This window comes from Noviherbaspirillum aridicola, from assembly GCF_019656455.1.
Taxonomy (GTDB): Bacteria; Pseudomonadota; Gammaproteobacteria; order Burkholderiales; family Burkholderiaceae_D; genus Noviherbaspirillum; species Noviherbaspirillum aridicola.
In genome coordinates, this window is the sequence record NZ_BPMK01000013.1 from 55809 (window position 1) to 111290 (window position 55482).

The 55482-nt window shown below is 65.9% G+C and carries 54 protein-coding genes (2 of these 54 running past the window's edge); 24 read left to right on the forward strand and 30 right to left on the reverse strand.

What is annotated here, in order from left to right; genetic code table 11:
* The 5 genes from NCCP691_RS14925 to NCCP691_RS14945 all read right to left on the reverse strand — a co-directional run.
* Positions 1-1205, reverse strand: partial view of an HD-GYP domain-containing protein gene (locus NCCP691_RS14925; protein WP_220809348.1) — the 5' portion only. 19 nt of this gene lie to the left of the window's left edge; only the first 1205 of its 1224 coding nucleotides appear in the window; it begins with the start codon at positions 1203-1205; its stop codon lies off the left edge, out of view.
* Positions 1206-1276: 71 nt separating this feature from the next.
* A complete protein-coding gene (locus tag NCCP691_RS14930) occupies positions 1277-2074 on the reverse strand; it encodes a BPSS1780 family membrane protein (RefSeq protein ID WP_220809349.1) in 798 nt (265 codons plus the stop codon).
* Between the two features lie 2 nt (positions 2075-2076).
* On the reverse strand, positions 2077-3033 hold the full coding sequence (locus tag NCCP691_RS14935; protein ID WP_220809350.1) for a homoserine kinase: 957 nt from the start codon (positions 3031-3033) through the stop codon (positions 2077-2079).
* A gap of 27 nt (positions 3034-3060) precedes the next feature.
* Positions 3061-3495 (reverse strand): DUF2782 domain-containing protein, encoded by a 435-nt coding sequence (locus tag NCCP691_RS14940; RefSeq protein WP_220809351.1) that lies wholly within the window; start codon positions 3493-3495, stop codon positions 3061-3063.
* Positions 3496-3606: 111 nt separating this feature from the next.
* Positions 3607-4347, reverse strand: a complete 741-nt coding sequence (locus NCCP691_RS14945; protein WP_220809352.1) for an LOG family protein — start codon at positions 4345-4347, stop codon at positions 3607-3609.
* Here NCCP691_RS14945 and polA point away from each other — a divergent pair, their 5' ends adjacent.
* The 3 genes from polA (at position 4348) to NCCP691_RS14960 (ending at position 9060) form a co-directional block, all read left to right on the forward strand.
* The gene (gene polA / locus NCCP691_RS14950; protein WP_220809353.1) at positions 4348-7101 is read left to right on the forward strand and encodes a DNA polymerase I; all 2754 of its coding nucleotides are present in this window, start codon (positions 4348-4350) and stop codon (positions 7099-7101) included.
* Between the two features lie 135 nt (positions 7102-7236).
* Positions 7237-8121, forward strand: coding sequence for a dienelactone hydrolase family protein (locus NCCP691_RS14955; RefSeq protein ID WP_220809354.1), 885 nt, complete (start codon positions 7237-7239; stop codon positions 8119-8121).
* Between the two features lie 255 nt (positions 8122-8376).
* Positions 8377-9060 (forward strand): ZIP family metal transporter, encoded by a 684-nt coding sequence (locus tag NCCP691_RS14960; RefSeq protein ID WP_238482456.1) that lies wholly within the window; start codon positions 8377-8379, stop codon positions 9058-9060.
* A gap of 6 nt (positions 9061-9066) precedes the next feature.
* On the opposite strand, the gene NCCP691_RS14965 is transcribed toward NCCP691_RS14960, so the two are convergent.
* The 3 genes from NCCP691_RS14965 to NCCP691_RS14975 all read right to left on the reverse strand — a co-directional run bounded on the left by NCCP691_RS14965 (position 9067) and on the right by NCCP691_RS14975 (position 12077).
* A complete protein-coding gene (locus tag NCCP691_RS14965; protein WP_220809355.1) occupies positions 9067-9921 on the reverse strand; it encodes a sulfurtransferase in 855 nt (284 codons plus the stop codon).
* Position 9922: 1 nt separating this feature from the next.
* Entirely contained in the window at positions 9923-10852 is a 930-nt protein-coding gene (locus tag NCCP691_RS14970; RefSeq protein ID WP_220809356.1) for a DMT family transporter, read from the reverse strand.
* A gap of 124 nt (positions 10853-10976) precedes the next feature.
* The gene (locus tag NCCP691_RS14975; protein ID WP_220809357.1) at positions 10977-12077 is read right to left on the reverse strand and encodes an aromatic ring-hydroxylating oxygenase subunit alpha; all 1101 of its coding nucleotides are present in this window, start codon (positions 12075-12077) and stop codon (positions 10977-10979) included.
* 406 nt (positions 12078-12483) lie between these two features.
* On the opposite strand from NCCP691_RS14975, the gene NCCP691_RS14980 reads away from it, so the two are divergent.
* From NCCP691_RS14980 to dxs, 3 genes are read left to right on the forward strand one after another with little or no spacing between them, the layout of a single operon-like run.
* Positions 12484-12738 (forward strand): exodeoxyribonuclease VII small subunit, encoded by a 255-nt coding sequence (locus NCCP691_RS14980; protein ID WP_220809358.1) that lies wholly within the window; start codon positions 12484-12486, stop codon positions 12736-12738.
* Positions 12735-13634: a polyprenyl synthetase family protein gene (locus NCCP691_RS14985; RefSeq protein WP_220809359.1), complete on the forward strand. Its 900-nt coding sequence runs from the start codon at positions 12735-12737 to the stop codon at positions 13632-13634. Before NCCP691_RS14980 ends, NCCP691_RS14985 begins: the two co-directional genes overlap by 4 nt.
* Position 13635: 1 nt before the next feature.
* Positions 13636-15501, forward strand: coding sequence for a 1-deoxy-D-xylulose-5-phosphate synthase (dxs, locus tag NCCP691_RS14990; RefSeq protein WP_220809360.1), 1866 nt, complete (start codon positions 13636-13638; stop codon positions 15499-15501).
* A 615-nt stretch (positions 15502-16116) separates the two neighbouring features.
* Here dxs and NCCP691_RS14995 read toward each other — a convergent pair.
* Positions 16117-16704, reverse strand: a complete 588-nt coding sequence (locus tag NCCP691_RS14995; RefSeq protein ID WP_220809361.1) for a cob(I)yrinic acid a,c-diamide adenosyltransferase — start codon at positions 16702-16704, stop codon at positions 16117-16119.
* A 129-nt stretch (positions 16705-16833) separates the two neighbouring features.
* Between NCCP691_RS14995 and NCCP691_RS15000 the strand changes: the two genes are divergently transcribed.
* The 5 genes from NCCP691_RS15000 (at position 16834) to glcF (ending at position 23117) form a co-directional block, all read left to right on the forward strand.
* Positions 16834-18243, forward strand: coding sequence for an FAD-binding oxidoreductase (locus NCCP691_RS15000; RefSeq protein WP_220809362.1), 1410 nt, complete (start codon positions 16834-16836; stop codon positions 18241-18243).
* 48 nt (positions 18244-18291) lie between these two features.
* A complete protein-coding gene (locus NCCP691_RS15005; RefSeq protein WP_220809363.1) occupies positions 18292-19182 on the forward strand; it encodes a LysR substrate-binding domain-containing protein in 891 nt (296 codons plus the stop codon).
* Positions 19183-19311: 129 nt separating this feature from the next.
* Positions 19312-20808 carry an FAD-linked oxidase C-terminal domain-containing protein gene (locus NCCP691_RS15010; RefSeq protein ID WP_220809364.1) on the forward strand — a complete coding sequence of 499 codons (1497 nt, stop codon included), beginning with the start codon at positions 19312-19314 and terminating at the stop codon, positions 20806-20808.
* Positions 20809-20817: 9 nt separating this feature from the next.
* Complete coding sequence (gene glcE, locus NCCP691_RS15015; protein WP_220809365.1) at positions 20818-21885, forward strand: glycolate oxidase subunit GlcE; 1068 nt, start codon at positions 20818-20820, stop codon at positions 21883-21885.
* 2 nt (positions 21886-21887) lie between these two features.
* A complete protein-coding gene (glcF, locus tag NCCP691_RS15020) occupies positions 21888-23117 on the forward strand; it encodes a glycolate oxidase subunit GlcF (protein ID WP_220809366.1) in 1230 nt (409 codons plus the stop codon).
* 44 nt (positions 23118-23161) lie between these two features.
* Here glcF and NCCP691_RS15025 read toward each other — a convergent pair whose 3' ends face one another.
* The 3 genes from NCCP691_RS15025 to NCCP691_RS15035 form a co-directional block, all read right to left on the reverse strand.
* A complete protein-coding gene (locus NCCP691_RS15025; RefSeq protein WP_220809367.1) occupies positions 23162-23647 on the reverse strand; it encodes a glutathione peroxidase in 486 nt (161 codons plus the stop codon).
* Positions 23647-24783: a PilT/PilU family type 4a pilus ATPase gene (locus tag NCCP691_RS15030; protein ID WP_220809368.1), complete on the reverse strand. Its 1137-nt coding sequence runs from the start codon at positions 24781-24783 to the stop codon at positions 23647-23649. Before NCCP691_RS15030 ends, NCCP691_RS15025 begins: the two co-directional genes overlap by 1 nt.
* Before the next feature lie 61 nt (positions 24784-24844).
* A complete protein-coding gene (locus NCCP691_RS15035; RefSeq protein WP_220809369.1) occupies positions 24845-25888 on the reverse strand; it encodes a type IV pilus twitching motility protein PilT in 1044 nt (347 codons plus the stop codon).
* A 45-nt stretch (positions 25889-25933) separates the two neighbouring features.
* On the opposite strand from NCCP691_RS15035, the gene NCCP691_RS15040 reads away from it, so the two are divergent.
* Positions 25934-26638: a YggS family pyridoxal phosphate-dependent enzyme gene (locus tag NCCP691_RS15040; RefSeq protein WP_220809370.1), complete on the forward strand. Its 705-nt coding sequence runs from the start codon at positions 25934-25936 to the stop codon at positions 26636-26638.
* Complete coding sequence (proC, locus tag NCCP691_RS15045) at positions 26628-27452, forward strand: pyrroline-5-carboxylate reductase (RefSeq protein ID WP_220809371.1); 825 nt, start codon at positions 26628-26630, stop codon at positions 27450-27452. The genes NCCP691_RS15040 and proC overlap by 11 nt, the downstream gene beginning before the upstream one ends.
* Before the next feature lie 349 nt (positions 27453-27801).
* Here the strand turns inward: proC and NCCP691_RS15050 are convergent, their stop codons facing one another.
* The 6 genes from NCCP691_RS15050 to recG all read right to left on the reverse strand — a co-directional run bounded on the left by NCCP691_RS15050 (position 27802) and on the right by recG (position 32811).
* Positions 27802-28044: a YqjK family protein gene (locus NCCP691_RS15050; protein ID WP_220809372.1), complete on the reverse strand. Its 243-nt coding sequence runs from the start codon at positions 28042-28044 to the stop codon at positions 27802-27804.
* Entirely contained in the window at positions 28041-28406 is a 366-nt protein-coding gene (locus tag NCCP691_RS15055; protein WP_220809373.1) for a phage holin family protein, read from the reverse strand. Before NCCP691_RS15055 ends, NCCP691_RS15050 begins: the two co-directional genes overlap by 4 nt.
* Positions 28407-28408: 2 nt before the next feature.
* The gene (locus NCCP691_RS15060) at positions 28409-28726 is read right to left on the reverse strand and encodes a glycine zipper domain-containing protein (RefSeq protein ID WP_220809374.1); all 318 of its coding nucleotides are present in this window, start codon (positions 28724-28726) and stop codon (positions 28409-28411) included.
* Between the two features lie 83 nt (positions 28727-28809).
* Positions 28810-29661 carry a 4-hydroxybenzoate octaprenyltransferase gene (gene ubiA, locus NCCP691_RS15065; RefSeq protein ID WP_220809375.1) on the reverse strand — a complete coding sequence of 284 codons (852 nt, stop codon included), beginning with the start codon at positions 29659-29661 and terminating at the stop codon, positions 28810-28812.
* A gap of 34 nt (positions 29662-29695) precedes the next feature.
* Positions 29696-30643 carry a hydrogen peroxide-inducible genes activator gene (locus NCCP691_RS15070; protein ID WP_220809376.1) on the reverse strand — a complete coding sequence of 316 codons (948 nt, stop codon included), beginning with the start codon at positions 30641-30643 and terminating at the stop codon, positions 29696-29698.
* Between the two features lie 92 nt (positions 30644-30735).
* Complete coding sequence (gene recG, locus NCCP691_RS15075; protein ID WP_220809377.1) at positions 30736-32811, reverse strand: ATP-dependent DNA helicase RecG; 2076 nt, start codon at positions 32809-32811, stop codon at positions 30736-30738.
* A 151-nt stretch (positions 32812-32962) separates the two neighbouring features.
* Between recG and queA the strand changes: the two genes are divergently transcribed.
* The 6 genes from queA (at position 32963) to NCCP691_RS15105 (ending at position 39212) form a co-directional block, all read left to right on the forward strand.
* Positions 32963-33994, forward strand: a complete 1032-nt coding sequence (gene queA, locus NCCP691_RS15080) for a tRNA preQ1(34) S-adenosylmethionine ribosyltransferase-isomerase QueA (RefSeq protein WP_220809378.1) — start codon at positions 32963-32965, stop codon at positions 33992-33994.
* Positions 33994-35121: a tRNA guanosine(34) transglycosylase Tgt gene (gene tgt, locus NCCP691_RS15085; RefSeq protein WP_220809379.1), complete on the forward strand. Its 1128-nt coding sequence runs from the start codon at positions 33994-33996 to the stop codon at positions 35119-35121. Before queA ends, tgt begins: the two co-directional genes overlap by 1 nt.
* Positions 35122-35242: 121 nt before the next feature.
* A complete protein-coding gene (yajC, locus tag NCCP691_RS15090; RefSeq protein ID WP_238482457.1) occupies positions 35243-35509 on the forward strand; it encodes a preprotein translocase subunit YajC in 267 nt (88 codons plus the stop codon).
* A 75-nt stretch (positions 35510-35584) separates the two neighbouring features.
* Positions 35585-37444, forward strand: a complete 1860-nt coding sequence (gene secD / locus NCCP691_RS15095; protein ID WP_220809381.1) for a protein translocase subunit SecD — start codon at positions 35585-35587, stop codon at positions 37442-37444.
* A gap of 71 nt (positions 37445-37515) precedes the next feature.
* Complete coding sequence (gene secF, locus NCCP691_RS15100) at positions 37516-38460, forward strand: protein translocase subunit SecF (RefSeq protein WP_220809382.1); 945 nt, start codon at positions 37516-37518, stop codon at positions 38458-38460.
* Between the two features lie 83 nt (positions 38461-38543).
* A complete protein-coding gene (locus NCCP691_RS15105) occupies positions 38544-39212 on the forward strand; it encodes a cytochrome b/b6 domain-containing protein (RefSeq protein ID WP_220809383.1) in 669 nt (222 codons plus the stop codon).
* Positions 39213-39267: 55 nt separating this feature from the next.
* Here the strand turns inward: NCCP691_RS15105 and NCCP691_RS15110 are convergent, their stop codons facing one another.
* Together NCCP691_RS15110 and purB are read right to left on the reverse strand one after the other, a co-directional pair.
* Positions 39268-39717, reverse strand: a complete 450-nt coding sequence (locus NCCP691_RS15110; protein ID WP_220809384.1) for a c-type cytochrome — start codon at positions 39715-39717, stop codon at positions 39268-39270.
* A 97-nt stretch (positions 39718-39814) separates the two neighbouring features.
* Complete coding sequence (gene purB / locus NCCP691_RS15115; RefSeq protein WP_220809385.1) at positions 39815-41182, reverse strand: adenylosuccinate lyase; 1368 nt, start codon at positions 41180-41182, stop codon at positions 39815-39817.
* 181 nt (positions 41183-41363) lie between these two features.
* On the opposite strand from purB, the gene NCCP691_RS15120 reads away from it, so the two are divergent.
* A complete protein-coding gene (locus NCCP691_RS15120) occupies positions 41364-41972 on the forward strand; it encodes a glutathione S-transferase C-terminal domain-containing protein (protein WP_220809386.1) in 609 nt (202 codons plus the stop codon).
* Positions 41973-42034: 62 nt separating this feature from the next.
* Here the strand turns inward: NCCP691_RS15120 and bfr are convergent, their stop codons facing one another.
* The 6 genes from bfr to NCCP691_RS15150 form a co-directional block, all read right to left on the reverse strand.
* The gene (bfr, locus tag NCCP691_RS15125) at positions 42035-42505 is read right to left on the reverse strand and encodes a bacterioferritin (protein WP_220809387.1); all 471 of its coding nucleotides are present in this window, start codon (positions 42503-42505) and stop codon (positions 42035-42037) included.
* A gap of 158 nt (positions 42506-42663) precedes the next feature.
* On the reverse strand, positions 42664-42882 hold the full coding sequence (locus tag NCCP691_RS15130; RefSeq protein WP_220809388.1) for a (2Fe-2S)-binding protein: 219 nt from the start codon (positions 42880-42882) through the stop codon (positions 42664-42666).
* A 35-nt stretch (positions 42883-42917) separates the two neighbouring features.
* The gene (locus NCCP691_RS15135) at positions 42918-43235 is read right to left on the reverse strand and encodes a hypothetical protein (RefSeq protein ID WP_220809389.1); all 318 of its coding nucleotides are present in this window, start codon (positions 43233-43235) and stop codon (positions 42918-42920) included.
* An 82-nt stretch (positions 43236-43317) separates the two neighbouring features.
* On the reverse strand, positions 43318-43494 hold the full coding sequence (gene hemP / locus NCCP691_RS15140; RefSeq protein ID WP_220809390.1) for a hemin uptake protein HemP: 177 nt from the start codon (positions 43492-43494) through the stop codon (positions 43318-43320).
* Between the two features lie 334 nt (positions 43495-43828).
* On the reverse strand, positions 43829-44932 hold the full coding sequence (mnmA, locus tag NCCP691_RS15145) for a tRNA 2-thiouridine(34) synthase MnmA (protein ID WP_220809391.1): 1104 nt from the start codon (positions 44930-44932) through the stop codon (positions 43829-43831).
* Positions 44925-45410, reverse strand: coding sequence for an NUDIX hydrolase (locus NCCP691_RS15150; RefSeq protein WP_220809392.1), 486 nt, complete (start codon positions 45408-45410; stop codon positions 44925-44927). Before NCCP691_RS15150 ends, mnmA begins: the two co-directional genes overlap by 8 nt.
* Positions 45411-45752: 342 nt before the next feature.
* Between NCCP691_RS15150 and NCCP691_RS15155 the strand changes: the two genes are divergently transcribed.
* Together NCCP691_RS15155 and pntB are read left to right on the forward strand one after the other, a co-directional pair.
* On the forward strand, positions 45753-47339 hold the full coding sequence (locus tag NCCP691_RS15155) for a Re/Si-specific NAD(P)(+) transhydrogenase subunit alpha (protein WP_220809393.1): 1587 nt from the start codon (positions 45753-45755) through the stop codon (positions 47337-47339).
* Positions 47340-47353: 14 nt separating this feature from the next.
* Complete coding sequence (gene pntB, locus NCCP691_RS15160; RefSeq protein ID WP_220809394.1) at positions 47354-48778, forward strand: Re/Si-specific NAD(P)(+) transhydrogenase subunit beta; 1425 nt, start codon at positions 47354-47356, stop codon at positions 48776-48778.
* Positions 48779-48820: 42 nt separating this feature from the next.
* Here the strand turns inward: pntB and NCCP691_RS15165 are convergent, their stop codons facing one another.
* The 4 genes from NCCP691_RS15165 to NCCP691_RS15180 are packed head-to-tail and all read right to left on the reverse strand — an operon-like array spanning position 48821 to position 53059.
* Entirely contained in the window at positions 48821-49963 is a 1143-nt protein-coding gene (locus NCCP691_RS15165; protein ID WP_220809395.1) for an FAD-dependent monooxygenase, read from the reverse strand.
* 5 nt (positions 49964-49968) lie between these two features.
* Positions 49969-51300 carry a Xaa-Pro aminopeptidase gene (pepP, locus tag NCCP691_RS15170; protein ID WP_220809396.1) on the reverse strand — a complete coding sequence of 444 codons (1332 nt, stop codon included), beginning with the start codon at positions 51298-51300 and terminating at the stop codon, positions 49969-49971.
* A gap of 14 nt (positions 51301-51314) precedes the next feature.
* Positions 51315-52010, reverse strand: a complete 696-nt coding sequence (murU, locus tag NCCP691_RS15175) for an N-acetylmuramate alpha-1-phosphate uridylyltransferase MurU (RefSeq protein ID WP_220809397.1) — start codon at positions 52008-52010, stop codon at positions 51315-51317.
* Between the two features lie 23 nt (positions 52011-52033).
* On the reverse strand, positions 52034-53059 hold the full coding sequence (locus tag NCCP691_RS15180; RefSeq protein ID WP_220809398.1) for an aminoglycoside phosphotransferase family protein: 1026 nt from the start codon (positions 53057-53059) through the stop codon (positions 52034-52036).
* 143 nt (positions 53060-53202) lie between these two features.
* Here NCCP691_RS15180 and NCCP691_RS15185 point away from each other — a divergent pair, with 143 nt between their 5' ends.
* Positions 53203-55338 carry an LPS-assembly protein LptD gene (locus NCCP691_RS15185; protein ID WP_220809399.1) on the forward strand — a complete coding sequence of 712 codons (2136 nt, stop codon included), beginning with the start codon at positions 53203-53205 and terminating at the stop codon, positions 55336-55338.
* Between the two features lie 18 nt (positions 55339-55356).
* Positions 55357-55482, forward strand: partial view of a peptidylprolyl isomerase gene (locus tag NCCP691_RS15190; protein WP_373870364.1) — the 5' end (the start) only. 1275 nt of this gene lie beyond the right edge of the window; only the first 126 of its 1401 coding nucleotides appear in the window; it begins with the start codon at positions 55357-55359; its stop codon lies off the right edge, out of view.

Genomic DNA, 55482 nt, shown 5'->3' on the forward strand with positions numbered 1-55482 from the left:
AATTTCATCGGCTCCACCCGCCACTTCTCGGGCGACTCGTGACTGAGGATGCGGTCGCCGCCTCCCATCCCGAGAGGCTTCGACAAATCCAGGTCGAGCGGCTTGATATAGGTATTGGATTTCGTGCTGAAGAAGGCTCTGACCTTCGGCGCCAGCAGATTCGTTTCATGCGGCTCGATGACGACCGCCAGCCGTCCCGATTCCAGCAGCACCAGCGTCCCCGCCGGATAGATGCCGACGCAGCGGATGAAGGCCTGCACCTGCTGCGGGTGGAAATGGAACTTGCTCCATTCATGCATCTTGCGCAGCGCTTCCGCCGCCGGCATGCCCTTGTGATAGCAGCGGTCGGCGGTGATCGCGTCGTAGACATCGACGATGGCGGCCATTTGCGCGAAGGTGCTGATGGCCTCGCCCGGCAGCTTGTCGGGATAGCCGCTGCCGTCCATGCGCTCATGATGGTGCAGCGTGATGTCCAGCGGCACCGGACCGACGCCGGGTGTCTTCAGCAGGATCTCGTAGCCGTCGCGCGGGTGGCGGCGGATGATGTCGAATTCTTCATCGGTGAGCCGGCCCGGCTTGTTCAGGATGTGGTCCGGCACCAGCGCCTTGCCGGTGTCGTGCAGCAGGCCGCCGAGTCCCGCCTGTCGCGTGTCCTCGGCGCTCATGCCGAGCGAGCGGCAGAACGCGACCAGCAGCGTGCAGACGCTGACCGAATGCAGGAAGGTGTAGTCGTCCTTGTTCTTGATCCGCAGCAGGCCGGTGAGCGCGCCCGGATTGCGCAGGATGGACGCAGTGATCGATTCCACCACCGGCTCCACCTGGTCCAGCTCGACCGCCTTGCCGAGCCGCGCGTCGGCCATCACGTTGCGCACCAGCTGGTGGGCCTGGTTCTTGACCTGCGCCGCGCGCTCGATCTCTTCCGCGACGGACACGCGCACCGGCGCCGCCGGCTGCTGGGTCGCGATGCGGTGCAGCTCGCGCTCGATATCGGTCCTGACTTCTTCCGCGGTGGGCGCGTTGGCGTCGAGGCCCCTGTCGGTGTCGATGTAAAGCTCGCGGATGCCGGCGTCGATCACCTTGCGAATTTCATCGTCCGAACTGATCAGCAGGCGGTTGCGCATGAATGGATGCTCCATCCAGTCGCAGTTGAAGTCGTGCACATACATGCCGACCCTGAGCTGCGCAATGCCGATTTTTTTGATCATGACTCCTCCGCCCCGTGCCGTCCCGCGTTCTGCCAGACCGTCTAAAGTTGATTTGCGTCAAGTATAGGACATCACCGCCCGGCACCGCCAATTTGTTCCGGCTGACCGTCGCCGTAGGGGCGGCCGAACATCTGGGTATAGGTGGGATAGAAGGAGCAGTACATCACCACGGTCAGGATCAGCGACAGCGGCAGCAGCACCAGCATCACCACCAGCGGCCGCGCCAGCAGCAGCGCGATGATGCTGGTGACTACCGCAGGCAGGATCACGCCCACCAGCACCCAGGCCAGGCCGTAGACGACAAAGGCGCGGCCGGCGCGCTTGACCGCGAAAAAGCTGTAGAAGACCGCCTTGCCGACGCCCATCCGGTGCCACACGATCAGCGGCGCGGCATGCCAGAAGGCCATCGCGAAAGGCGTCCAGGCGAGCGCGGCCAGCATCATCGCGCCGGACATGTTGGAGTTGCGCACGGTTTCCTCGTCCACCTGCCGGCTGCCGCTCATCACCTGCCAGAACACCCCGTCGTCGACCAGCGCGGAGGCGCCGACCGCCGCCACCGCGCCGGCGATATACAGTGCGCCGAGCAGCAGCAGCCGGCGGAAGGCCGGCGTGCGGAAGCCGGTCAGCAGCACCGTCGGATAGACTTTCTTTCCCTGTTCGATCAGCGCGCAGGCCTGCATGAAGCTCATCGAGAACACCGGGATCAGCAGGATGGGCAGGATCTGGCCGAGCAGCGGCAGGATGCCGATCGCAAGCATCAGGAACATGTAGGCCAGGAATACCGTGGACATCTCCGCCGGCTGCTTGCGGAACAGCGCAAAGCCCTGCTTGACCCAGAGCCATCCGGCCCTTGCCTCGATCTTTTCCATGGTCAGAACAGCGGCGGCGCCGGCCGGGCGATGCGCTCGCGCAGCACGCGTTCGAAATGCGCGGGATCGTGCGGCGTGAGCATTTCGGCTTCGCGCGGCAGGTGGTAGTCATACAGCCGCGACAGCCAGAAACGCAGCGCGCCGGCGCGCAGCATGGTCTGCCACGCAGTGCGCTCGGCCTCGCTGAAGGGGCGCACCGCGTGATAGGCGTCGAGCAGGGCGCGCACGCGGGCTTCGTCGAGCACGCCGCTGTCGAGGTCGATGCACCAGTCGTTGACCGTGACGGCCACGTCGAAGATCCAGGTGTCGCAGCCGGCGAAATAAAAGTCGAAGAAGCCGGTCAGCCGCTCGCCGTCGAACATCACGTTGTTGCGGAACAGGTCGGCGTGGATCGGGCCCTGCGGCAGCTCGCGGTAGACCGCGCTGGCGGCGAAGGCTTCCTGGTGATGGATCTCGGTCGACAGCAGGTGCGCGTTGGCCTCGGACAGGAAGGGCAGTACCCGCGGCGCGGTCGCGTGCCACCAGTCGAGTCCGCGCAGGTTGGGCTGGCGGATGCCGAAGTCCTGGCCGGCCATGTGCATCCTGGCCAGCATGGCGCCGACCGCCGCGCAGTGCGCCGGCCCGGGCGACAGCTGCGAGCTGCCGTCGAGCTTGCTGACGATGGCGGCCGGCTTGCCATGCAGCGCATGCAGGATCTCGCCGTCGCGGTTGGGCACCGGCGCCGGCACCAGCACGCCGCGGTCGGCGAGATGCCGCATCAGGTGCAGATAGAACGGCAGCTGCTCGAAACCGAGCACTTCGAAGATCGTCAGCACATATTCGCCCGCCTCGGTGGTGAGGAAGAAGTTGCTGTTTTCGATGCCGGACGAAATGCCCCTGAGCGCGAGGACGCGGCCAAGGTCGAACTGTTCGATCCAGTCTGTCAGGTCATCCAGGCTGACCGGGGTGAATACTGCCATGTGCGAGGAATCCGGATGGGTATGGGCTTATTTCTTTTGCGGCGCGGGCGGCGGAGGCACCTCGGCCGCTTCGCGCGCCGCGGCTTCTTCCTGCGGGTCGCGCTGCGGCGTCAGGTCGAAGGTCTTGACCTCCCACTGCGGCGCGCGCGCGCCGTTGCTCTGGGCGTCGCCCGGCAGGGCGCTGCCGGCCTGGTCGTTCGGCCGCAGGTAGTAGGTGCTGCCGCCGGTGCTGACCTTGACTTCGGTGACCTTGCCGCCGGGCGCGCGCTTCTCGGTGGTGGTGGTGCGCTCCTGTTCCGGCTTGCGGATCGTGACCGCCGGCTCTTCGCCTTCTTCCAGCTTCTCCAGTTGGGGCGGCGGCGGTGCGTCGTTACCTCCTCGCTGTTGGGCCGCAACCGGCAGGGAAATTGCATAAGCGGCAATGCATGCCGCCGCGAGCGTAGGGAGGGTGAGGGAGCGCATGATGATGTTCTTCTGTTGTGAGTCCGCCGGCGCGCCTTTCGCGATGTCGCGCGCCATGGCGCTCATTTTAGCAAACCGCACACGCCGCAAACCCTCCGGCCGCCGCCCGCACTACAAATACGCGCCGGTTTGCTTGTTGCTGTCGGCGCTGAGCAACTCCGCGTTGGCTTCATAGAACGCGAAGATCGCTTCCACCACATTGGCCGGCTCATCGATCAGCTGCACCAGGTTCATGTCCTCGGGCGCGATCATGCCTTCCGCGACGAGGCGCTCGCGCATCCAGTCCAGCAGGCCGCGCCAGAAGGACGTGCCCACCAGGATGATCGGAATGCGGCGCGTCTTGCGCGTCTGGATCAGCGTCAGCGCTTCGAAGAATTCATCCAGCGTGCCGAATCCGCCGGGCAGGACCACGTAGGCATCCGCGTATTTGACGAAGGCAACCTTGCGCGCGAAGAAGTGGCGGAAGCTCACCGAGATGTTCTGCCAGGCGTTGCTGACCTGTTCATGCGGCAGTTCGATGTTGAGGCCCACCGAGGCCGACTTGCCTTCGAACGCGCCCTTGTTGGCCGCTTCCATGATGCCCGGGCCGCCGCCGGAGATGACCGCCAGTCCTTCGTCGGACAGACGGCGGGCGATGTCGAGGCAGGTCTGATAGTAGGGATGGTCCGGCTTGATGCGGGCGGAGCCGAAGATGGATACCGCCGGGCGCAGCTCGGACAGGCGTTCGGTCGACTCGATAAACTCTGCCATAATCGTGAGCATATGCCACGACTCGCGCGCCTTTTTCGCGGTCGCGCGTTCCAGGTCTGCCACCTGCCGCAGCCGCGGTACGTTTTTTCCTTTTGACACCATATGAACAAAACCCTGTTGTTAGTGGACGGCTCCAGCTACCTCTATCGCGCCTTCCATGCGATGCCCGACCTGCGCAACGCGGAAGGTGCGCCGACCGGGGCCATCTACGGCATGATCAACATGCTGCGCAGGCTGCGCAATGACTATCCGGCAGCATACCTTGCGTGCGTATTCGATGCAAAAGGCAAGACCTTCCGCGACGACATCTACCCCGAATACAAGGCGCACCGGCCGCCCATGCCGGAAGACCTGGCGCGCCAGGTCGAGCCCATCCACGAGGCGGTGCGCGCGCTCGGCTGGCCGATCCTGATGGTCGACGGCGTCGAGGCCGACGACGTGATCGGCACGCTCGCGCGGCAGGCGGTCGAGCACGGCATGGAAGCCGTGGTCTCCACCGGCGACAAGGACATGGCGCAGCTGGTCAACGACCACGTCACGCTGATCAACACCATGTCCAACGAAAAGCTCGACCGCGCCGGCGTGATCGAGAAGTTCGGCGTGCCGCCGGAGCGCATCATCGACTACCTGACCCTGATCGGCGACACCGTCGACAACGTGCCCGGCGTGGCCAAGGTCGGACCCAAGACCGCGGTCAAGTGGCTGACCCAGTACGGTTCGCTCGACAACATCATCGAAAAGGCAGGCGAGATCGGCGGCGCGGTCGGCGAAAACCTGCGCAAGGCGCTCGACTGGCTGCCCACCGGCCGCAAGCTGATCACCATCCGCCAGGACTGCGACCTGGTGGCGCACATGGTGTCGATACCCGAGTCGCTGGTGGCCAGGCCGATGGACAAGGAGGCGATGGTCGACTTCTTCAAGCGCTACGGTTTCAAGACCTGGCTGCGCGAGCTTGCCGGCGATGCCGCCGTGGCCGCGCCGGCGCCGAAGACCGAATCGCAGGGCGGGCTGTTCGACGCGCCGGCGGCGCAGGCACCGGCCGCGCCCGTCGCCACCGAATACGAGACCGTGCTGACCGACGAACAGCTCGACCGCTGGCTGCGCGAGATCGACGCCGCGCCGCTGACCGCGCTCGACACCGAAACCACGTCGCTCGAGCCCATGCGCGCGCAGCTGGTCGGCATCTCGCTCAGCTGCACGCCCGGGCGCGCGGCCTATATCCCCGTCGCCCACCGCTATCCGGACGCCCCGCAGCAGCTGTCGCGCGAGCACGTGCTGGAAAAGCTGCGCGGCTGGCTGGAGAATCCGGACAAGCCCAAGCTCGGCCAAAACCTGAAGTACGACAGCCATGTGTTCGCCAACCACGGCGTCAACCTGCGCGGCATCGTGCACGACACGCTGCTGCAGTCCTATGTGTTCGAGTCCCATCGCAGCCACGACATGGACAGCCTGGCGCTGCGCCATCTGAACCGCAGGACGGTCAGCTACGAAGAAGTGTGCGGCAAGGGCGCCTCGCAGATCTGTTTCGACGAGGTGGCGCTGGATCGCGCGACGGAATACGCGGCGGAAGATGCGGACGTTACGCTGCAGCTGCACCAGGCGATGTGGCCGCAGGTGGCGGGCAACCCCGGCCTGACCTTCGTCTATGAAAAGATCGAAGTGCCGACGGCCGTGGTGCTGCAGAAGATCGAGCGCAACGGCGTGCTGGTCGATACCGCGCTGCTGGCGACGCAGTCGCATGAACTCGGCACCCGCATGCTGGAGATCGAGAAGCAGGCCTATGAGCTGGCCGGGCAGCCATTCAATCTGAACTCGCCCAAGCAGATCGGCGAGATCTTCTTCGACCGGCTGAAGCTGCCGGTCGTGAAGAAAACCCCGAGCGGCACCCCGTCCACCGACGAGGAAGTGCTGCAGAAGCTGGCGGAGGACTATCCGCTGCCGAAGCTGCTGCTCGACTACCGGGGCCTGTCCAAGCTCAAGTCCACCTATACCGACAAGCTGCCGAGGATGGTCAACCCGGACACCGGCCGGGTGCACACCAATTACGCGCAGGCGGTGGCGGTGACCGGCCGCCTCGCCTCCAACGATCCCAACCTGCAGAACATCCCGGTGCGCACCGCCGAGGGCCGGCGCATCCGCGAAGCCTTCATCGCGCCGCCGGGAAGCGTGATCGTGTCGGCCGACTATTCGCAGATCGAACTGCGCATCATGGCCCACATCTCGGGCGATGAAAACCTGCTGCGCGCCTTCGCCGAGGGCGAGGATGTGCACCGGGCGACCGCCGCCGAAATCTTCGGCGTGGCGCCGGCGGACGTCGACAACGAACAGCGGCGCTATGCGAAGGTGATCAACTTCGGTCTCATCTACGGCATGAGCGCTTTCGGCCTGGCGAGCAATCTCGGCATCGAGCGTTCCGCCGCGCAGATGTACATCGACAAATACTTCCAGCGCTATCCGGGCGTGGCGCAGTACATGGCCGACACCCGCACCCAGGCCAAGGCGCACGGCTACGTGGAAACGGTGTTCGGCCGCCGCCTGTGGCTGCCCGAGATCAATTCGCCCAACGGCCCGCGCCGGCAGGGCGCCGAGCGCGCCGCCATCAACGCGCCGATGCAGGGTACGGCGGCCGACCTGATCAAGCTGTCGATGATCGCCGTGCAGGACTGGCTGGAGCGCGAGCAGATGGCCACGCGCATGGTCATGCAGGTGCATGACGAACTGGTGTTCGAAGTGCCCGAGGCGGAGCTCGACAGGGTGCGCGAGACGCTGCCGGGATTGATGCGCGGCGTGGGCCAGCTCAGGGTGCCGCTGATCGCCGAAGTGGGCGTCGGCCGCAACTGGGAGGAAGCGCACTGAAGACGCCTCGATGGCGCTTTCACGGTGCTTTCGCGGTGCATTCAGGGCCCGCGCGCGGGCCCGCTCGCGCTTTTGCAAACTCTGCTATGTTACGAATCCGCTGTTGTGTATTGAACCACTCTTGGGGAGGAATGCATGCTGATAGCAAAGGAAGATTTCGATAGTCTCGTGGGCAGGTCGGCGCTGGCCGACGGCGTCGATCGACGCGGCTTCATCAAGACCGCGCTCGGCACCGGTTTCGCCGCCGCGGTGCTGCCGGTGGCCGCGCAGAACGTGATCAGGACCGATACGACCGGCCTGTCCGCGGGCGAGACCAGCATCAATGTCGGCGGCCAGCAGGTGCCGCTGTACTACGCCCGGCCGGAGGGCAAGAAGAACGTGCCGGTGGTGCTGGTGATCTCCGAAATCTTCGGCGTGCACGAGCATATCGCCGACGTCGCGCGCCGCTTCGCCAAACTCGGCTACCTCGCGCTGGCGCCGGACCTGTTCGAGCGCCAGGGCGACCCGACCAAGTACACCAGCATCCCCGAGCTGATGAAGGAGATCATCGCCAGGACGCCGGATGCGCAGGTGATGGGCGACCTCGATGCCTGCGTCGCCTGGGCCAAGGCCAACGGCGGCGACACCAGCAAGCTCGGCATCACCGGCTTCTGCTGGGGCGGCCGCATCACCTGGCTGTATTCGGCCCATAACCCGGCGGTCAGGGCCGGCGTCGCCTGGTACGGGCGCCTGGTCGGCGACAAGACCGAGCTCACGCCGCGCCACCCGGTCGATATCGCCGCCAGCCTGAAGACCCCGGTGCTCGGCCTGTATGCCGGCAAGGACGCCGGGATTCCGCTCGATTCGGTGGAAAAGATGAAGGCCGAACTCGCAAAGGGATCGAGCAAGTCCGAGTTCATCGTCTTCCCCAATGCCGGCCATGCCTTCCATGCCGACTACCGTCCGAGCTACGTCGCCGCCGACGCGGAAGAGGGCTGGAAGCGCTGCGTCGAATGGTTCAGGCGCCATCTCGAGGCCTGATCCTTCCGCGTTTGCCTGCATCGCATCCCGGCGTTCGCGCCGGGATTTTTCTTGGGCGCTCCGCCTGCCGGCCTCGCGCCTGGACGGTTTGGTTTGCCGAAAGCGCCGGTCTGTGCTTTAATTTGCAACTTTGTTGCATTTGACCCGGAGCCTGCCATCGACACCGCGCTGCTTTCCATCCTGTTCGCGACCACGGTTGCTGGTGCGCTGAGCATTTCAGCCGCGGCCATCCTGTCGTTCTCGCTGCTGTCGCGCATGGTGGAGCGCATGGTCAGCCTGTCGGTCGGCATCCTGCTGGCGACGTCGCTGCTGCATGCGCTGCCCGAGGCATTCGAGTCCGAGGCCGACGCCCATACGCTGTTCGCCATCCTGCTCGCCGGCCTGCTCGGCTTTTTCCTGCTGGAGAAGCTCGCGATCCTGCGCCACTCGCATCACTATGAAGGCGACGGCCACGGCCACGAGCACGGACACGACAAGCACGAGGCGGGCAGGGCAGGCTGGATGATCCTGGTCGGCGACGGCCTGCACAACTTCACCGACGGCATCCTGATCGCCGCCGCCTTTCTCGCCGACCCGCATCTCGGCCTGATCACCGCGCTGGCGATCATCGCGCATGAAATCCCGCAGGAGATCGGCGACTTCATCATCCTGCTCAACGCCGGCTTCAGCCGCGCGCGCGCCTATGCCTACAACCTGGCCTGCAGCATGATGGGCGTGGTCGGCGGCGTGGTGGGCTATCTGACGCTGGATGAGGCCACGCAGTGGATCCCGTACGTGCTGGTGTTTGCCTCATCCGGCTTCATCTACATCGCGGTCAGCGACCTGATGCCGCAGATGCAGCGTCGGGCGACGCTGCGGGATACGGTGCCGCAGGTGATCTTCATCGCGGTCGGCGTCGGCATCGTGCTGTTCCTGACAGGGATGACGCACGGCCACTGACCGGACTCACGCGCCGGTTGCCACCGGCCTTGCGGGATCGGCGCACCACTCGCTCCACGATCCCGGATACAGCGCCGCCCCGGGCATCCCCGCCACTTCCATCGCCAGCAGGTTGTGGCAGGCGGTGACGCCCGAGCCGCACTGCGCGATGACCGCGCCGCCCTCCGGCGCCAGCGCGGACAGCTCCGCCCTGAGCTGCTCCGCCGGCTTGAATCGTCCGTCCGCCTGCAGGTTGTCCTTGAAAAAGCGGTTCTTCGCGCCGGGGATGTGGCCGCCGACAGGATCGAGGGTTTCGTTCTCGCCGCGGAAGCGGTCGGGGGCGCGGGCGTCGAGGATGACGCGGGTCGGGCGGGCGATGTTGTCGAGGACCTGTCGCGCATCGACCGTCTCCACCAGGGAAGGGTGCAGGCCGATGGCGCCGCGCGGTGGCCGCGGCAGCTCCGTGCTCAGCGGCAGGCCGAGCGCCTGCCAGGCGGGCAGGCCGCCGTCCAGCACCGCCACCGCTTCGTGACCGACCCAGCGCAGCATCCACCACAGCCGGGCCGCGAACATGCCGCCCTGTGCGTCATACGCCACCACCTGCGTATCGTCGCCGACGCCCCAGTCGCGCAGCGTGTCAATGAAGGCCTCGCGCGCCGGCAGCGGATGGCGCCCGCGAAAGCCGCCGTCCGGTGCCGGGCGCTTGTCGGAAAGCGCGCGGTCCAGATGCGCGAAGCGGGCGCCGGGCAGGTGAGCCGCCTCGTAGGCCAGCAGGCCGGCGTCGGGGCTGGCGAGATCATGCCGGCAGTCGATGACGGCCCAGTCCGGGTCGGAAAGACGGGCGGCGAGTTCCTGTGCGGAGATCAGCGTGGTGTAGCGCATGTCATACCTCGGTGGCGATCGGATCGTTGGCTTTGGCGACGGTGGGCCGCGCCGGCGGCGCGCCCCGGGTATTGTAGTAGGTGGCGACGCTGCCGCTGACGAGAATGATCGCCATGCCGAGCCAGCTGGTCCAGCCGAGCACATCGTCCCAGAGCAGGATGCCCCAGATGCTGGCGAAGATGATGCCGCTGTACTGCAGGTTGGCCGTCACCAGCGCCTTGCCTAACCGGTAGGCGCGCGTCATCGCGACCTGGGCGATGGTTGCGGTCAGGCCGATCGCCAGCAGCAGCAATATCCCGCGCAGGCCGTGCGAGCCGACCAGCAGCACGGCGCGCCCGTTGCCTTCGAACAGCGTGCCTGCGGCACCCGCCAGCACCCCGGTGAGCGAGAAGTAGAACACCACCCGGTATTCGGGTTCGCCCAGCTGGCCGAGCCGGCGCACCGCGAGATAGGCGAAGGCCGAGAGAAAGCCCGAACCCAGTCCCACCAGGCCGGCGAACCATTGCGCCGCATCGAAGGACGGGCGCAGCAGCAGGGTGACGCCGGCGAAGCTGCAGGCGATGGCCAGCGCCAGGCCCCAGTCGAGCGCACGTTCGCGCCGGCGCAGTCCCGCCACCAGCAGGATGCCCGCCATCCAGACCGGCGCCATGTAATTGAGCGTCATGCCGGTCGCGATCGGCAGGCGGCTGATCGCATAGAACCACATCCACAGCGCCGTGACGCCGACCGCGCCGCGCCACAGGTGCGCTTTCCAGTGGATGGTGCGCAGGCTGCCGCGGCGCGCCACCACCACGCCGGTCAGAAACAGCACGCCGACGATATTGCGGTACATGACGATCTCGGAAGTCGAGTAGATGTCCGAGGCGAGCTTGACGCACACGCCCATGATCGAAAACAGGAAGGCGGCGAACAGCATCCAGAGAGATTGCATACGGCGGGGACGGCGGGATGTCGGAGGGGAAGCCGACGATGATAACCGGGATCGGCGATGTCGGCAGGGCAGGGACGGGCTGCTAAAAAAAACGGGCAGCCTGGGCTGCCCGTCTTCGCTCGCATCACAATGCGATGCGCTTGCGGTACCACTCGTGGAAATGCTGCATGCCGTCTTCCATCGGCGACTGGTACGGCCCGACCTCGCTGACGCCGCGGTCGAGCAGGATGCGGCGGCCGGCATCCATGCGCGCGCCGATCTCGTCGTCCTCGACGCAGGTCTCCATGTAGGCCTCGCGCTCGGCTTCCACGAACTCGCGCTCGAACAGCACGATTTCTTCCGGATAGTAGAACTCGACCACGTTGGTGGTCTTGTTGGTGCCGTTGGGCCAGACGGTGGACACCACCAGCACGTGCGGATACCACTCGACCATGATGTTCGGATACAGCGTCAGCCAGATCGCGCCGAACGGCGGCGGCTCGCCGTTGCGGAACTTGAGCACCTGTTCCTGCCACTTCTTGTACTTCGGCGAGCCGTAGCGCGACAGCGCGTGATTGACGCCGACCGTCTGCACGCTGTAGTTCTCGCCGAACTCCCAGCGCAGGTCGTCGCAGGTCACGAAATTGCCGAGGCCCGGGTGGAAGGGTTCGACGTGATAGTCCTCGAGATAGACTTCGATGAACGTCTTCCAGTTGTAGTCGCAGTCATGGACTTCCACGTGGTCCAGCATGTAGCCGCTGAAATCCAGGTCCTTCGTCACCGACAGGCCCGACATCAGGCGGGCGACATCGACGCCGTTCTGCTCGAACAGCAGGCCGTTCCACGACTGCAGCGGAGTGCGGGTCAGGTTCATGCAGGGCGTGTCGGCGAAATGCGGCGCGCCGATCAGTTCGCCCTTCAGGTCGTAGGTCCAGCGATGCAGCGGGCAGACGATGTTCTTCGCATTGCCGCGGCCGTCGAGCATCTTGGCCTGGCGATGGCGGCAGACGTTCGACATCAGTTCGATGCCCTGCTGGCCGCGCACCAGCATGCGGCCTTCGTTTTCCCATGGCAGCGTCGCGTAGTCGCCGGCATTGGGCACCATCAGTTCATGCCCGACGTAGCGGGGCCCTTGGTGGAAGAGTTGTTTGATTTCCTTTTGCAGCAGCGCGTCGTCGAAATAGACGCCCACGGGAAGTTGCGCGTCGGAACGCGCCAGCTTGGCAAGTTGTGCCAGATCGGACATCCCCACCCCCAAATTAATTTGCACCAACCTAAGAGAGAAAGAATCCGCAAAAACCAGTATTCAAAAAGATGAAACGGAAATTTTGGACAGAACCGGGGATTATACCCCGAGAGTTGCTTCAGAGCCTATCTCGGGGGCCGTCGCGCGGCAGCGGGATATAAGGCATGGAGGACATGTCAGATCGTTGGATGAGGGAGCGGCGCATGAAAAGCGGACCGGTCGGGGCAATATACCCGAAACGCGGCGAACGGGGGCCCGCAGCGGGTTGCCATTTTTCCAACCGGGCTTGAGCCGGCTCAGAGAGCGGGTGCTTTTTTCATGCCCCGGACGACCGCCGGGTTTCTGACGCTCAACCGGGAATACGGATTGTTCTAAAATAGCGCGCTAAACTTCACGATCCCCCACTATGTCAAAGAAACTTGTGACCGCGGAACAGCCGGCATCCTTCGAGGAAGCGATGGCTGAACTGGAAAAGCTGGTCGCGCAGATGGAAGCAGGCGAGCTGCCGCTGGAAGCTTCGGTTGCCGCCTACAAGCGGGGTTCCGAGCTGGTCAGGTTCTGCAGCGCGCAGCTCGACAAGGTAGAAAACCAGGTCAAGGTGCTGGAAGGCGACATGCTCAAGCCTTTCGCCGCCGATGGCGCGGCAGGGGCGGACGAATGAGCGGGCCGCTGGCGTTCGGCGACTGGATGAAGTCGGTCCAGTCGGCGATGGAGCACGCGCTCGACGTCTTCCTGCCGGCCGCGGAAGCGGCGCCGGTCCGGCTGCACAAGGCCATGCGCTACGCGGTGCTCGACGGCGGCAAGCGGGTCCGCCCGCTGCTGGTCTTCGCCGCCGGCGACCTGTTCGGCGCGGAGGCTTCGACGCTCTCGCGCGCGGCCGCCGCGGTGGAAATGATCCACGCCTATTCGCTGGTGCATGACGACATGCCCTGCATGGATGACGACGCGCTGCGGCGCGGCAAGCCGACGGTGCACGTGGAATTCGATGAGGCGACGGCGCTGCTGGTGGGCGATGCGCTGCAGTCGCAGGCCTTCCAGGTCCTGTCCGAGGGCGAGAGCCTGGACGACCCGCAGCGCAAGCTGGAGATGGTGCGCCTGCTGGCGCGCGCCGCCGGGGCCGGCGGCATGTGCGGCGGCCAGGCGATCGATCTCGCCAGCGTGGGCATGACGCTGGCGCTGGCCGAACTGGAGCGCATGCATCAGCTCAAGACCGGTGCGCTGCTGCGCGCCTCGGTGCTGCTCGGCGCGCTCGCCGGCAAGCGCCTGGAGGCGGCGGAAAGCGACGCGCTGGAAGCCTATGCGAAAGCCGTCGGCCTCGCCTTCCAGGTGGTCGACGACGTGCTGGATGCGACCGCCGATTCGGCGACGCTGGGCAAGACCGCCGGCAAGGACGCGGCGGACAATAAACCGACCTATGTCTCGATACTCGGCCTGGCCGAGTCGCAGGCGCTGGCGGAAAAACTGCGGCAGGACGCGCATCGTGCGCTCATGCCGTTCGGAGACAAGGCACGCAGGCTGCGCGAGATCGCGGACCTGGTGGTGCAACGGAAAGCCTGACATGGAATTGCTGAAGACGATCAATAGCCCCGCCGACCTGCGCAAGCTGGGCCGCACCCAGCTCAAGCCGCTGGCCGGCGAACTGCGAGCCTTCCTGCTCGACTCGGTATCCAAGACCGGCGGCCACCTGTCCTCCAATCTCGGCACCGTCGAACTGACGATCGCGCTGCACTACGTATTCAACACGCCCGAAGACCGCATCGTCTGGGACGTCGGACACCAGACCTATCCGCACAAGATCCTGACCGGCCGCCGCGACCGCATGCACACGCTGCGGCAGCTGGACGGCATCTCCGGCTTCCCGCGCCGGGACGAAAGCGAATACGACACGTTCGGCACCGCCCACTCCTCGACCTCGATCTCGGCCGCGCTCGGCATGGCGCTGGCGGCCAGGACCAAGGGCGAGCACCGTCACGCGATCGCCGTCATCGGCGACGGCGCGATGACCGCCGGCATGGCCTTCGAGGCGCTCAACAACGCCGGCGTCTGCAGCGACGTCAACCTGCTGGTGATCCTCAACGACAACGACATGTCGATCTCGCCGCCGGTCGGCGCGCTCAACCGCTACCTGGCGCGGCTGTTGTCGGGCAAGTTCTACGCGGCCGCCAAGAATGTCGGCAAGCAGGTGCTGCCCGGCCCGATGCTGGAGCTGGCCAAGCGGCTGGAAGAGCATGCCAAGGGCATGGTGATGCCGGCCACGATGTTCGAGGAATTCGGCTTCAACTACATCGGGCCGATCGACGGCCACGATCTCGACGCGCTGGTGCCCACGCTGCAGAACCTCAAGAACCTGCGGGGCCCGCAATTCCTGCACGTCGTCACGAAGAAGGGCCAGGGCTACAAGCTGGCCGAGGCGGATCCCGTGCTGTATCACGGCCCCGGCAAGTTCAACCCGGCCGAAGGCATCAAGCCGGCGGCGTCGGGCAAGCTCACCTACACCCAGGTCTTCGGCGACTGGCTGTGCGACATGGCCGCGCACGACCGCCGCCTGGTCGGCATCACGCCAGCCATGCGCGAGGGCTCGGGCATGGTGCAGTTCGAGCAGCGCTTCCCCGACCGCTATTACGACGTCGGCATCGCCGAGCAGCATGCGGTGACTTTCGCGGGCGGGCTCGCCTGCGAGGGGCTCAAGCCGGTGGTGGCGATCTACTCGACCTTCCTGCAGCGCGCCTATGACCAGCTGATCCACGACGTCGCGCTGCAGAATCTCGACGTCACCTTCGCCCTCGACCGCTCCGGCCTGGTGGGCGCGGACGGCGCCACCCACGCCGGCAATTACGACATCCCCTATCTGCGCTGCATCCCCAACATGGTGCTGATGGCCGCGTCCGACGAGAACGAATGCCGGCAGATGCTCTCCACCGCCTACGAGTACAAGGGCCCGGCCGCGGTGCGCTATCCGCGCGGCGCCGGCATCGGCGCGGCGGTCGACAAGGGGCTCGGCACCCTCCCGTTCGGCAAGGGCGAGGTCAGGCGCGAAGGCAAGGGCATTGCCATCCTCGCTTTCGGCACCATGCTCGCGCCGAGCCTGGAAGCGGCCGGCGCGCTGAACGCGACGGTAGCCAACATGCGCTTCATCAAGCCGCTCGACGTCGACCTGGTCAGGCAGCTGGCGCAGTCGCATGACGCGCTGGTCACGGTGGAAGAGGGCGCGCTGATGGGCGGCGCCGGTTCCGCGGTCGCCGAGGCGCTGGCCGAGGCCGGCATCGTCAAGCCGCTGCTGCATCTCGGCCTGCCGGACAAGTTCATCGATCACGGCGATCCGGCGGTGCTGCTGTCACAGTGCGGGCTGGATGCGAAGGGGATCGAGGCCTCGATCCGCAAGCGTTTCGACAAGGGCGAGCCGCGGCTGGTGGTGAATAACTGATTTACAGACGGCGCTTCGGCGCCGTTTTTCATGGCGCCCTGGTTTCGCCACGGGCAGCCGGCCCTACCCGGGCTATGTCACTCCGGGCACCACCGCGCTTCTCTCGCGGATCAGTAGGGCCGGCGTCCCTGCCGGCCCGGCGGAGGTCAGGCAGCTGGCTCCGCTTGCGACGCGAGCGGTGGTTTGAACAACTCAGGCAGGGAATGCGTTTCTCGGTCGAGGTGAGTCGAGTGTTTTCGACAACAACCATGAGAAATTGCATATTTTCAGGATGAGTCGCGAGTACTACGATTTGTTTAGTCTTGAAATGGCCTTAGTCGGTGGTGCTGCCAGGGCGGTGCCCTCTATGGAACAACGAATGTCAATGCCGAGACCAACAGAGTTTGCTGCCGGGAAGAGCCGCGTCTTCCTCTGGAGCGGCTTTCTGCTTTCGTCCGTCTTTGCTCTCGCAGCCCTGCTACTATTCATCAGCGGCACCTTACACTCCTCGATCCGCGTCCTCTCCGGTCTCGGGCTCATGTTTCTGTTCGGCCTGTTTGCAGTTTTCTACCTGCGTTGCCTGCTCGTTAAACGATCTTTGCCCCGGAATACGTAGTGCCGGCACGGAGGCCGGCCCTACCCGGGCGTTGTCTCGCCGGGCTGGCCCTGCGCGTCACGCTTCCTGTCTTTCTCCCACAGCACGTCACTTCCGCCCGCAAACCGGTTCAGCACGCGCGACAGCACGAACATCAGGTCCGACAAACGGTTCGTGTAGCGGCGCGGGTTGTCGTTGATGGTTTCGCTGTTGCCGAGACTGACGATGGAGCGCTCGGCGCGGCGGCAGATGGTGCGGCAGACATGGGCGAGCGCGGCGGAGCGGGCGCCGGCCGGCAGGATGAAGTCCTTCAGCGGCGGCAGGTCGGCGTTGTATTTCTCAAGGAGGCCGTCGAGGCGCGCGACATGGGTGTCTGTAATCAGCGTGTAGCCGGGGATGCAGAGTTCGCCGCCGAGATCGAAGAGGTCGTGCTGGATCGAGATCAGTTCCTCGCGCAGCGCGGGCGGCAGCTCCTCGCACAATAGCAGGCCGATGTGAGAATTGAGTTCGTCCACGTCGCCCATCGCGTGCACGCGCAGGCTGTCCTTGGCGACCCGGCTGCCGTCGCCGAGTCCGGTGCTGCCATTGTCGCCGGTACGGGTGGCGATTTTCGAGAGTCGGTTTCCCATGGCTTCCTGTAGTGTTTACGGAAAGCCCAAGCATACACGTGCCCGACCGATTTGCCCCAGCCCGCCACGCTGCTACCCTCGCCGTGGAATGAGTAGAATGGCTCAAACAAGCCAATAACGGAGACAGCAATGAACAGCCCGGCATCCCCCGATACGCTCAGGAAACCGCTTCCGGAAGAACTGAAGCAGGCGCTCGCCGCGCTGTTCGAGGACCGTTTCTCCACCGCGGCCGCGGTGCGCGGCCACCATGGACGCGACGAATCCTCGTATGACCCGATGCCGCCAGACGCGGTGGTGTTCGCGCAAAGCACCGAGGAAGTCGCGCAGGCGGTGAAGCTGTGCGCCGCGCACGGGGTGCCGGTCATTCCCTATGGCGCCGGCACTTCCCTTGAAGGGCATGTGCTGGCGCTGCGGGGCGGGGTGACGATCGACCTGTCTCAGATGAACCGGGTGCTGGCCGTGCACGCGGAAGACCTGACGGCGACGGTGGAGGCGGGCGTCACCCGCAAGCAGCTGAACCAGGAAATCCGCGATACCGGCCTGTTCTTTCCGATCGATCCCGGCGCCGACGCCTCGCTCGGAGGCATGGCCGCCACGCGCGCCTCGGGCACGAACGCGGTGCGCTACGGCACCATGCGCGAGAACACGCTGGCGCTGACGGTGGTGACCGCCGACGGCGGCATCGTCAAGACCGGCACCCGGGCGCGCAAGTCGTCGGCCGGCTACGACCTGACCCGCGTCTTCGTCGGCAGCGAGGGCACGCTCGGCATCATCACCGAGGTGACGGTGCGGCTTTATCCGCAGCCGGAGGCGGTGTCGGCGGCGGTCTGTTCCTTCCCGTCGACCGCGGCGGCGGTGCACTGCGTGATCCAGACCATACAGATGGGCGTGCCGGTGGCGCGCGTTGAATTTCTCGACGAGAACGGCGTGCGTTCGATCAATGCCCACGCCGGGCTGGCGCTGCCGGAAAAGCCGCTGCTGCTGTTTGAATTCCATGGCAGCGAGCAGGGCGTGCGCGAGCAGGCGCAGCTGGTGCAGGAAATCGCCGCCGCGCACGATGCCCACGGGTTCGAATGGGCCACCCGGCCGGAAGACCGGAGCCGTCTCTGGGCCGCGCGCCACAATGCCTATTTCGCGATGCTGCAGATGCGCCCCGGGGCGCGGGCGATTTCCACCGACTGCTGCGTGCCGATCTCGCGGCTGGCCGAATGCATGCTCGATACCCAGGCGGACTGCGAAAAGAACGGCATCGTGCATGCGATCATCGGGCATGTCGGCGACGGCAATTTCCATGTGCTGATGATGATCGACCCGGCCGACCCGCAGGACGTGGCGCGGGCGGAAGCGGTCAATGCGCGCATGGTCGCCCGCGCTCTGTCGATGGACGGCACCTGCACCGGCGAGCATGGCGTCGGCCTGCACAAGATGGACTTCCTGCTGCAGGAGCACGGCGAGCCGGCCATCGGGATGATGCGGCGGCTGAAACAGGCATACGATCCGCAGAATATATTGAACCCTGGCAAGGTCATCCGCTGGTAGGATGTCGTCCGCGGCCGCCCGGCAGGCGGCCTTCATTGTCGGAATCCCATGGCCATACGTCTTCCTCCGGTACACGCGCTGTCCGCCTTCGAGGCGGCGGCTCGCCACAACTCCTTCGCGGTCGCCGCCGAGGAACTCTGCATCACGCCCTCGGCGCTGTCTCACCGCATCCGCCTGCTCGAGGATTTCCTCGGCGAGCGGCTGTTCGTGCGCGACGGCCGCACGGTCACGCTGTCGGAATTCGGACGGCGCTACCTCGACGTGGTGCGCTCGGCGCTGCGCACGCTGTCGGACTTCCCGCTGCCGCACCGCAGTTCGCCGGCTCAGCCGCGCATCAAGGTCACCGTGCCGCCGACCTTCGCCCGCTGCCTGCTGGTGCCGAGGCTGGCGGAATTCGCCCGCCTGCATCCGGACATCGTGGTCGAGCTGTTCCTGTCGGTGCCGCTGTACGACCTCGGCCTCGGGGAGAGCGATGTGGAAGTGCGCTTCGGCGCCGGCCGCTATTCGGATATCGTCACCGAGAAGCTGTTCGAGGAACCCACCTTCGCCGTGGCGAGCCCGGCCTACCTCCAGAGCATCGGGGGGCTGAAGAACCCGGCGGACCTGTCGCGGGCGACACTGCTGCGCTCGGCGCTGGAGCCCTGGCAGCCGTGGTTCGAGGTGGCGGGCCTCGACTGGCCGGAGCCGTCCGCCAGCCTGCGCCTGGACGATCTTGGCCTGCTGCTGGAAGCGGTCCGGCACGGTCTCGGCGTCGGTCTCTCCCGCAAGCATTTCGTGCAGGACCTGATCGCGCGCGGCGAGATCGTCCACCTGTTCCCCCAGGTGCAGCTGAAATCGCCGCCGCACGCCTACTACGTGGTCTATGAGCAGGCCGAGCGGCGCCGGCCCGAGGTCGGGGCCTTCATCGACTGGATGCTCGACACCTTTCGCCGCTTGTAGTTTTGCCAGGGCCGGGTGCCGTGAAAATAATTCACGGCGCCGGCGCAAGCTTTTCAGCGCGCGCGGGGCCTGCGCACGCCGCAAGGCGGAGCCTTTTCGCTACACTCTCTGCCTCGACGAGGACCGCCCATGAACGCCCCATCCCATTCCGCCCAGCCCGCCTTCACGCTCGAACGCCAGCGCGAAGTCGTGGCCGCGCTCAACCGCGTGCTGCCCGACGGCTGCGTATTGTTCAACGAAGAGGACACCCGCCCCTACGAATGCGACGGCCTGTCCGCCTATCGCCAGCTGCCGATGGTGGTGGCGCTGCCGCAGAACGAGGCGCAGGTGGTGGCGGTCCTTAACATCTGCCGCACGCTGAAGGCGCCGATCGTGCCGCGCGGCGCGGGCACCGGCCTGTCCGGCGGCGCCATGCCGATCGCCGACGGCGTCGTGCTGTCGACCGCCAAGCTCGGCAAGATCCTGAGAGTGGATCCTTACTCGCGCACCGCGATCGTCCAGCCCGGCGTGCGCAATCTGGCCATCTCCGAGGCGGCCAGCGCGCACGGCCTCTACTACGCGCCCGATCCCTCGTCGCAGATCGCCTGCACGATCGGCGGCAACGTGGCGGAAAACTCGGGCGGCGTGCACTGCCTGAAATACGGCCTGACGGTGCACAACGTGCTGCGGGTGCGCATGGTCACGATCGACGGCGAGATCGTCGAACTCGGCGGCGAATCGCTGGACGCGCCCGGCCTCGACCTGCTGGCGGTGTTCATCGGTTCCGAGGGCATGCTCGGCGTGGTCACCGAGGTCACCGTGCGGCTGGTGCCCAAACCCCAGGTCGCGCGGGTGATCATGGCTTCTTTCGACGACGTGGTGAAGGGCGGCGACGCGGTCGCCAACGTGATCGCCGAAGGCATCATCCCCGCCGGACTGGAAATGATGGACAAGACTTCCTCGCGCATGGTCGAGCCCTTCGTCAGGGCCGGCTACGACACCGAGGCAGAAGCCATCCTGCTGTGCGAATCCGACGGCATCCCGGAAGAAGTGGAAGAGGAAATCGGGCGCATGAGCGAGGTGCTCAAGGCGTCCGGCGCCACCGCCATCGCGGTATCGCAGAACGAGGCCGAGCGGCTGAAGTTCTGGTCCGGCCGCAAGAACGCCTTCCCGGCCGCCGGCCGCATCTCGCCCGACTACTACTGCATGGACGGCACCATCCCGCGCAAGCGGCTGGCCGAGGTGCTGATGCGCATCACCGAGATGGAGAGCAAGCACGGCCTGCGCTGCGCCAACGTGTTCCATGCCGGCGACGGCAACCTGCATCCGCTGATCATGTTCGACGCCAACAAGCCGGGCGAATTCGAGCGCGCCGAAGCCTTTGGCGCCGACATCCTCGAACTCTGCGTCCAGGTCGGCGGCACCATCACCGGCGAGCACGGCGTGGGCATCGAAAAAATCAACTCCATGTGCGTGCAGTTCTCGCCCCAGGAGCTGGAAGCCTTTTTCGCGGTCAAGCGCGCATTCGACACCGCCTTCCTGCTCAACCCCGACAAGGCCATCCCGACGCTGCATCGCTGCGCCGAGGGCGGCAAGATGCGCGTGACGGCCGGACTGATGAAGTTCGCCGACCTGCCGCGCTTTTAGAAAGACTCCATGGAACAGGCACTGCAACAATTCCGCGACGCCGTGACCGCGGCCGCGAACGCCGGGAAAGCGCTGCGCATCCGCGGCGGCGGCAGCAAGGACTGGTACGGCCAGCGGTTCGACGGCGAGATCCTCGACACCCGCGCCTACAGCGGCATCGTCGACTATGAGCCGACCGAACTCGTGATCACCGCCCGCTGCGGCACCCCGCTGGCCGAGATCGAGGCCGCGCTCGCCGAGCGCCGCCAGATGCTGGCGTTCGAGCCGCCGCGCTTCGGCGCCGGCAGCACCATCGGCGGCGTCGTCGCCGCCGGCCTGTCGGGCCCGCGCCGCCAGGCGGCCGGCGCGGTGCGCGATTTCGTGCTCGGCGCGGCGCTGATGGACGGCAAGGGCGAGGTGCTGCGCTTCGGCGGCCAGGTGATGAAGAATGTCGCCGGCTACGACGTGTCGCGGCTGCTCGCCGGCTCGCTCGGCACGCTTGGCCTGATACTCGACGTTTCGCTCAAGGTGCTGCCCGTGCCTTACTGCGAAACCACGCTGCGTCTCGAGATGGACGAGGCGAAGGCGCTCGACCAGCTCAACCTCTGGGGCGGCCAGCCGCTCCCGATCACGGCCAGCGCCTGGCACGGCGGCGTGCTGATCGTGCGCCTGTCCGGCGCCGAGGCCGCGGTGGCGGCGGCGAAGCAAAAGATGGGCGGCGAGGAAGACCGCGACGCCGCGCCGTTCTGGCAGGGCCTGCGAGACCATGAGAATGCGTTCTTCTCCGCTTCCGGCAATGCCGCGCCGCTGTGGCGGCTGTCGCTGCCGACGGTGGCAAAGCCGCTGGCGCTGGAAGGCGAGCAGCTGATCGAATGGGGCGGCGCGCAGCGCTGGCTGCGCGGCGACGCGGACGCACGGACCGTGCGCGCCGCGGCGGCGGGCGCGGGCGGCCACGCCACCCTGTTCCGCGGCGGCGACAAGGCCGCCGGCGTGTTCCATCCGCTGGCGCCCGCCATCGCCACCATCCATCGCAACCTGAAGGCTGCCTTCGATCCGGCCGGGATTTTCAACCCCGGCCGGATGTATCCCGAATTCTGATCATGCAGACCAATCTCGCTGATTTCATCAAGAACACCCCGGACGGCCAGGAAGCCGATGCCATCCTGCGCAAGTGCGTGCACTGCGGCTTCTGCACCGCGACCTGCCCGACCTACCAGCTGCTCGGCGACGAGCTGGACGGCCCGCGTGGCCGCATCTACCTGATGAAGCAGGTGCTGGAAGGCAAGCCGGCCACGCGCAAGACGCAGATCCATCTCGACCGCTGCCTGACCTGCCGCAACTGCGAATCCACCTGCCCGTCGGGCGTGCAGTACGGCCGCCTGGTCGACATCGGCCGCCGCATCGTCGAACAGCAGGTCGCGCGCCCGCTGTCCGAGCGTGTCGCCCGCGCCGCGCTCAAGGAAGCGCTGCCGCGCAAGTGGCTGTTCCAGCCGGCGATGAAGGCCGGGCAGCTGGTGCGGCCGCTGCTGCCGTCGGTGCTCAGGAACAAGGTTCCGGCCGCGCAGGCCGCCGGCGCCTGGCCGCGCACCGAACATCCGCGCAAGATGCTGCTGCTCGACGGCTGCGTGCAGCCGGCGATGGCGCCCAACATCAATGCCGCCACCGCCCGCGTGCTCGACGCGCTCGGCGTGCAGCTGGTGGTGGCGCCGAAGGCGGGCTGCTGCGGCGCGATCCGCTACCACATGAATGACCAGGAAGGCGGCCTCGACGACATGCGCAACAACATCGACGCCTGGTGGCCGCTGGTGGAAGCCGGCGCCGAGGCGATCGTGATGACGGCGTCGGGCTGCGGCGTGACGGTGAAGGAGTACGGCCATCATCTCGCGCACGATCCGAAGTACGCCGACAAGGCCAGGCGCATTTCGGACCTGACGAAGGACCTGAGCGAAATCCTGCCGGCCTTCGAAGCCGAACTGCAGCAGAAGCTGTCGGGACGGCCCGGCAAGCGCGTCGCCTATCACCCGCCCTGCACGCTGCAGCACGGCCAGCAGATCCGCGGCAAGGTGGAGGGCCTGCTGCGGGCGGTGGGCGTCGACGTGCAGCTCTGCGCCGACAGCCATCTGTGCTGCGGCTCCGCCGGCACCTACTCGGTGCTGCAGCCGGATCTGTCCTATCAGCTGCGCGACAACAAGCTGCGCAATCTGGAAGCGACGAAGCCCGACATGATCGTCTCGGCCAACATCGGCTGCCAGACGCATCTGCAATCGGGAACGGATACGCCGGTGGCGCACTGGGTGGAGCTGATCGACCGGGCGCTGGTCGCGGCCTGAGGTGGCGCCGCAATGAGAAACGGGCTCCTGGCGAGCCCGTTTTTTCATTCGGCCAGCAGCTTCTCGATGTCGGCCGCCAGGTCCTTCGGCGCGGTCTGCGGCGCGTAGCGCTTGTACACCGTGCCATCCTTCTTCACCAGGAACTTGGTGAAATTCCACTTGATGGATTCGGTGCCGGCCAGCCCCGGCGCGGCCTTCTTCAGAAACTTGTACAGTGGGTCGGCGCCGTCGCCGTTGACCTCGATCTTGGCGAACAGCGGGAAAGTGACGCCGAAATTCTTTTCGCAAAAGGCGCCGATTTCGTCCGCCGTGCCCGGTTCCTGCCTGCCGAACTGATTGCAGGGAAAGCCGAGCACTTCCAGCCCCCGCTGGCGATACTGGCGATACATCTCTTCCAGCCCCTTGTACTGCGGCGTGAAGCCGCATTCGCTCGCGGTGTTCACGATGAGCAGGACCTTGCCGCGAAACGCGGACAGGTCGACCGGCGTGCCCGCGAGCGCGGCCGGGCTGAAGTCGTAGACAGTCGTCATCAGACGATTCCCAGGTGTTCGGTTCCCTTGCTCAGGTCGCGGCCCTGGGCTTCCTTGCTGTTGAGCTTGATCGCCAGGCGCAGGTCGTTGACCGAGTCCGCATTGCGCAGCGCGTCCTCGTAGGAAATCTTGCCGGCCTCATACAGGTCGAACAGCGCCTGGTCGAAGGTCTGCATCCCGAGTTCGCGCGACTTCTTCATGATTTCCTTGATCTCGTGCACATCGCCCTTGAAGATCAGGTCCGAGACCAGCGGCGAATTGAGCATCACCTCCACCGCCGCGCAGCGGCCCTTGGTGTCCTTGAGCGGCACCAGGCGCTGGGAAATCATGGCTTTGAGGTTGAGCGACAAATCCATCAAAAGTTGCGCGCGCCGCTCTTCCGGGAAGAAGTTGATGATGCGGTCCAGCGCCTGGTTGGCGCTGTTGGCGTGCATGGTGGCCAGGCACAGGTGGCCGGTTTCGGCGAAGGCCACCGCGTAGTCCATCGTCTCGCGGTCCCGGATCTCGCCGATCAGGATCACGTCCGGCGCCTGGCGCAGCGTGTTCTTCAGCGCGGCGAACCAGTCGGCGGTATCGACCCCGACCTCGCGCTGGGTGATCACGCAGTTCTTGTGCGGGTGCACGTATTCGACCGGGTCTTCGATGGTGATGATGTGGCCGTAGCTGTTTTCATTGCGGTAGCCGATCATGCCCGCCAGCGTGGTCGACTTGCCCGAGCCGGTCGCGCCGACCATGATCACCAGCCCGCGCTTGGTCATCACCACGTCCTTGAGCACCTCGGGCACGCCCAGGTCTTCCAGCCTGGGGATGGTGGTGGTGATGGTCCGCAGCACCATGCCGACCTTGCCCTGCTGGACGAAGGCCGAGACCCGGAAACGGCCGAGGCCGCCGGGGCTGATCGCGAAATTGCATTCCTTGGTCGCCTCGAACTCGGCCGCCTGCTTGTCGTTCATGATCGACCGCGCCAGCTCCACCGTGTGGGTGGCGGTCAGCGGCTGGTTGGAGACCGGCGTCATCTTGCCGTCGATCTTGAAGGCAGGCGGAAAATCGGCGGTGATGAAAAGGTCGGAGCCGTTCTTGCTGAGCATCAGCCGCAGCAGGTCGTGCATGAACTTGGTAGCCTGGTCGCGTTCCATTGCGGTCCTCGGTTCTTATGGGGGATGGGGGCGCGAGGCGGGCACGCGGCCCGCCCTCGACTCAGCCGGCGAAGTTTTCCGGGATCTTGGCCGCGCTGCGCGCGGCAGCCGGCGAGATGACGTTGCGGCGGACCAGGTCGGTCAGGTTCTGGTCCAGGGTCTGCATGCCGACATTGCTGCCGGTCTGGATCGCCGAATACATCTGCGCCACTTTCGCTTCCCGGATCAGGTTGCGGATGGCCGGCGTGCCGAGCATGATTTCATGCGCGGCGACACGGCCGCTGCCGTCCTTGGTCTTGAGCAGCGTCTGCGAGATCACCGCCTGCAGCGACTCCGACAGCATCGCCCGCACCATTTCCTTTTCCTCCGCCGGGAAGACGTCGACGATACGGTCGATGGTCTTGGCCGCCGAGGACGTGTGCAGGGTGCCGAACACCAGGTGGCCGGTTTCGGCCGCGGTCAGCGCCAGGCGGATGGTTTCGAGGTCGCGCAGTTCGCCGACCAGGATGGCGTCCGGGTCTTCCCGCAGCGCCGAGCGCAGCGCATTCTGGAAGGACAGCGTGTGCGGACCGACTTCGCGCTGGTTGATCAGGCACTTCTTCGATTCATGCACGAACTCGATCGGGTCCTCCACCGTGAGGATGTGGCCGTACTCGGACTCGTTGAGATGGTTGATCATCGCCGCCAGCGTCGTCGACTTGCCCGAGCCCGTGGGGCCGGTGACCAGCACCAGGCCGCGCGGCTTGAGCGCGAGATCGGCGAAGATCTTCGGCGCGTTCAGTTCTTCCAGCGTCAGCACCTTGGACGGAATCGTACGCAGCACGGCCGCCGCGCCCCGGTCCTGGTTGTAGGCATTGACGCGGAAGCGCGCCAGGCCCGGGATCGCGAACGAGAAGTCGCACTCCAGCATCTCTTCATAGGCCTTGCGCTGGCCGTCGTTCATGATGTCATAGACCATGCCGTGCACGTCGCGGTGCTCCAGCGGCGGCAGGTTGATGCGCCGCACGTCGCCGTGCACGCGGATCATCGGCGGCAGGCCGGCGGACAGGTGCAGGTCGGAGGCCTTGTTTTTGACGGCAAAGGCAAGCAGTTCGGAGATGTCCATTTATAATTCCAGATTCGGCAAAAATGTTGCCTGAGGCAAACGATTATGTCCTCAATATCTCACAACTTGCAAGCCGTCAGAGACCGCATAGCCACAGCCGCAACGGCAGCGGGACGCGCGCCGGACGCGGTCCTGCTGCTGGCGGTTTCCAAGACCTTCGATGCCGGGGCGGTGGCCGAAGCCGCCGCGGCCGGCCAGCATGCCTTCGGCGAGAACTATCTGCAGGAAGCGCTCGACAAGATGGCCGCAGTGAAATCGCTGCGTCCGGATCTCTTGCTCGAATGGCATTTCATCGGCCCGATACAAAGCAACAAGACGCGGCCGATCGCCGAGCATTTCGACTGGGTGCATTCGGTCGACCGCCTGAAGATCGCGCAGCGATTGGCCGAGCAGCGGCCAGCTCACATGCCGCCGCTGAACGTCTGCCTGCAGGTCAATATCAGCGGCGAGGCGAGCAAGAGCGGCGTCGCGCCGGCGCAGCTTGCCGAACTCGCCACCCAGGTCGCGACCCTGCCGCGCCTGCGCTTGCGCGGCCTGATGGCCATCCCCGAACCCGCCGCGACCGAAGCCGCGCAGCGCGAGCCGCTGCGGGCGATGCGCGAACACCTGCATGCGCTGCGCGCGCAGGGCCTGGATCTCGACACCCTGTCCATGGGCATGTCCGGCGACCTCGAGGCGGCGGTCGCCGAGGGTGCGACCATCGTCAGGATAGGCACCGCCATTTTTGGAAAGAGACATTATGCAGACTGAACTCAAGATCGCCTTCATCGGCGGCGGCAACATGGCGGGCGCCCTGATCGGCGGTCTGGCCGGCAAGCTCACCGCGGGCGCCAACATCCACGTGGTCGATCCCAACCCGGCGACGCTGGAAAAGCTGAGTCAGCAGTTCGGCGTCAGCACCGCGGGCGCAATCGGCGAGGTAGTGGCCGCCTGCGACATGGTCGTGCTGGCGGTGAAACCGCAACAGATGAAGGAAGTCGTCGCCGCGCTCCAGCCCCGGCTGCGGTCGCAGGTGATCGTCTCGGTCGCCGCCGGCGTGCGGGCGTCGGACCTGTCGCGCATGCTCGGCGGCCATGGCGCCATCGTCCGCACCATGCCCAACACCCCGGCCCTGATCGGCAAGGGCATGACCGGCATGGCCGCGCTGCCCGGCGTCAGCCCGGCCCAGCGCGACGCCGCCGAAGCGGTGATGCGCGCGGTCGGCAAGACCCTGTGGGTCAGCGACGAGGCGCTGCTCGATCCGGTCACCGCGGTCTCCGGCAGCGGTCCGGCCTATGTCTTCTATTTCATCGAGGCGATGCAGCAGGCGGCGCAGGAAATGGGCCTGAGCGCGGAGCAGGGCGTGGAGCTGGCGATCGCCACCTTCGTCGGCGCGGCCCAGCTCGCCGCCGATTCCGACGAACCGGTGTCGCTGCTGCGCGAGCGGGTGACGTCCAAGGGCGGCACGACCTACGCGGCACTCACCAGCATGGAAAGCGACGGCGTGAAGCAATCCATCGTCAAGGCACTGAAAGCCGCCGCCGCGCGCGGCAAGGAAATGGGCGACGAGTTCGGCCGCGGCTGATGTCTGCGGAGGTGATACAAGCGCCGCAGCCGACACGCAATGTCTGCTCGAAAGCTCTCCGGACGAACGCCGCTGGTGCCGGCACGGAGGCCGGCACTACCGACCCAGCCCGGGTAGTGCCGGCGTCCCTGCCGGCTCAGCGGAGGTGATACAAGCGCCGCCGCCGACACGCAACATCTGCTTGAAAGCTCTTCGGACGAACGCCGCTGGTGCCGGCACGGAGGCCGGCACTACTGACTCAGCCCGGGTAGTGCCGGCGTCCCTGCCGGCTCAGCGGAGGTGATACAACTGCCGCAGCCTGCGGTGCAACCAGCACTCACGCCCTCTCTTCGACGACCGCCCGTCGCAACTATCGCCCCAACAGCCTCCGCAACCCCGGCACCAGCCCGCCAAGCAAAACCACCCCGGCCAGCCCCGCGACCCATCCCGGATGGCGCCGAACCCGCTGCACGATCCGTATCCCAGCATCCGCCGTTTCCATTGCACGCCCGACCGGTTCGAGTTGCGCGCCAAACTGCGCCCGCTGCAGATGTATCTTCGCCACCAGCTGCCGCCGGCGCATCTCGGCCTCGCGCGCGCGTTGTTCGTTCATGGCTGGGGGCGCAGGGTGTCGCGGTCGCGCGCCAGTTCCATCATCGTGTGCGCGAGCAGGGGCGGCTTCAGACGGTAGGCCTGGCGCAGTTTCAGGCCGAGCCAGGCGGCAGCGCCGCCGAACAGCAGGATCAGAAACAGCAGCACCGGTATCCGGTAGCTGTCCCAGAACAGCACCAGCAGCAGCATCGCGCACAGCACCACGGCCACGCCGAGGCAGAACAGTGCCGCCAGCGACATCATCAGGTAGGAAAAATAGCGCAGCGATTCTTCTTCCACCTCGGCTGCGACCAGCTCGACCCGCGTCTGCAGGATCGCCAGCAGCGAGGCGCCAAGGCGGGTGGCGGAATCGGCGAGATTCATGATCAGCGGCGGCCGAGCAGCAAGCCGAGTGCCAGTCCGGCCAGCGCACCGATGCCGACCGACTGCCATGGATGCAGCCGCACATAACGCTGGGCGGCGTCGGCCGCGTCGCGTGCGGCATCCAGCAGCTGCTGCTCGGACCCGGCCAGGCTGTCGCGCGCGACACTGAGCGTGGCGGCGAAACGCGCGAACGCGGCATCGCGCGCCTCGCCCGGCGGCAGACCGCCGTTCATCAGTTGCGCCGCGTCCCTGATCACCAGCTTCAAGTCGTTCAGCAGGTGTTCGCGCCCGCCGCTGCCCTGCCCGTTGCTTCCTTCCATGCCCGCCTCCGGTTTCTGTACGTCTGTCGAGTGTAAGCAAGGGTTACCCGGCTATCTTGCGTGCGGTCAAAACCGCGCGGGCGCTAGCGCAGCGCGTAGTCGAGAGCGATGCCGCCGAAGATCGCCGCGCCCAGCCAGTTGTTGTGGCGGAAGGCGGCAAAGCACTGCATGCGGTCGCGCCCGCGGATGAGGCGGTAGTGATAGACCGCGCAGGCGACCGCCACCAGCAGTCCGGCCACGAACCAGGTACGCAATCCGTAGTGCCAGCCGACCAGGAACACGATCGCGAAAGTCACCGCATAGCAAAGCATCACCGCCGCCACGTCGTAGCGGCCGAAGGTGATGGCCGAGGTCTTGATGCCGATCTTCAGGTCGTCGTCGCGGTCCACCATCGCATACTCGGTGTCGTAGGCCACCGCCCAGAAAATGTTCGCCACCAGCAGCAGCCAGGCGGCGGGCGGCACGCTGTCCTGCACGGCGGCGTAGGCCATCGGGATGCCGAAGCCGAAGGCAATGCCGAGATAGGCCTGCGGAATGGCGAAGAAGCGCTTGAAGTACGGATAGCTGCCCGCGATCAGCAGCGCCGCCACCGACAGCTGCTTGGTCAGCGCATTGAGCGGCAGGATCAGCAGGAAGGCGACCAGCGACAGCACGCCCGCCACCATCACCGCTTCCCATGCGGCGATCTTGCCGCTGGTGAGCGGGCGCTCGGCGGTGCGCTTCACATGGCGGTCGAAGTCGCGGTCGGCATAGTCGTTGATCGCGCAGCCGGCCGAGCGCATCAGCACCGTGCCCAGCGTGAAGATCAGCACCAGCCGCCAGTCGGGGCGCCCGCCGGACGCCAGCCAGAGCGCCGCCAGGGTCGGCCACAACAACAGCAGGATGCCGATCGGCTTGTCGAGGCGGACGAGGCGGAAGTACAGGGCTAGGCGCATGGCAGAGGTCAGGGGACAGAGGTCAGAACGGTGGTCAGGCCGCGGCTTCCGTTTCGTCGGGCAGCATGGTGACGCCGTTCAGGTCGCAGGAGAGGACGGCTTCTCTCACGGCGTGGATGGCGGCGGCTCTGGTAAAGCTTTTGCGCCAGGCGATGACTACCCGCCTGGAAGGACCGGGGGCCGTGAAGGGGATGTAGCGCAGCATGCTGTCGGGCTGCTCGCTTTCCGGGACCGAGGCGCAGGGCAGGACCGTGATGCCGATGCCGGAGGCGACCATGTGGCGGATGGTCTCCAGCGACGAACCCTCGAAGGTGCGGGCGATGCCGTCGCCGGAGGTGGAGTAGCGCGCCATCTCGGGGCAGACTTCCAGCACCTGGTCGCGGAAGCAGTGGCCGTTGCCGAGCAGGAGCATGGTTTCCGACTTCAGTTCTTCGGCGTCGATCGCCTTGCGGCTGGCCCACGGATGGTTCTTCGGCAGGGCGACGACGAAGGGTTCGTCGTACAGCGGCGCCACCGACAGGCCCTGTTCGGGGAAGGGCAGGGCCATGATCGCGGCGTCGAGTTCGCCCTGGCGCAGCAGTTCGATCAGCCGCGCGGTGAAGTTTTCCTGCAGCACCAGCGGCATCTGCGGCACCCGCTCGATCATGGTCTTGACCAGCGGCGGCAGCAGGTAGGGGGCGACGGTGTAAATCACGCCGAGCCGCAGCGGACCGGCGAGCGGGTCCTTGTTCTGCTTGGCGATTTCCTTGATGGCGGCGGTCTGTTCCAGCACCCGCTCGGCCTGCGCCACGATCTGCGCGCCGATCGGCGTGACCGAGACTTCCGATCCGCCGCGCTCGAAAATGCTCACGCCGAGTTCATCCTCGAGTTTCTTGATCGCCACCGACAGCGTCGGCTGCGCCACGAAGCAGGCTTCCGCCGCATGCCCGAAGTGCTTTTCGCGGGCGACGGCGACGATGTACTTGAGTTCGGTGAGTGTCATGATGGCTGGCCGCGCAGGGCTGGTGCGGCTATCTGGGTCTCAGGCTTCATAGTATAGGTCTATGATTCGACGCTTGCCAGCCTTGTCGCGGCTTATGCCTTCAGGAATTCTTCCCGGCCGCCGAGCCAGCGCGCGAGATGGGCGTCGACGATGGCCGGCGCTTCGTGCAGCAGTTTCTGCGCGACATCGCGCGCCTGGTCCACCAGCCACTGGTCGGTTTCCAGATCGGCGAAGCGCAGCATCGCCTGGCCCGATTGCCGGGCGCCGAGGAATTCGCCGGGGCCGCGGATTTCCAGGTCGCGCCGGGCGATCTCGAAACCGTCGGTGGTTTCCCGCATCGTCATCAGCCGCTGCTTGGCGGTCATCCCGAGCGGGCTCTGGTAGAGCAGCAGGCAGACGCTGGCGGCCGAGCCGCGTCCGACCCGCCCGCGCAACTGGTGCAGCTGCGACAGGCCGAAACGCTCGGCGTGCTCGATGACCATCAGCGAGGCATTCGGTACATCGACGCCAACCTCGATCACGGTAGTGGCGACCAGCACATGGATGTCGTTGCGGATGAACCCGTCCATCACCAGCTGTTTTTCCGCCGGCTTCATGCGGCCGTGCACCAGGCCGACGCGCAGGTCGGGCAGGGCTTCCTGCAGCGCGGCATGGGTGTCGGTGGCGGTCTGCAGTTGCAGCGCTTCCGATTCCTCGATCAGCGGACATACCCAGTAAGCCTGGCGGCCTTCCAGCACCGCCGCATGCACCCGCTCGATCACCTGCTCGCGCCGGTTCTGGTCGATGGTGCGGGTGACGATCGGCGTGCGCCCGGGCGGCAGCTCGTCGATGACCGACACTTCCAGGTCGGCGTAATAAGTCATCGCCAGCGTGCGCGGAATCGGCGTGGCCGACATCATCAGCTGATGCGGCACGGTCTGCGCCGCCTGTTCCAGCCCCTTGTTGCGCAGCGCCAGCCGCTGGCCGACGCCGAAGCGGTGCTGTTCGTCGACGATCACCAGCCCGAGCCGGTCGAATTCCACGCCCTCCTGGATCAGCGCATGGGTGCCGATCACCAGCCGCGCCTCGCCGGACTCCACCAGCGCCTGCGCGGCTTCCTTTTCCTTCTTTTTGAGGCTGCCGGTGAGCCAGGCCACGCGCACGCCGAGCGGTTCCATCCACTGCGCGATCTTGCGGAAATGCTGTTCGGCCAGGATTTCGGTCGGCGCCATCAGCGCCGCCTGGCAGCCGCTGTCGATCGCCTGCGCCGCGGCCAGCGCCGCCACCACCGTCTTGCCGCTGCCGACGTCGCCCTGCAGCAGGCGCTGCATCGGATAGGGCTGCCGCAGGTCGGCGCGGATTTCCTCCAGCACGCGCTGCTGGGCGCCGGTCAGCGCAAACGGCAGCTGCGCGAGAAAGTCGCGCGACAGCGCGCCGGTGACGCCGAGCGGCGTGGCGCCTTTCGCCCGCCGCGCGGCCTGGGCGCGCTTGAGCGACAGCTGCTGCGCCAGCAGCTCGTCGAATTTCATCCGCGTCCAGGCGGGATGCGAGCGGTCCATCAGCGCCGCCTCGCTGACATCCGGCGGCGGGTTGTGCAGCAGCCGCACCGAGGCTTCGAAGGGCTGCAGCCGCAGCGCCTGCAGCATGGGCGGGGGCAGCGTGTCGCGCCAGTCGACGCGGCTCATCGCATTGTTGATCGCGGTGCGCAGGTAGGCCTGCGACAGGCCTTCGCCGGCCGGATAGACCGGGGTCAGCGACTGCGGCAGCGGCGCGCCTTCGTTGACGACCTTGTAAGTCGGATGGACCATCTCGGCACCGAAGAAGCCGTGGCGGACTTCTCCGCGCGCCCGCACCCGGGTGCCGGGCTCGAGCTGCTTGAGCTGGCTGCCGTAGAAATTCAGGAAACGCATCACCAGCTCGCCCGAGTCGTCGCGCAGGGTCACCACCATCTGGCGGCGCGGGCGATACTGGACTTCGGAGGTGGCGACGATGCCCTCGACCTGGGCCGGGCTGCCGGCCATGAAGCCGGCTTCGCGGATCGGAACGATCTGCGTCTCGTCCTCGTAGCGCAGCGGCAGGTGCAGCACCAGGTCCATGTCCGTGCGCAGTCCCATGCGGGCCAGCTTGGTACGCGCGATTTCGGCTTTGGACTTGGCGGGAGCTGCGGACGTGCGCTTGGCAACGGGCATGAGTATTCGCGCGGCAGGGCGTAAAATAGCGGGTTTTGTTGATGACGGCGGCGCCGTCCGGACGTGCCTGCCATTGTATGGCAATCCTGCCAACGCGGAAATGCGTTGCACGCGTTCCGTTGTTACCGTTGTTCTTCCTGCCGCTTCCCGTATGTCCAGCCATTCGTACACGCTTTCCGATTTCGATTTCGATCTGCCGCCCGAGCTGATCGCGCAGACGCCGCTGGCCGAACGCAGCGCCTCCCGCCTGCTGCACGTGGACGGCATGACGCCGCGCGACCGTGCCTTCGGCGACATCGTCGACCTGCTGCAGCCGGGCGATCTGCTGGTGTTCAACGACACCCGCGTGCTCAAGGCGCGCTTCTTCGGCGCCAAGGAGACCGGCGGCAAGGTCGAGGTGCTGGTCGAGCGCGTGCTCGACAACCGCACCGTCCACGCGCAGGTGCGCGCCTCGAAATCGCCGCACGCCGGCACCCGCATCCGCCTCGCCGACGCCTTCGACGTCACCGTGGGCGAACGCGCCGGCGAGTTCTTCACGCTGCACTTCCCGGAGGACGTGTTCGACCTGATCGAGGCCCATGGCCGGCTGCCGCTGCCGCCCTACATCGAGCATGCGGCCGACGAGTTCGACGAACAGCGTTACCAGACCGTCTATGCGAAGCAGCCCGGCGCCGTCGCCGCGCCCACCGCCGGTCTGCATTTCGACCAGCCGCTGCTGGAGCGCCTGCGCGCGCGCGGCGTCGGCTTCGCCTATGTCACGCTGCACGTCGGCGCCGGCACGTTCCAGCCGGTGCGCAGCGAGAACCTGGCCGAGCACAAGATGCACAGCGAGTGGTACACCATGCCGCCCGAAACCGTGGCCGCCGTGCAGGCGACCAAAGCCGCCGGCGGCAGGGTGGTGGCGGTGGGCACCACCAGCATGCGCGCGCTGGAGTCCGCCTCGCAGTCCGGCGCCCTGGTCGCCGGCAGCGCCGACACCGCGCTGTTCATCACGCCCGGCTATCGCTTCAAGACCGTGGACCGGCTGGTCACCAACTTCCATCTGCCGAAGTCCACGCTGCTGATGCTGGTGTCGGCCTTCGCCGGCTACGATGAAATCCGCGCCGCCTACGCCCATGCGATCGCGCAGCGCTACCGCTTTTTCAGCTATGGCGACGCCATGCTCCTGACCCGAAAAGACTGATGCTCAACTTCAAACTGCTCAAGACCGACGGCCGCGCCCGCCGCGGCCGCCTCACCCTCAACCACGGCGTGGTCGAGACTCCGATCTTCATGCCGGTCGGGACTTATGGATCCGTCAAGGCGATGTCGCCGCTGGAACTCAAGGAAATCGATGCCCAGATCATTCTCGGCAATACCTTCCATCTCTGGCTGCGCCCCGGCCTCGACGTGGTCGGCAAGTTCGAGGGCCTGCACCGCTTCATCGGCTGGGACAAGCCCATCCTGACCGACTCCGGCGGTTTCCAGGTGTTTTCGCTCGGCGCGATGCGCAAGATCACCGAGGAGGGCGTGAAGTTCGCGTCCCCGGTCAACGGCGACAAACTGTTCCTGTCGCCCGAGATCTCGATGCAGATCCAGAAGGTGCTCAACTCCGACATCGTCATGCAGTTCGACGAGTGCACGCCGTACGAAATCGATGGCCGCCCGGCTACCGAGGACGAAGCCGGCAAGTCGATGCGCATGTCGCTGCGCTGGGCGAAGCGCTCGCGCAATGAATTCGACCAGGGCGGCAACCCGAACGCGCTGTTCGGCATCGTCCAGGGCGGCATGTATGAAAACCTGCGCGACGAATCCCTGGCCGGCCTGCAGGAAATCGGCTTCGAAGGCTATGCGATCGGCGGCCTCTCGGTCGGCGAGCCCAAGGAAGACATGATGCGGGTTCTGGAACACGTCGGCCCGCGCCTGCCGGCCGACAAGCCGCACTACCTGATGGGCGTCGGCACGCCGGAAGACCTGGTCGCGGGCGTGGCCGCCGGCGTCGACATGTTCGACTGCGTGATGCCGACCCGGAACGCGCGCAACGGCTGGCTGTTTACCCGTTTCGGCGACCTCAAGATCAAGAATTCCCGCTACAAGGATGAGGATAAACCGCTGGATGAGAGCTGCGACTGTTATACATGTCGCAACTTCTCCCGCGCCTATCTTTATCATCTGCACAAGGCCGGCGAGATCCTCGGCGCCCGTTTGAACACCATCCACAACCTGCATTACTACCTGCAGCTGATGCGCGAGATGCGGGCGGCGATCGACGACGACCGCTTCCAGGCCTTCGTGGCCCGCTTCCACGCCGACCGGGCGCGCGGGGTCTAGCATCTTTGAACCGGATGCTAGAATGCCGGGTTAGTCAAAACCACCCTCAACGGAGATATAAAAAGTGTTCATTTCCAACGCCTATGCACAGACCGCGGCCGGTGGCGCCGAAGCCGGTTTCATGAGCTTCATGCCCATCATCCTGATGTTCGTCGTGCTGTACTTCCTGATGATTCGTCCGCAGATGAAGCGTCAGAAGGAACACAAGGCCATGATGGAAGCACTCGCCAAGGGCGATGAAGTGGTCACCGCCGGCGGCGTGCTCGGCAAGGTCAGCAAGGTGAGCGATGCCTACGTGACGCTGGAAATCGCCGACGGCACCGAGATCGTGGTGCAAAAGGTCGCCGTCACCACGCTTTTGCCGAAGGGCACGATCAAGTCGCTGTAAGCGGCACGGGAGCGCGGCACGCTCCCCGACGGACGGCATCCCGGACCGTCCGCCTCCAACATCAGGTTGAAAGCCATGAATCGCTATCCCGTCTGGAAATACATACTGATCGTCGTCGCGCTCCTGTTCGGCGTGCTGTACACGGTGCCCAACTTCTTCGGCGAATCGCCGGCGGTGCAGGTCAGCAGCGCCAAGGCCACGGTCAAGGTCGATCCCCGCACCATGGACCGGGTGCAGGAAGTGCTGAACAAGGGCAGTGTCCCGCCCGAGAGCGTGAGCTATGACCTCAGCGGCAACCAGGGTTCGGTGCGCGCCCGCTTCGGCAGCACCGACGCCCAGTTCAAGGCCAAGGCGCTGCTCGAGAAGGAGCTCAACGCCGATCCGGCCGATCCGACCTACATGGTCGCCTTCAACCTGATGCCCAATACTCCGCAATGGCTGCAGAGCATCGGCGCGCTGCCGATGTACCTCGGCCTCGACCTGCGCGGCGGCGTGCACTTCCTGATGCAGGTCGACACCAAGGGCGTGCTCAACAAGCGCCTGCAGGGCCTGCAGACCGGCCTGCGCACGACGCTGCGCGACAAGAACGTGCGCCATGCCGGCATCAACCGCAGCGGCGACACCGTCGAAGTCCTGTTCCGCGACGCCGAGACCCTGAGCCGCGCGCGCAGCATCATCGGCGAGCAGTTCGGCGACCTCAACCTGCAGGAAACCGCGGTCGGCAGCGATCTCAAGCTGGTTGCCAGCTACAAGCCGGAGACGCTCAAGACCACCGTCGAGCAGGCGGTGCAGCAGAACATCAGCACCCTGTCCAAGCGGGTCAACGAGCTCGGCGTGGCCGAACCGGTGATCCAGCGCCAGGGCGCCGACCGCATCGTGGTGCAGCTGCCCGGCGTGCAGGACGTCTCGCGCGCCAAGGACATCATCGGCCGTACCGCCACGCTGGAAGTGCGCATGGTCGACGAAAGCGTGGCGCGGGGCACCGAGCTGTCCGGCGCCGTGCCCTTCGGCTCGGAACTGTTCAAGGTCGGCAAGGGCGCCCCGGTGGTGCTCTACAAGGACCCGATCATCACCGGCGAATACATCTCCAGCGCCGCCGCCAGCTTCGACCAGAACCAGCAGCCCTCGGTCAGCATCGACCTCAACGGCGACGGCGGCCGCCGCATGCGGGAAGCGACCCGCAACAAGATCGGCAAGCTGATGGCCATCGTCCTGTTCGAGAAGAACAAGGGCGAGGTGCTGACGGTGGCGACCATCCAGGACGAGCTGGGCTCGCGCTTCCAGATCACCGGCATGGGTTCCTCGGAAGCCGCCAACGACCTGGCGCTGCTGCTGCGCGCCGGCTCGCTCGCCGCGCCGATGGAAATCATCGAGGAACGCACCATCGGCCCGCAGCTCGGCGCCGAGAACATCCAGAAGGGCTTCAACTCGACGCTGTACGGCTTCGCGGCGATCGCCATCTTCATGGTCATCTACTACCACCTGTTCGGCTTCTTCAGCGTGTTCGCGCTGGCGGTCAACCTGCTGCTGCTGATCGCGGTGCTGTCGACGATGCAGGCGACGCTGACGCTGCCCGGCATGGCGGCGATCGCCTTCACGCTCGGCATGGCGATCGACGCCAACGTGCTGATCAACGAGCGGATACGGGAAGAACTGCGCGCCGGGAATTCGCCGCAGGCCGCGATCGCGGCCGGCTTCGACCGCGCCTGGGCCACGATTCTCGACTCCAACGTGACCACGATGATCGCCGGCCTGGCGCTGCTGATCTTCGGTTCCGGCGCCATCCGCGGCTTCGCGGTGGTGCACTGCCTCGGCATCCTGACCTCGATCTTCTCCTCGGTCTTCGTCTCGCGCGGCATCGCCAACCTCTGGTACGGCCGCAAGAAGAAACTGCAGAAGATCTCGATCGGCCAGGTCTGGAAACCGAACGCCTGAGCCGCACCGGCACCAGGGCATCAAGCTATCTGGCGGCCCGCGCCTGAGCGGGCCGCACTGAAAGGACAGAGATGGAGCTTTTCCGAATCAAGAGGGACATTCCCTTCATGCGCCACGCATTGATCTTCAATGCGATTTCGGTGCTTACGTTTGTCGCAGCCGTATTCTTCCTGTTCTACAAGGGACTGCACCTGTCGATCGAGTTCACCGGCGGCACCGTGATGGAAGTCACCTACAGCAAGCCGGCCGACCTGGAGGGCATGCGGCGCAGCATCGAGGGCCTCGGCTACACCGATACCCAGGTGCAGAGCTTCGGCACCGCGCAGGACGTCATGATCCGCCTCCCGGCGCGCAAGGACGTGAGCTCGGCCCAGCAGAGCGAAAAGGTGATGGGCGCGCTCAAGGCCCAGGACGACAGCGTGCGCCTGCAGCGGGTGGAATTCGTCGGCCCGCAGGTGGGCGACGAACTCACGCACGACGGCCTGATGGCGCTGGGCATGGTGATCATCGGCATCGTGATCTATCTCGCTTTCCGCTTCGAGTGGAAATTCGCGGTGGCGGCCATCATCGCCAACCTGCACGACGTGGTGATCATCCTCGGCTTCTTCGCCTTCTTCCAGTGGGAATTCTCGCTGACGGTGCTGGCCGCCGTGCTGGCGATCCTGGGCTACTCGGTCAATGAATCGGTGGTCATCTTCGACCGCGTGCGCGAGACCTTCCGCGACCGGCGCTTCGGCAAGATGGACACCGCCGACGTGATGAACCACGCGATCACCAGCACCATCTCGCGCACCATCATCACCCACGGTTCCACCCAGATCATGGTGCTGTCGATGCTGGTGTTCGGCGGCGCCACGCTGCACTACTTCTCGGTCGCACTGACCATCGGCATCCTGTTCGGCATCTATTCATCGGTGTTCGTCGCCGCTGCCGTCGCGATGTGGCTGGGCGTCAAGCGCGAAGACCTGATCAAGCCGGTCAAGGAAAAAAGCGAGACCGACGGCGCAGTCGTCTGACCCGCGCCGGGTCCACGAGCCAGCCTGCGGGCTGGCTTTTTTTTCGGCTACACTTTCGCGATTCGTTCTGAAGGGGGCAAGGCATGAAGAAAGTGCGCGTATGGGACCTGCCGCTGCGTCTTTTCCATTGGACGCTGGCGGTGCTGATCATTGTCGCGGTGGTCACGCAGAACATCGGCGGCAATGCGATGGAATGGCATTTCCGCGCCGGCTATGCGGTGCTGGCGCTGCTGCTGTTCAGGGTGCTATGGGGATTCGTCGGCAGCCGCTACGCGCGCTTCGCCAGCTTCGTGTACGGTCCGTCATCGATCGTCGGCTACCTGCGCGGACGCGGTCGGCACGACGTCGGCCACAATCCGCTCGGCGCACTGTCGGTGTTCGCGTTGCTTGGCGTACTGCTGATGCAGGCCGCCGGCGGCATGTTCGCCAACGACGACATCGCGTCGGAAGGGCCGCTGGCGAAGTTCATCAGCAAGGAAGTGTCCGACCAGATCACCTGGCTGCACACGGAAGTCGGCGCGCTGCTGATCTATGTGCTGGTCGGCCTGCATGTGCTGGCGATCCTGTACTACCGCATCGTCCGGCGCCGCAATCTCGTGCGCGCGATGATCACCGGCGACCAGGAGGTGGATGCCGAGGCACCCGCCGCCAACGACTCCTGGGGCATGCGCCTGCTCGCCGCGCTGCTGCTGGCCGCGAGCGCCGGCTTCGTCTGGTACCTCGTGACGCTGCCGCCCAAGGCCTACATGTAGGCGTCCAAAGCAAAACGCCCGGCAAGCCGGGCGTTTTTTCATCGCGCGTCGCGCATTACTTGTTGCGGTAGTTGTCGTGGCAAGCCTTGCAGGACTGGCCGACCGCGCCGAACGCGGCCTTGATCGCGTTCAGGTCGCCCGACTTCGCGGCGGCGGACAGCTTGGCCGACTCCGCCTGCAGCTTCTCGGCGCCGGCCTTGAACTTGTCCTGTTCTTTCCAGATTTCCGGCTTGGCCTTGGAATTCTGCTCCGAACCCTGCGGGAAGGCATTCCAGGGCAGCTTGCTCATCGTCTCGATGATGGCCGCATCGGCTTCCACCGCCGCCTTGTCGTAGGGACGCTCGCCCTTGACGACCGCGCCGACGCGGCCCATGTGCGTGCCCATCACGGAAAACACCGACTGGCGGTACTTCACCGCGTCTTCCACCTTGGCGAACTGGGCCTGGGCGGCAAACGGAACGGCTGCGAGAGTGGTCAGTGCAATGCTGGCTAGGATGCGCTTCATACGGTTTCCTTTGCTGGTGGAGTACGGAAAGCAAGGCGGGCCGGCCGGCCCGCCGCTTGCGCATTCTACAAGCAAGAAAGAAAAGTTGCTCCGAAGATCAGATTTCCCGCGCCAGCTTTTCCGCGCGACCGATGTAGTTGGCAGGGGTCATGGCCAGCAGCTGGTCCTTGGCGGTCTGCGGAATCGAGAGACCGTTGATGAACTCCTGCAGGCCTTCCCGGGAAATGCCCTTGCCACGGGTGAGCTCCTTGAGCTGCTCGTACGGGTTTTCGACGCCGTAGCGGCGCATCACCGTCTGCACCGGCTCGGCCAGCACTTCCCAGGTCGCGTCCAGGTCTTCGGCCAGCCGCTGCGGATTGACTTCCAGCTTGTTCAGCCCGCGCAGGCAGCTGTCATACGCCAGCACCGCATAGCCGAAGGCGACGCCGATATTGCGCAGCACCGTGGAGTCGGTCAGGTCCCGCTGCCAGCGCGAGACCGGCAGCTTTTCGGCGAGGTGCTTGAGCACCGCATTGGCGAGGCCGAGATTTCCTTCCGAGTTCTCGAAATCGATCGGATTGACCTTGTGCGGCATGGTCGACGATCCGATCTCGCCCGCCTTGGTGCGCTGCTTGAAGTAGCCGAGCGAGATGTAGCCCCAGATGTCGCGGTTCAGGTCGAGCAGGATGGTGTTGGCACGCGCGACGGCGTCGAACAGCTCGGCCATGTAGTCGTGCGGCTCGATCTGGATGGTGTAGGGATTGAACACCAGCCCCAGGCGCTCCTCGATCACCCTGCGGGAAAACGCTTCCCAGTCGAAGCCGGGGTAGGCCGACAGATGCGCGTTGTAGTTGCCGACCGCGCCGTTCATCTTGCCGAGGATCTCGACGCCGGCGATGCGCTGCTGCGCGCGACGCAGGCGCGCCACGACGTTGGCGATTTCCTTGCCGAGCGTGGTCGGGCTGGCCGGCTGGCCATGGGTGCGGGACAGCATCGGCAGCGCCGCGTGTTCATGCGCGAGTTCGGTCAGCCTGGCGATCACCGCCTGCAGCGACGGCAGCAGCACGGTATCGCGCGCGGCCTTGAGCATCATGCCGTGCGAGGTGTTGTTGATGTCTTCCGAGGTGCAGGCGAAATGGATGAACTCCGACGCCGCCACCAGCTCCGGCACATCCTTCACCTTTTCCTTGAGCCAGTACTCGACCGCCTTCACGTCATGATTGGTGACCGCCTCGATGGCCTTGATGCGCTCGGCGTCGGCCTCGGAGAATTCGTTGGCGAGTTTGTCGAGCAGCGCGGTGGCGGCGGGCGAGAACGGCTTGATCTCGTCGAAGCCGGCGCCGGCCAGCGCCTGCAGCCACGCGATTTCCACTTTCACGCGGTGGTGCATGAAGCCGGCTTCCGAAAGGATGGGGCGCAGCTTGTCGGTCTTGGCGGCGTAGCGGCCGTCCAGCGGGGAGAGGGCGGAGAGAGTGGAGATCGGCATGTCAGTAGGAGCGCAAGGGTGAAAACCAGGCATCGGCGCGCAGTGTCCGCCGGTGCGAAGAGCCCGCCATTCTACCATTGCGCCTCCGGCCGGAATCCCGCCCCGCCGCCGCGCCGGACGTATCGAATAGACTGACCTTCCTCAATGTTATAATCGCAATCAATTCATACCATACCCATCTATGAAACTCGTCGGCTCCCTGACCAGCCCCTATGTTCGCAAAGTCCGTGTCGTCATGGCGGAGAAAAAGCTCGACTACGAGCTGATTCTTGAAAACGTCTGGGCACCGGATACCCGCATTCAGCAATCCAACCCGCTCGGGAAGGTGCCCTGCCTGGTGATGGAAGACGGCGGCGCGATGTTCGATTCGCGCGTGATCGTCGAATATCTCGATACCCTGACCCCTGTGTGCAAGCTGATCCCGCCGAACGGGCGCGAGCGCGCCGAAGTCAAGTGCTGGGAAGCGCTGGCCGACGGCGTCGTCGACGCGGCAATCCTGGTGCGGCTGGAGCGCACGCTGCGGCCCGAAGCGCAGCAGAGCGATGAGTGGGTCGAGCGCCAGATGAGCAAGGTGCACGCCGGCCTCAAGGCGATGGCCGCCGGCCTCAAGGACACCCCGTATTGCTGCGGTACCCATTACACGCTCGCCGATGTCGCGGTCGGCTGCGCGCTCGGGTGGATGTCGTTCCGCTTCCCCGAGATCGACTGGCGCGCCGATTATCAGAATCTCGCCAAGCTGTTCGATAAGCTCTCGGAGCGGCAGTCGTTCAAGGATACCGTGCCCCAGTAAGCGCGGCCGAACCAATAAAAAAGGCAGCCGAGGCTGCCTTTTTTGTCGTCCGCTCCCTGCAATCACTCGTCCATCTGGGACTGCAGGTAATTCTGGATGCCGATCTTGTTGATCAGGTCGAGCTGGGTCTCCAGCCATTCGATGTGTTCCTCGGTGTCGTCGAGAATCTCGACCAGCAGCTCGCGCGACACATAGTCATGCGCGGCCTCGCAGGCGGCGATGCCATCCTTGATCGTCTGCTGCGCCGCCTGTTCCAGCTTCAGGTCGCATTCCAGCATTTCCTGCGTATTCTCGCCGATCATCAGCTTGTGCAGCGCCTGCAGATTGGGCAGCCCGTCGAGCATCAGGATGCGGTCGATCAGGCGGTCGGCGTGCTTCATCTCGCCGATCGATTCGTCGTATTCCTTCTTTCCCAGTCTCTCGAGACCCCAGTGCTTGTACATCCGGGCATGCAGGAAGTACTGGTTGATCGCGGTAAGTTCGTTGGTGAGCTGCGCATTGAGCAGCCGGATAATGTTCGGATCACCCTTCATGTATGCCTCTGCGGTGTGTTATCGGAGTCGTAACACGCATGATAGCGCAGAGGCGGAAGTTATTCAGCCGACAGGCTGCGTTTCGTTAGCGAGAATCGTTCGCACCTGCCCGCCCGGGCCGGGGAGGCAGGTGGGGGAGGCGGGGGGAGTGCGGGTCGTCAGGCGGCGGCAAACGCGGGCTGGAAGAATGCGGGTTGCGGTTCGCGCGCGCCTTCTTCCAGGGATTCGCGCAGCACCGTCTTCGCGCAGGAGTGGCATTTGCCACAGCAGGTGCCGACCTGTAGCTGTTCGCGCAACTGCGGCATGGTGGTCACGCCTTCGCTGACAGCCTGGCGGATTTTTCGGTCGGAGACATTGTGGCAAACGCAAACGATCATTTTCGGTATTCGGTATTCAGTCGGTTAGAGCGGGTTCAGTCGGAACGTCCGCCGGCTATCAGGCGCAGGAACAGGTTGGGGCGCTGCTCGGGCCGCATCGTGCGGTCCACGAGCCCCGCCCATTGCTCCGACAGTTGCTGGCAGGTGGCCTGCAGTACCGGCGCCAGCTCCGGCAGCTCGGCGAGGGCCTTCAGGTGCCTTTCGATCACGGACGCCAGGCGGGCGCAGGACTGGTTTTCCCGGTTGTTGGCCGTGTAATGCGACATCAGATGCAGCACGGCGGACAGCAGCAGTTCGGGCTGCGTCCTTGCCGCGGGTTCGTACACGGCGGCGTCGATGGTGTCAGTGGCCATCACATTTCCTTTCAGTGCTGTTCTGCTGGCTGCGACCGTTGGCATCGGCTGGCGGTTGATCGATCCTGCTCGCGGTGCGGTATCAGGCGGTAAGAATCAGCTTGTTCAGCTGGGTGACGCGCAGGCGGTAGATCCTGCCCTGGTGCTCGATCTCGATCTCGCGCCGCTGCTGGAACAGGTCTTCGCTTTTCAGGCGAACCGACTGTGCCTGGCTTCGTGCGTCCACATCGTGATGCTTCGCTGGCGTATCGAGATTCATTGCTTCTCCTTGTAAATGCGAACCATTCTTATTTAGATTATTGACGAAGTTGATCGCCGGCGCAAGAAGTTTTTATCGGGTGTCGCAAATGCTCACGCCCGGTTTTCCCGGCGCCATTTTTGGGGGATGCGAAGAGGAGGAAGGGGGCGGCCGTGAGCCGACAGGGAAGACAAGGAGGGGGCGCGACGCCGGGCGGGAGCGGTGTCAGTGCGAAGCCAGGGCGGTTTCCCGGACCGGCCCGGGGTGGCGGGAACGGCCAGGGCCAGGGGGCAGTTCCTGAAACGAAGAGAGGCAGCAGGATAGGCCGCCGGGGCACGACGGTCCGGCCGCGGGCTCAGGCCTGCGCGGTATCGATGATGCCGCCGCCCAGGCAGACCTCGCCGTCGTAGATCACGGCCGACTGGCCGGGCGTGACCGCCCACTGGGCGTCGGGAAAGGCGAGCGCGAACGTCTGGGGGGCAGCGTCGGAGAGGATGCAGCGCGTATCCGCCTGGCGGTAGCGCGTCTTCGCGAAGAGATCGCCGGCGGCCGGCGGCTCGCCCGCTATCCAGCTCGCCTGGCCGGCATGCAGCCGGTGCGACAGCAGCCAGGGATGATCGTGGCCCTGCACGACATACAGCGTGTTGCTGGCAACGTCCTTGCGCGCCACGTACCAGGCGTCGCTGCTGCCCTGGGCGTTCTGGTAGGACTTGAGACCGCCGATGCCGATGCCCTTGCGCTGGCCCAGCGTGTAGAAGCTCAGGCCGACGTGTTCGCCGACCACGTCGCCCTCGGGCGTTTTCATGGGGCCGGGGCGGTAGGACAGGTAGCGGTTGAGGAATTCGCGGAACGGGCGTTCGCCGATGAAGCAGATGCCGGTGGAGTCCTTCTTGCGCGCGTTGGGCAGGCCGATCTTTTCGGCGATCCTGCGCACCTCGGTCTTCGGGATTTCACCGAGCGGGAACAGGGTTTTCGAGAGCTGGGCCTGGTTCAGCCGGTGCAGGAAGTAGCTCTGATCCTTGCTGGCGTCGAGCGCCTTGAGCAGCTCGAAGCGGCCGTTCGCCGCCTGCCGCACGCGGGCGTAATGCCCTGTCGCGATGAGGTCGGCGCCGAGCTGCATCGCATGGTCGAGAAAGGCCTTGAACTTGATCTCGGCATTGCACAGCACGTCGGGATTGGGCGTGCGTCCGGCCTGGTATTCGCGCAGGAATTCGGCGAACACGCGGTCCTTGTATTCGGCGGCGAAGTTGACCGCCTCGATGTCCACTCCCACCACGTCGGCCACGCTCGCCGCATCGATCCAGTCCTGCCGGGTGGAGCAGTATTCGGAGTCGTCGTCGTCTTCCCAGTTCTTCATGAACAGGCCGATGACTTCATAACCCTGCTCTTTCAGCAGCCAGGCCGAGACCGAGGAGTCCACGCCGCCCGACATGCCGATCACGACACGCTTCTTAGTCACGCTGCGCTCCGATTACGCTCGAATGGGTATAGATCATCGACAGCGGAGCGCGCCGCCCGGCGAGATAGTCGTCCACGCAACGCAGCACCAGCGGGCTGCGGTGACGTTCCTCGCAGGCGAGCATTTCCTCGCGCGTCATCCAGACGGTGCGCAGGATGCCTTCGTCGAGAGGCTGGTCGAGCGCGCGGCCGAGTTCGCCGCAGAAGGCAAAGCGAAGATAGGTCACTTCCTTGTTGGTGCGCGAGGACAGATAGGTGGACATGTAGAGGCCGACCAGCGCGGTCGGCGAGAATTCATAGGCTGCCTCTTCCTGGGTTTCGCGCGCCACCGCCTCGATCAGCGTCTCGTTGGGATCGAGATGTCCGGCCGGCTGGTTGAGGCGAATGCCGTCGCTGGTCTCTTCCTCGACCAGCAGGAAACGGCCGTCCTTCTCGATGATGGCGGCGACAGTGACGGATGGCTTCCAGACTTCAGACATGGTGTTCCTTAAAGAGGGCGACATTTTACCTTGCATGCCGGAGCGATGCCTCCGGCCTGTGTTGAAAGCAGGCATCATCCGCCGCGCGCCGCGACGCTCATTGATTTCGCACAACGAGCGGTTTTGCCTGCCCGGGGAAGGCGCGGAACGGCTTCCCGCCGGCGCCATCCTTGGTTTTGAGAAAAACGAACGGTTGTGCTAATTTTTGTTTTCCGTGTAAGATCAATGTAAGAATTGCCAGTTTCGGCGGCCATGCCCGGCCCGCCGTATCGTCGCGACGCCCAGCGTCGGCGGCGCACCCTGTCGGCACAACGCATAACCAACAAAGAGAAGGGGAATTTCATGCCACTGAAGATCGGGGTACCCCGGGAGGTCTACCCGGGCGAGAGGCGGGTGGCCACCGTGCCCGACGTTGTCGAAAAGCTGATCAAGCTCGGCTTTTCGGTGACGGTCGAGTCGGGCGCCGGCGATGCCGCCAATTTCGACGACGACAGCTATCGCGCGGCCGGCGCGTCCATCGCCGCCAATGCCGCGGAGCTGTGGGCCAAGGCCGACATGGTGTTCAAGGTGCGGGCGCCCGGCGCCGGGGAAGTCGCGCTGATCCGTCCCGGCACCACCCTCGTGAGCTTCATCTGGCCCGCCCAGAACCCCGACCTCATGCAGCAGCTCGCCGCCCGCCAGGTCACGGTGCTGGCTATGGACAGCGTGCCCCGCATGTCGCGCGCCCAGAAGATGGACGCGCTTTCCTCCATGGCCAATATCGCCGGCTACCGTGCGGTGATCGAGGCCGCGCACCACTTCGGCCGCTTCTTCACCGGCCAGATCACGGCCGCGGGCAAGGTGCCGCCGGCGAAGGTGTTCGTGATCGGTGCCGGCGTCGCCGGGCTGGCCGCGATCGGCGCCGCATCGGGCCTCGGCGCGATCGTGCGCGCCAACGATACCCGCCCGGAAGTGGCCGACCAGGTCAAGTCGATGGGCGGCGAGTTCGTCGCGGTCGACTACAAGGAAGAGGGCAGCGGCGTCGGCGGCTACGCCAAGGTGATGAGCGAAGGCTTCCAGCAGGCGCAGCGCGCGACCTTCGCCAAGCAGGCCAGGGAAGTCGACATCATCATCACGACCGCGCTCATTCCCGGCAAGCCGGCGCCCAAGCTGATCACCGCCGAGATGGTGCAGTCGATGAAGCCCGGCAGCGTAATCGTCGACCTCGCCGCCGAGCAGGGCGGCAACTGCGAACTGACGGTGCCCAATGAAGTCGTGGTGCGCCACGGCGTCACCATCATCGGTTACGCCGACCTGCCCAGCCGACTGTCCAAGCAGTCGTCGACGCTGTACGCGACCAACCTGCTGCGCCTGACGGAAGAGCTGTGCAAGAACAAGGACGGACAGATCAACGTCAACATGGACGACGAGGTGATTCGCGGTGCCACCGTGATCAAGGAGGGCAGCATCACCTGGCCGCCGCCGCCGCCCAAGCTGTCGGCCGCCCCGGCCGCCGCGCCCGCGGCCAAACCCGCCGCGCCGCCGGCCAAGGCGCACGGCCACGGAGCGGGCGGAGCGCCCGCGTCCGGCGGCAAGATCGCCGTCCTGTTCGGTGTCGCCGCGCTGCTGTTCTGGGTGATCGGCGCCTATGCGCCGGCGGCTTTCCTCGGCCATTTCACGGTATTCGTGCTGGCCTGCTTCGTCGGCTACATGGTGGTGTGGAATGTCACGCCGTCGCTGCATACGCCGCTCATGAGCGTGACCAATGCGATCTCCAGCATCATCGCCATCGGCGCGCTGGTGCAGGTGGCGCCGCCGATCGCCGGCGGCGTCGACAGGCCGGATGACTGGATCCGCTGGCTGGCGCTGATCGGCATCGTGCTCACCACGATCAACATGTTCGGCGGCTTCGCGGTGACGCGCCGCATGCTGGCGATGTTCCGCAAATAAGGGAGACAACAATAATGACTGCAAGTCTCACAACGGTCGCCTACATCGGGGCGATCATCCTGTTCATCCTCAGCCTCGGCGGGCTGTCGCATCCCGAATCCGCGCGGCGCGGCAACCTGTACGGCATGATCGGCATGGCGCTGGCGGTGCTGGCCACCGTGTTCGGTCCTTCCGTCACCTCGATCGGCATCCCCTGGATCATCGGCGCGATGGTCGTCGGCGCGGCCATCGGCCTGTATGCCGCGCGCGTGGTGCAGATGACCCAGATGCCGGAACTGGTGGCGCTGATGCACAGCCTGGTCGGCCTGGCCGCCACGCTGGTGGGTTATGCCAGCTATATCGACCCGGCGGCATCGGCCAACTTCCAGGGCGCGGAAAAGGCTATCCATGAAGCCGAGATCTATATCGGCGTGCTGATCGGCGCGGTGACCTTCTCCGGATCCATCATCGCATTCGGCAAGCTGTCGGGCCGCATCGGCGGCAAGCCGCTGCTGCTGCCGGGGCGGCATCTGCTCAATCTCGCCGGCCTGCTGGTGGTGATCTGGTTCGGCGTGCAGTTCCTGCGCTCGCACAGCATCCAGGAAGGCATGCTGCCGCTGGCGGTGATGACGGTGATCGCGCTGCTGTTCGGCATCCACATGGTGATGGCCATCGGGGGCGCCGACATGCCGGTGGTGGTGTCCATGCTCAACAGCTACTCCGGCTGGGCGGCGGCGGCGACCGGCTTCATGCTGTCCAACGACCTGCTGATCGTGACCGGCGCGCTGGTGGGCTCCAGCGGCGCGATCCTGTCCTACATCATGTGCCGGGCGATGAACCGCAACTTCATCAGCGTGATCGCCGGCGGCTTCGGCGCCGAGAGCGGCAAGCCGGCGGCCAAGGGCGAAGCCGCCCAGCCCGCGGGCGAAGTGATGCCGGTGACGGCCGGCGAAACCGCCGAACTGCTGCGCGAAGCGAGGAACGTGATCATCGTCCCGGGCTACGGCATGGCCGTCGCGCAGGCCCAGCACACGGTGTACGAGATCACCAGGCTGCTGCGCGAGAAGGGCGTCAACGTGCGCTTTGCGATCCACCCGGTCGCCGGCCGCATGCCCGGCCACATGAACGTGCTGCTGGCCGAGGCCAAGGTGCCCTACGACATCGTGATGGAGATGGACGAGATCAACGAGGATTTCCCCGACTGCGACGTCTCGATGGTGATCGGCGCGAACGACATCGTCAATCCGTCCGCCGCCGAGGATCCGACCAGCCCGATCGCCGGCATGCCGGTGCTCGAGGTCTGGAAGTCCAAGACCTCGATCGTGATGAAGCGCAGCATGGCCTCCGGCTACGCGGGCGTCGACAATCCGCTGTTCTACAAGGAGAACAACCGGATGCTGTTCGGCGACGCGAAGAAGATGCTGGACGAGGTGCTGGTGGCGCTGAAGGCGACGGCCTGATCCACCAGAGCCGAAGGAAGCCGCGCCGACGCGCGGCTTTTTTTATTGGCGCAGGCCGTACATCATGTGGTCGGCGAGCAGCCGCTGCGCCGGCTTGAAACCGTCGAGCAGTGCCAGCGACAGGCCGAGGGCTGTCTGCGAGGGCGAGCCGGCGGGCGATGTGGCGAAGATGCGGGCCAGCGTGTCCGTCAGGCGGATGGTGAGGCCGCGGTCCGCCCGACGGGCCGCGCCGAAACGGCCGAGCCGCTCGGGCGTCGCTTCCGGCCCCAGCAGGCGCGCGAGCACCGCCGCATCGCGCAGGCCGAGATTGAGACCCTGGCCCGCGACCGGATGCAGGGTTTGCGCCGCATTGCCGATGGCGACCGTGCGGCGGGTCAGCACCTCATGCGCATTCAGCCCGAGCGGATACGCGTTGCGCGCCGAGACGCCGGTGAAGCGGCCGAGCCTGCCGCCGAAGGCATGTTCCAGCTGCTGCAGGAATTCCGCGTCGGACAAGCCTTGCAGCCGCGAGGCGGTGTCCGGGCGCGCGCACCACACCAGCGCATAACCGTCGTCCTGGGGCAGCAGCGCCAGCGGTCCTTCGTCGGTGAAGCGCTCGAATGCGCGGTGCGGCACCGGCGCGCTCGCCGTCACGTGGGCGATCAGCGCGGTCTGTTCATAATCGCGCCGCCGGGCACGCGGATCCTGTTCGGTGAAGACGCCGCCTTCGGCCTGCGCCAGCAATGCGCAGCTCACCGCGCCGCCGTCGGCGAAGCGCAGCTCGACGTCGTTCTCGCGCTCCTGCAGCGAGGTCGCGTGCGCCGGACGCAGGCTGACGATGCCGCACTTGCCGGCGGCCGCCGCGAGCGCGGATACCACGGTACCGTAGCGGGCGACATAGCCGAGCGCCTCGACGCCGTAATCCTCGCGTCCGATGAGCGTGCGGCCGAAGTGGCCGCGGCGGGAGACGTGGATTTCATGGATGGGATCGCAGGCGACCGGCCAGCAGCCGATCTCGTCGAGAATCTGGCGGCTGCCCCAGGAGAGCGCGATCGAACGCGGATCGTCGCGCACCTGGTCCACGGTCTTTGCATCGACCAGCGCGATGCGCGCGGGATCGGCGCCGCGCGCGGTCAGCAGCAGCGCCAGCGCCATGCCCACCGGGCCGGCGCCGCAGATGACGATGTCGTAATGTCCGGACTGCATGGCGCTCACTGCTTCATCAGCGCTTCGATGTCGGCGACGGTCTTGGGCGCGTCGGCGGTGATGATGTCGCAGCCGTCGGCGGTGACCACCGCGTCGTCCTCGATGCGGATGCCGATGTTCCAGAACTGCTCCGGCACGCCGGGTTCCGGACGGACGTAGATGCCCGGTTCGATGGTCAGCACCATGCCCGGTTGCAGCCTGCGCCAGGGTTTTTCGCCGTCGCCCCCGGCGGCTTCGCGATATTCGCCGACGTCGTGCACGTCCATGCCCAGCCAGTGGCCGGTGCGATGCATGTAGAACTGGCGGTAGGCGCCTTTCTCGATCACGTCGTCAAGGCTGCCGACCTTGTCCTTGTCGAGCAGGCTGGTGTCGAGCATGCCCTGCGCGAGCACCCGCACCGCGGCGTCGTGGCCGTCCATGAAGCGCTTGCCGGGCGCGGTCTCGGCGATCGCGGCCTGCTGGGAGGCGAGCACGATTTCATAGAGCGCCTTTTGCGGGCCGGAGAAGCGGCCATTGGCGGGAAAGGTGCGGGTGATGTCGGAGGCATAGCTGTCGAGTTCGCAGCCGGCGTCGATCAGCACCAGGTCGCCGTCGCGGATTTCGGCGTCGCTCGCACGGTAATGCAGCACGCAGGCATTGGCGCCGGTCGCCACGATCGAGCCGTAGGCCGGGAACTGCGAGCCGTTGCGGCGGAATTCATGCAGCAGTTCGGCTTCGAGGTGGTACTCGCGCAGGCCGGGCCGTACCGCCTGCATCGCGCGACGGTGGGCGGCGGCCGAGATGGCGGCGGCCCGCTTCATGATCGCGACCTCGTCGGCATCCTTGATCAGCCGCATTTCATCCAGCAGCACCTGCACGTCATGCACCGCGGAGGGCGCGGCGACGCCGGCGCGGGCCTGCATGCGCACGTCCCGCAGCCAGTCCTGCACCTGCTCGTCGAGCCGGCTGTCGCTGCCGAGCGCATAGAACAGGGCCGGGGCGTTGGCGAGCAGCTTCGGCATTTCCGCCGCCAGCGAGGTCACCGGGAAGGCGAGGTCGAAGCCGAAGGCTTCGCGCGCGGCCTCGGGACCGTAGCGGTAGCCGTCCCAGATCTCGCGCTCGAGGTTCTTCTCCCGGCAGAACAGGATGGACCGGTTCTGCTTGCCGGCGACCAGCACGATTACCGCCTCGGGCTCGGTGAAGCCGGAGAGGTAGTAGAAATAGCTGTCATGCCGGTACGGATAGTCGGCATCGCGGTTGCGCATGACTTCGCGCGCGGTGGGGATGATGGCGACGCCGCCGCCTTTGGCCTGCATCTGCGCGATCAGCGCCGCGCGCCGGGCTGCATAGGATTTCATGTTGTCCGTCCCTTTCAAGCGTTCAGTTGCGCCAGCCGTTCCGGCGTGCCGACATCGGTCCAGTCGCCGCGCCAGACCTCGCCGCCGACCTGGCCGCGCGCTGCGTACTCGCGCAGGATCGGCGCGAGCTTCGCGGTCTGGCCGGCCTCGATGGCGTCGAACATCTCCGGCCGGTATACCCCGATGCCGGAGAAGGTGTAGCGCGGCTCTCCCTCGTTGGCGATGGAGTAACTATTGAGCGCGAAATCGCCGAGGGGGTTGTGCGCGGGATTCTTCACCAGCCACAGCCAGGCCACGTCGCGCTTGTCACGCGCATGCGGGTTGCCCCACACGTCATTGTCCTGCAGCGCGTCGAGCGCCTGGGCGAAGTCGAAATGCGGGCAGTAGATGTCGGCGGCCACCGCCACGAAGGGCTCGTCGCCGAGCAGGTGGCGCGCGCGTGCGATGCCGCCCGCGGTCTCGAGCGCCGTACCTTCGGCCGAGTAGGCGATGCGCGCGCCGTAGCGCGATCCGTCGCCGAGCGACTCCTCGATCATGTGCCCGAGGTGGGCATGGTTGATCACGATTTCATCGATGCCCGCGCGCACCAGGTTGAGCACATGCCAGAGGATGAGCGGCCGCCCGCGCACCTGCAGCAGGGGCTTGGGGCAGGTGTCGGTCAGCGGCCGCATGCGCTCGCCGCGGCCGGCGGCGAAAATCATCGCTTTCATTTTCAGAGGTCAGGTGGCAGAGGTCAGAAGGTGTAGCCCGTGCTCGGTGTATTGTCCTCCAGTTCGTCGAGGAGCTGGATCAGGGGCGAGAGCGCCTTGTAGCGGCCGGCGGCCTTTCGCGTGTATTCCATCACCAGCGGCAGGTCCTTCAGGTAGCCGTCCTTGCCGTCGCGGTGGTACAGGCGCGCGAAGATGCCCAGCACCTTCAGGTGACGCTGCAGGCCCATGAATTCGAAGTCGCGGTAGAAGGCGTCGACATCGTGGCTGACCGGCAGGCCGGCGCGGCGGGCGCGCTCCCAGTAGCGGATCGCCCAGTCGAGCACCATTTCCTCGTCCCACTGTATGTAGGCGTCGCGCAGCAGCGATACCAGGTCATAGGTGATCGGGCCGTAGACAGCGTCCTGGAAATCCAGGATGCCGGGATTGCCGGCGCCGAGCACCATCAGGTTGCGGGAATGATAATCCCGGTGCACGAAGACCTGCGGCTGCGCGAGATTGTTGGCGAGCAGGGTGTCGAAGACCTTGTTCAGGGAGGCGGTCTGCTTGTCGCTGAGCGTGACGCCGAGATGCTTGCCGACGTACCAGTCGGGGAACAGCATCAACTCGCGGTGCAGCAGCGCGCGGTCGTATTCAGGCAGCACGCCCGGCTTGCTCTGGGCCTGGATCAGCACCAGCGCGTCGATGGCGTCGAGGTAGAGCTTGTGCGCGGTGTCCGGCGAGAGCTGCTGCAGATAGGTGGCGTTGCCGAGGTCGGACAGCAGCAGGAAGCCGCGCTCGACGTCGCGCGCCAGGATTTTCGGCACCGAGGCGCCCGTCGCGCCGAACAGTTCGGCCACGTGGATGAAGGGTCGGACATCCTCTTGCGGCGGCGGCGCATCCATCGCGATGCAGGTCGCGCCGTCCTCGCCGTCGATGCGGAAGTAGCGGCGGAAGCTGGCGTCGGACGAGGCCGGGCGCAGCGTGGCCGGAACCACCCGGGGTTCGGCGACGGCGGACAGCCATTCCTGCAATTGAGCGAGACGGGGATCGGAGGAGGTATTTACGGACATGAAACGTTCTTGGGGGATTGAACAGAAGGGAGTTCCCATATAATAAGGGATTCATTTCAAAAAAGCGCTCGCAGATCCTCCTTTTCATGAAACGGCATCCGGCATTTCCACCCTCGCAACGTCTGCTCCGCTTGATCGCCGCCATGGCCGCCGCCGCATCGGTGCCGGCACTTGCTTCGGCACAGACCCCGCCGAATCGTTCCGCGGAGGAGAAGGATCTGCCGGCCAACATCAGCGCCGAGCAGATGAGCGGCCGTCCCGACCGCGAAGTCATCCTCGAGCGCGATGTCGAGATCATCCGCGGCCCGACCACCCTCAACGCCGACCGCGCGACCTACCGGGTGGTCGAGGACGAGGTCGAGGCGCAGGGCAACGTGACGATGCGCCGCTTCGGCGACACCTATACCGGTGACGAGCTGCGCTTCAAGATGGAGGCGCAGGAAGGCTACGTCACCAACCCGACCTACCGGCTGCAGCTCAACAACGCCCAGGGCAATGCCGAGCGCATCGATTTCCTCGGCGAGAACCAGGCCGAAGTCTCCGAAGGCACCTACAGCACCTGCGAAGGCCCCGACCCCGACTGGTACCTGAAGGCGGGGCGCCTCAGCCTGGACGGCGACCGCGACGAAGGCCTCGCCCGCAGCGCGCTGCTGTACTTCAAGGATGTGCCGATCCTGGCCGCGCCGGCGATGTCCTTCCCCCTGTCCGAGGCGCGCAAGAGCGGGGTGCTGCCGCCGACCATCGGCGCCACCAGCAAGGGCGGCTTCGAGCTGATGGTGCCGTATTACTTCAACATCGCGCCCAACCGCGACCTCACGCTCTTCCCCAAGATCTACAGCCGCCGCGGCATGCAGCTCGGGGCCGAGGGGCGCTACCTGGGCGAGACCTTCTCCGGCATCACGCGTCTCGAGTATCTGCCGAGCGACCGCGAGGCGGGCAGGGACCGGTACGCGCTGAGTTCCACCCATACGCAGGCGCTCGCCCCGGGCCTCGGGCTTACCTGGAATCTGAATCACGCCTCGGACAACGAGTACCCGGACGATTTTTCCAGCACCATCACCAGCAGCCGGGAACGCCTGCTGCCGCGCGACGTGGCGCTGTCTTACGGCCGGTCGTTCTGGAACGTGACGGCCCGGGCATCGAATTATCAGCTGCTGCAGGACGTCAACGCGCCGATCGCCCGGCCCTATGACCGCCTGCCGCAGGTGACCTTCACCTCGGGCCAGCAGGACATCGCCGGCTTCGACTGGAACGCGGATTCGGAATTCACCCGCTTCTACCATCCGGACCTGGTGCGCGGCGACCGCTACATGCTCAATCCACGCATCGCCTATCCGATCATCCAACCGGGCTATTTCATCACGCCCAAGGTCGGCGTCCATTACACGTCCTACAGCCTGACCAATACCGCGCCCGGCGCGCGGGATTCGCTCGACCGCACGCTGCCGACCTTCTCGCTCGACAGCGGCATGGTGTTCGAGCGCGACACCAGCTTCCTCGGTACGCCGATGGTCCAGACCCTGGAACCCCGCCTGTTCTACGTGTACACGCCGTACCGCGACCAGACCGCGTTCCCGGTGTTCGACAGCGCCGAGGCAGACCTCAGCTTCGCCCAGCTGTTCAGCGAAAACCGCTTCATCGGCTATGACCGCATCAGCGACGCCAACCAGCTCACCGCCGCGCTGGTCTCCCGCTATATCGAGCAGAGCGGCGTCGAGCGGCTGCGTTTCGCGGTCGGCCAGCGCTACTATTTCAACGACCAGCGGGTGAGCTTCCGCGGCGTCAGCGACAACAGCCGCTCCGACCTGCTGCTGCTGGCATTCGGCCGCATCACCCCGCAGATCAGCATCGACGGCAATCTGCAGTACAGCCAGTCCAACAATTCGGTCAGCCATGCCAACTACGGCGTGCAGTGGGCGCCGGAGCCCAAGAAAGTGCTGAACCTGCGTTACCGCCGCGACCGCATCAACGACCTGGAGCAGGTCGATGTGTCGGGCCAGTGGCCGCTGGCGCGGCGCTGGTACGGCGTGGCCCGCGTGAATTACTCCCTGCCGGACCGCAAGGTGGCGGAGGGGCTGTTCGGGGTCGAATACATGGCCGACTGCTGGGTGCTGCGCGTGGTCGGCCAGCGCACGCCGACCTCGTCCGAACGGGCCAACTCCTCGATTTTCTTCCAGCTGGAGTTGAACGGCCTGACCAAGCTGGGTTCCAATCCGCTTGACGCGCTGCGCCTGAACATCCCGGGCTACCATCTCGTCAATCAACCGAGCAATCCCTAACGAAGCACGATGATCATGATGACAACTCAGTTTCCGCGCCCCGTCACCCGCCGCCGCGCCGCCATGGCGCTCGCGGTTGCCATGGCACTGGCCGGGTCGGTGCAGCAGGCCTCGGCCCAGTACGCGCCGGGCGCCGCGCCGGCG

Excerpts from the sequence above, each read along its gene's own strand:
- NCCP691_RS14930 (WP_220809349.1), bottom strand. The coding sequence starts at position 2,074 with ATGGAAAAGATCGAGGCAAGGGCCGGATGGCTCTGGGTCAAGCAGGGC.
- NCCP691_RS14935 (WP_220809350.1), bottom strand. The coding sequence starts at position 3,033 with ATGGCAGTATTCACCCCGGTCAGCCTGGATGACCTGACAGACTGGATC.
- NCCP691_RS14940 (WP_220809351.1), bottom strand. The coding sequence starts at position 3,495 with ATGCGCTCCCTCACCCTCCCTACGCTCGCGGCGGCATGCATTGCCGCT.
- NCCP691_RS14945 (WP_220809352.1), bottom strand. The coding sequence starts at position 4,347 with ATGGTGTCAAAAGGAAAAAACGTACCGCGGCTGCGGCAGGTGGCAGAC.
- polA (WP_220809353.1), top strand. The coding sequence starts at position 4,348 with ATGAACAAAACCCTGTTGTTAGTGGACGGCTCCAGCTACCTCTATCGC.
- NCCP691_RS14955 (WP_220809354.1), top strand. The coding sequence starts at position 7,237 with ATGCTGATAGCAAAGGAAGATTTCGATAGTCTCGTGGGCAGGTCGGCG.
- NCCP691_RS14960 (WP_238482456.1), top strand. The coding sequence starts at position 8,377 with ATGGTGGAGCGCATGGTCAGCCTGTCGGTCGGCATCCTGCTGGCGACG.
- NCCP691_RS14965 (WP_220809355.1), bottom strand. The coding sequence starts at position 9,921 with ATGCGCTACACCACGCTGATCTCCGCACAGGAACTCGCCGCCCGTCTT.
- NCCP691_RS14970 (WP_220809356.1), bottom strand. The coding sequence starts at position 10,852 with ATGCAATCTCTCTGGATGCTGTTCGCCGCCTTCCTGTTTTCGATCATG.
- NCCP691_RS14975 (WP_220809357.1), bottom strand. The coding sequence starts at position 12,077 with ATGTCCGATCTGGCACAACTTGCCAAGCTGGCGCGTTCCGACGCGCAA.
- NCCP691_RS14980 (WP_220809358.1), top strand. The coding sequence starts at position 12,484 with ATGTCAAAGAAACTTGTGACCGCGGAACAGCCGGCATCCTTCGAGGAA.
- NCCP691_RS14985 (WP_220809359.1), top strand. The coding sequence starts at position 12,735 with ATGAGCGGGCCGCTGGCGTTCGGCGACTGGATGAAGTCGGTCCAGTCG.
- dxs (WP_220809360.1), top strand. The coding sequence starts at position 13,636 with ATGGAATTGCTGAAGACGATCAATAGCCCCGCCGACCTGCGCAAGCTG.
- NCCP691_RS14995 (WP_220809361.1), bottom strand. The coding sequence starts at position 16,704 with ATGGGAAACCGACTCTCGAAAATCGCCACCCGTACCGGCGACAATGGC.
- NCCP691_RS15000 (WP_220809362.1), top strand. The coding sequence starts at position 16,834 with ATGAACAGCCCGGCATCCCCCGATACGCTCAGGAAACCGCTTCCGGAA.
- NCCP691_RS15005 (WP_220809363.1), top strand. The coding sequence starts at position 18,292 with ATGGCCATACGTCTTCCTCCGGTACACGCGCTGTCCGCCTTCGAGGCG.
- NCCP691_RS15010 (WP_220809364.1), top strand. The coding sequence starts at position 19,312 with ATGAACGCCCCATCCCATTCCGCCCAGCCCGCCTTCACGCTCGAACGC.
- glcE (WP_220809365.1), top strand. The coding sequence starts at position 20,818 with ATGGAACAGGCACTGCAACAATTCCGCGACGCCGTGACCGCGGCCGCG.
- glcF (WP_220809366.1), top strand. The coding sequence starts at position 21,888 with ATGCAGACCAATCTCGCTGATTTCATCAAGAACACCCCGGACGGCCAG.
- NCCP691_RS15025 (WP_220809367.1), bottom strand. The coding sequence starts at position 23,647 with ATGACGACTGTCTACGACTTCAGCCCGGCCGCGCTCGCGGGCACGCCG.
- NCCP691_RS15030 (WP_220809368.1), bottom strand. The coding sequence starts at position 24,783 with ATGGAACGCGACCAGGCTACCAAGTTCATGCACGACCTGCTGCGGCTG.
- NCCP691_RS15035 (WP_220809369.1), bottom strand. The coding sequence starts at position 25,888 with ATGGACATCTCCGAACTGCTTGCCTTTGCCGTCAAAAACAAGGCCTCC.
- NCCP691_RS15040 (WP_220809370.1), top strand. The coding sequence starts at position 25,934 with ATGTCCTCAATATCTCACAACTTGCAAGCCGTCAGAGACCGCATAGCC.
- proC (WP_220809371.1), top strand. The coding sequence starts at position 26,628 with ATGCAGACTGAACTCAAGATCGCCTTCATCGGCGGCGGCAACATGGCG.
- NCCP691_RS15050 (WP_220809372.1), bottom strand. The coding sequence starts at position 28,044 with ATGAACGAACAACGCGCGCGCGAGGCCGAGATGCGCCGGCGGCAGCTG.
- NCCP691_RS15055 (WP_220809373.1), bottom strand. The coding sequence starts at position 28,406 with ATGAATCTCGCCGATTCCGCCACCCGCCTTGGCGCCTCGCTGCTGGCG.
- NCCP691_RS15060 (WP_220809374.1), bottom strand. The coding sequence starts at position 28,726 with ATGGAAGGAAGCAACGGGCAGGGCAGCGGCGGGCGCGAACACCTGCTG.
- ubiA (WP_220809375.1), bottom strand. The coding sequence starts at position 29,661 with ATGCGCCTAGCCCTGTACTTCCGCCTCGTCCGCCTCGACAAGCCGATC.
- NCCP691_RS15070 (WP_220809376.1), bottom strand. The coding sequence starts at position 30,643 with ATGACACTCACCGAACTCAAGTACATCGTCGCCGTCGCCCGCGAAAAG.
- recG (WP_220809377.1), bottom strand. The coding sequence starts at position 32,811 with ATGCCCGTTGCCAAGCGCACGTCCGCAGCTCCCGCCAAGTCCAAAGCC.
- queA (WP_220809378.1), top strand. The coding sequence starts at position 32,963 with ATGTCCAGCCATTCGTACACGCTTTCCGATTTCGATTTCGATCTGCCG.
- tgt (WP_220809379.1), top strand. The coding sequence starts at position 33,994 with ATGCTCAACTTCAAACTGCTCAAGACCGACGGCCGCGCCCGCCGCGGC.
- yajC (WP_238482457.1), top strand. The coding sequence starts at position 35,243 with ATGAGCTTCATGCCCATCATCCTGATGTTCGTCGTGCTGTACTTCCTG.
- secD (WP_220809381.1), top strand. The coding sequence starts at position 35,585 with ATGAATCGCTATCCCGTCTGGAAATACATACTGATCGTCGTCGCGCTC.
- secF (WP_220809382.1), top strand. The coding sequence starts at position 37,516 with ATGGAGCTTTTCCGAATCAAGAGGGACATTCCCTTCATGCGCCACGCA.
- NCCP691_RS15105 (WP_220809383.1), top strand. The coding sequence starts at position 38,544 with ATGAAGAAAGTGCGCGTATGGGACCTGCCGCTGCGTCTTTTCCATTGG.
- NCCP691_RS15110 (WP_220809384.1), bottom strand. The coding sequence starts at position 39,717 with ATGAAGCGCATCCTAGCCAGCATTGCACTGACCACTCTCGCAGCCGTT.
- purB (WP_220809385.1), bottom strand. The coding sequence starts at position 41,182 with ATGCCGATCTCCACTCTCTCCGCCCTCTCCCCGCTGGACGGCCGCTAC.
- NCCP691_RS15120 (WP_220809386.1), top strand. The coding sequence starts at position 41,364 with ATGAAACTCGTCGGCTCCCTGACCAGCCCCTATGTTCGCAAAGTCCGT.
- bfr (WP_220809387.1), bottom strand. The coding sequence starts at position 42,505 with ATGAAGGGTGATCCGAACATTATCCGGCTGCTCAATGCGCAGCTCACC.
- NCCP691_RS15130 (WP_220809388.1), bottom strand. The coding sequence starts at position 42,882 with ATGATCGTTTGCGTTTGCCACAATGTCTCCGACCGAAAAATCCGCCAG.
- NCCP691_RS15135 (WP_220809389.1), bottom strand. The coding sequence starts at position 43,235 with ATGGCCACTGACACCATCGACGCCGCCGTGTACGAACCCGCGGCAAGG.
- hemP (WP_220809390.1), bottom strand. The coding sequence starts at position 43,494 with ATGAATCTCGATACGCCAGCGAAGCATCACGATGTGGACGCACGAAGC.
- NCCP691_RS15150 (WP_220809392.1), bottom strand. The coding sequence starts at position 45,410 with ATGTCTGAAGTCTGGAAGCCATCCGTCACTGTCGCCGCCATCATCGAG.
- NCCP691_RS15155 (WP_220809393.1), top strand. The coding sequence starts at position 45,753 with ATGCCACTGAAGATCGGGGTACCCCGGGAGGTCTACCCGGGCGAGAGG.
- pntB (WP_220809394.1), top strand. The coding sequence starts at position 47,354 with ATGACTGCAAGTCTCACAACGGTCGCCTACATCGGGGCGATCATCCTG.
- NCCP691_RS15165 (WP_220809395.1), bottom strand. The coding sequence starts at position 49,963 with ATGCAGTCCGGACATTACGACATCGTCATCTGCGGCGCCGGCCCGGTG.
- pepP (WP_220809396.1), bottom strand. The coding sequence starts at position 51,300 with ATGAAATCCTATGCAGCCCGGCGCGCGGCGCTGATCGCGCAGATGCAG.
- murU (WP_220809397.1), bottom strand. The coding sequence starts at position 52,010 with ATGAAAGCGATGATTTTCGCCGCCGGCCGCGGCGAGCGCATGCGGCCG.
- NCCP691_RS15180 (WP_220809398.1), bottom strand. The coding sequence starts at position 53,059 with ATGTCCGTAAATACCTCCTCCGATCCCCGTCTCGCTCAATTGCAGGAA.
- NCCP691_RS15185 (WP_220809399.1), top strand. The coding sequence starts at position 53,203 with ATGGCCGCCGCCGCATCGGTGCCGGCACTTGCTTCGGCACAGACCCCG.